The following is a 50,039-nucleotide window of genomic DNA, read 5'->3' as shown; positions in this document are numbered from 1 at the left end:
TTGGCGTACTGCCTCGAAGTTGCCGCTTGGTCTGATAAAACTTTGATTTGTCCGGGTCATTTCTCCTCCTTTTCTTTTAAGAAAAAGCAGAATAAATAATGATCCTTAGCAGTCTAACGGTCAATAAATTTTGTTACGTATTAGGTAGGTGCAAAGAGATATTAAGGTTTTTAGTAACTCACACCGCAAGGGTAGGTTTATTTTACTGGACATAATATCTTATTTTGTCTCATGTTGGAATTGAGAAAAAAACAGTAGGGTGTATTATTGAAAGACACAAACCAAAGAGATGGGAAAGTACGATTGTACGAGTATTTCAAATTACAAGGAGGGGAGGAATATGAATATAACTAAGGAGAAATTGTTGGAAAGCATCAAGGAGAAAGAGAAAGAGATAAACGAATTACTTATCGAAGCACACAAGATGGGCCTTGAAGCAACAATAACTCAAGAGGAACAAAGCATAGAAGGCAAAGGCAAGGGCAAGGGCTTTAGGACTGATCTGCTTGGTTATATAGCGCCTAAGCTTGTGATTTTGTTGTTACCAAAAAAGGAGTCGCTGAAGTAACAAGGGGGCTTCCCTTTCCATCCCTTAACATGCTAATAATATAAGCTTTATTTTTGCATTTTCATAGAGGTTTTTTTGTTCACCACATTGTTTTGCAGCTTTTATGTGGTAACTGTGGATGAAGGCAAAATCGTCATGTTGTAGATTGGTAGGTGACTTTATCAATTGCTTCTTCCTCAATCGACAGGCCGCCAGAGACTATGAAGATTTCATCGCATTTGATTATTGAATCAACGATTTTCTTCTTGAAACCCAACCAAAAATACGGGAAAATCATTTTATGGGCGTGGAACCATCGACAGATAACCACAATAAGTATCTCAGGCATATAGTAATTGCCAAGACTGTAATATTTGAAAAAACTTGGGTGAAAACATGTGTAAGGCGGGTTTTTACAGAATTATTTATGCATTTTACCATAACTTTACAGAATTATTTCTGTCTACTTAGTGGTTATGTTGACGAAAGCAATAGGAGAAGAAAATGGGGAATAGTGAATTGATCTGGCTTGATAAGCTGAACCAGAGAGCCCAACAGATCAGCGAGGAAAAGACTGCTGCCGAGAAAAGAATTAGGGAAGGATTCAAAGAAAAAGTGATCATATTCATGGATGTAGTCGGTTCAGCAGAGTTTAAAATACAATATCCCGACAATCCAGAGGTATGGATACTCAGAGTCAAACAATTCAGCGATCTGCTCGCAACTGCCATAATTCAATGTAATGGGAAAGTAGTGAAATACATTGGTGACGAAGTTATGGCCTCTTTTGATAATATAAACGATGCAAAAAATTTGGTTGCTAGAGTTTCAGAAATCGAAGAAACGCTCAAGAAAGGTACCGGCTTTGAAACAAGAATAAAGGTGACGGCTGATTTCGGCTTAGTGTACGAGTTGGACTTTGAAAACCATTCAGTACCTGATCCACAAGGGTCTCCTGTGGACAGATGTGCGAGAATAGCGAAATACACTACTGCTGGTGAAGTTCTATCAAGTGCGGCTTTCGTGGAAAAGACTCCGCAACTTAACTGGAAAAAGGTAGGTGTGGCTGAGCTTAAGGGACTTGGTAAACAAGTCATATATCAACTCGAGAAGGTGACAGTCTCCCTCGATGAAAAGATTGAAATCAAGAAAACGGATTTTGAGCGACTGAATGAGGAACTTCAAGACATAAGAACAGAGAACTCACAGTTTAAGGAAATTAACAAGCAGCTAAGGGCGCAACTTGTGTCAACAGGACAAAAGCCAGTCCCGGCGCTGGAAGATGACACCCCCGAAGATAAATGGGATCCGGTAACGCGGGCAATTGATGAGCTAAAAAAGGTAATTAATAAGGCACCAGTTTCATCAAAATACTATGCTCGATTTATCTTTTTGGATCATGCGGAAAAAGGTTTTGAAGAGTACAACAAATTTGAAGGGAAAGTATTTGATGATTTGATTGAATCAAATCTTGTGGTTTCCGAAGATGACAGACGCTACTACCTGAATGATGATCATCCTAAAAATAAACAAGTATCTAAATTATTGGCTAATATAGAACGCGAGCTTGACAAGTACCTTAGTGCAAATGAACAGGATCCTGATGATTTATTTGAATGGAAGACAACGGATCCTGAATTCTGGGAAAACTATATCGGTTACAATGTTCTTTTTACATAACCCGGCGGAGCAGCCAATCGGCCTGAAATCAGGCTTCTGCCTGACCTCTGCGTTATACACCCTTTCTTCCCGTAATCCACGATCAAAGGAAAAAGATCATATACTTGCTTCGTAGGTGACTTTCTTGATTGCACTTTCTGCTCCATTGCTCCCCAAAATTTAAGTACCGGGGCAAAGAACCGTGACCCCATTTCGCCCTCCGCATGAAGGGCATCGAGCGGGTCTCACCCATGGATAGTCCGATGCGGTAAAGCTCCTTTACATCAACGGCAGAGTATAGTATCAATTAAGAGTGTTTCTGGTGGACATTCCAAAATCAGTTCGGCATGAAGACGTCAATGAGCAGAAAGGGTAATCATTTAAAAAACAAGAGGTGAAGTTATGGCAGAGCCAGAACAAATCGTTCCAGAAAAAAAAGCAGACGGGAAAAAGGCATTGGATTTTGTTAATATCGTAAAAGCCTTAAGGGTTTTGGTAACAAAAGAAGAATTCCCTCATGACAGGATCACCAAGCTGTTAGGGATGGCTGAAAGACACGGTGATTGTTTTTGCGAAAGCTGCCAGGAAAAAAGGGGGAAGGAAAATCAGAGATTTAGTCGGTCTTTATCAAAAATAGTGCGGTTTAGGCAAGAGTATTATAAAGCCGGGCGTCATGGCGAGTTTGAGGAAATTGTTAAGATTGCCAGAAAAGGAGCAGAACTCCTCTTTTCCCTTCAGCGAGCAGGTATGGATGACACTGAATTGATAAGGGCAATAATAAAGATATATCGAAAAAAAGTAATATTTATTTGAAGCACTGCAAACGGCCTATGTGTTTAGGTCGTTTTTTTGCTGATCGCAAAGTGCTGTTCGTGAAATGTAAAAACCTCATAGAAGAATCTTTAACGAGATACGAGACATGAAATGTGAAAAGGCAGTGAATAGTGAATAGTATATAGTGTACGGTTTAATCCCGCTTTATGCGGGATATAGTTAAAAAGGCAGAAAAAATGAAAAGGTAGTGAATAGTAAAAACGGGAAGATAAAAAATGGAAGATAAAATTAAAAATTTCAAGGATTTGAAGATATGGCAAACTAGTATGGAATTAGCAAAGGTTATTTATCAAGAAACTGATTCTTTTCCTGCAAAAGAGATTTACGGAATAATAAGTCAGATGCGGAGATCTGCTGTGTCAGTACCTTCAAACATAGCCGAAGGTTTCATGAAAAGGTATAATAAGGAGTATAAACAGTTTTTGTATATAGCGCTCGGGTCATTAGCAGAGTTGGAGACTCAAGTGCTGCTTTCTGAGGAATTGGGTTTTTTGAAGAAAGATAAAAACAAAGGATATTCAAGCTGATATTAACGAAATAAATAAAATGATTACTGGATTAATAAAATGTCTTTAACTATGTCCCGCATTAAGCGGGATTAAACCGTACACTGTTCACTAACGACTATGTCCCGCATAAAGCGGGATTAAACCGTACACTGAATTTCAAAAAGGGGGATTAATATGGCAACTAAGAAGACAAGTGTAAATCCTGAGTTTCTGTACATTCCAGTAGACAAGATTGTAGTAATGGAACAGGTGAGATCGAACATTGATATTGAAACAGACTCATTCAAGTCTCTCATGCAATCGATTAAAGACAAAGGCATCTTAGAACCTCTCATTGTAACAGGGCAGGATGACGGGACATATCTACTCATCTGTGGAGAGAGGCGTCTTGTTGCAGCCCAACAACTCGGGCTTGAAACCGTACCGGTGCGAGTTATTGAAGCAGGTAATGAATTAGGGGACACTATAGCCATTCAACTTACTGAGAACCTCCAGCGTGAAGACCTAAATCCCATAGACCAGGCCAAAGGGATACTCTCTTTTATTCAGGCAAAACATCCTGAGAAGGGATATGATGTGGATGGGGTAATGAGTGAATTGGTAAATTACAATCGTTCTCCAGAATATGTATCGGAAGATTTTTCTGCCACTGTGGCAGAAATTTCTGAAATCTCCGGAAAGTCAATACGGACGCTGCATCGCACTATTTCACTTTTAAAACTTTCTCCTGAAATTCAGGCAACAATTTCGTCAGGAAATCTCCCTGTTTCACAGGGATATCTCTTTGCCGCAAACCTCGAATGTCCCAATCTTAAAAACATATTCGATGCTGTCATAAAGACACCGGTAACAAATGCTACACTTGAAAGGATGCTCACAGCATACAAAAAAGTCAAACCTGACCCGAATAATACAAAGCCCAAATCCGTTAAGAAGCAGGTTAAAGGTCTGATATCCATAAAAACAGATTTTGAGAAAGGCATTGGAACCTATATACGGGAAGATGTTGAAAAATATCTCTATGAACTGCAGGTTTTCTGTAATTTTGTGCAGCAACAGATGTTTATAACCCCGTACGGAAAGAAAAGACCGCCGCAAGTATAAAGGCAGTGAATAGTGAATAGTTAATAGTGAATAGTGTACGGTTTAATCCCGCTTTATGCGGGACATAGTAGAAAAGATAAGAGGACTTGGGAAGCGCGAAGCGGGAAGCCACGTGAAGAGCAAAAGAAACTGAAATAAAGAAAAATATGCAAGCGGCATAAGAGCTTCAGAAACTCCCGGCGCTTTTCGGCGGTCCTTCATTATTCGGTGTCGTAGACCATGTGCCGAGCTGGGGAGAGCCTGCATCGCCGCCCTGTGCAGGCGTCCAGTATCGCTTGTTGGCGAAGACGTCCGCAGCAACAAGGCCGGTATTTACGTTTAGGAGTTGGGGGTCAGGTCTTGCTTTTTGCACCGAGGGTGTTGTCCATAAACCCAACATTTAGCTTCCTGAAATGTTGGGTTTGTTATACTCTTTCGATATGCAACATTACAAACGGAATTAAGTAATTCTGTAATTCTGTAATAGGATTTTCACTTGTAAATTAACTAAAATTAAAGGAGAATTAAGAAAAGTATGTTTGCAGTTCGCGTCTTTTGAGGGAAATGGGATCTTATCTTTATGAAAAAAGAAAATCTTTACATCACTCTTATAAACATTTTTATCGGAATGGGTGTTTCTTTCCTGCTAAAGGGCAGTATCCTTGCCGTTGTTCTCATCGTCATTGCGATTGGTACGATCATTTTCATAGAACGAAAATGGATTTACGAAAACATCTTCAGAAGTAAGAAGCGGTATGCAGTGATGGGATATTCCTTCCTGGCAGCCTTGATGCTGACTTTTCTATTTTTGATCACTACACCGAGCCGTGATACATCCCACATTATAAAGTTGGTGAATGGGTTTTTGGAGGATGTCACGGCGGGTGATTATCGGGGCGCTTATGAACAACTCTCCAAGGTGTCGAAAAAAGCATATACCCTGAACGATTTCGCCAACGATCATGTGGAAAATCGCATCAAGGTCCAGAATTTCAGAATTGATGAGGTCATCTTTAACAAGTATGACAAAAAGAAAGCCGTGACGGTGGTCTCAAGCCCCTTCACACTCTATGATCGCGAAACGCTGAACCTGGAGATGATCAAGGAAGAGGAGGGGTGGCGGATCGTTTTCAGCAGGACCATTTTCCACCCCAATGCCTACAGCCAGGGGAAAAGTAAAAAGAAGGGAGGCCTTATTACCAATTTCTTCGAGAAGCTCTTTTGACGAGCCCCCTCCCCACTTTTTTTCTATTGCGAGATAATAGATTCTTTGATATACATTAATACAAGTGCAATAAATAAAATTAAATCATCCAGCTCACCCCACCATTTTTTTGAGGGGAAGGGGTTGGTGGGTGGTATTATAATTTAATGCATATTTTATTGAGCAGTCCCAATAGTATCTAACTCTTCGTTGGTATTACATCATAATGAATAAGGAAACCGGGGGTGATAATGGGCAAGGCAAAACATGATGTTGATTTTCTTGAAAAATGCCTGACGGGCATCAAGGGCCTCGATGAGATTACAAAGGGAGGGCTTCCGAGGGGCAGGCCAACTCTGATCTGCGGCAGTGCGGGTTGCGGTAAAACACTTTTCGCCATGGAGTTTCTCATGCGGGGCGCCCTGGATTATGGAGAACCCGGGGTCTTTATGACCTTCGAGGAGACGCCGGAGGATCTTGCGAAGAACTTCATCTCCCTTGGTTTTGATCTCCACGACATGATGACGCGTGGCCTTATCGCAACTGACCACGTCTACATCGAGCGGAGCGAGGTTGAGGAGACGGGTGAGTATGACCTGGAAGGATTATTCATCCGCCTGGGCAATGCCATTGATTCCATCGGGGCGAAGCGGGTTGTCTTAGATACCATAGAAGCACTTTTCTCCGGGCTGTCTAATGCCGCTATCCTTCGGGCAGAGCTTCGCCGGCTTTTTCACTGGTTGAAAGACCGCGGTGTGACGGCCATTATTACAGGGGAAAAGGGCGATAAGCTCCTGACACGCTACGGGCTCGAGGAATACGTGGCCGATTGCGTGATTCTCCTCGACTTCCGCATTGATAAGCAAATTTCCACCCGCCGCCTGCGTATTGTCAAGTACCGCGGCTCATCTCACGGCTCCGATGAGTATCCCTTCCTGATAGACGAGAGCGGCCTCTCTATCCTTCCCATCACTTCCCTGGGGATCGATTACCCCGTTTCCACAGAGCGCATTGCCACGGGCATCCCCAAGTTGGATGCAATGCTTGAGGGAAAAGGGTTCTACCGGGGCAGCACCATCCTTGTCTCCGGTACAGCGGGCACAGGCAAAACAAGTATGTCGGCCACCTTTGCCGACGCCGCTTGCAGGCGAGGTGAGCGCTGCCTGTATTGTGCCTTCGAGGAATCTCCCGGCCAGATCATCCGGAACATGAGCTCTATCGGCATTGATCTTGCCCGATGGGTGAAACAGGGGCTTCTCAAGTTTCATTCAGCCCGGCCTTCGCTTTACGGTCTTGAGATGCATCTTCTCACCTTCCATAAAAAGATCGATAAGTTTAACCCCCAGGTTTTCATTATAGACCCGATCAGTAACCTGAGCGCTGCGGGAACAGAATCAGAGGTCAAATCCATATTAACGCGCCTGATCGATTATTTGAAGATGAAAAATATCTCAACTTTCCTTACGGACCTCACTCATTTTACAGGCAACCTTGAACACACAAGCGAAGAGATATCTTCTCTCATTGATACGTGGCTACTTCTGAGGGACATCGAACTCAACGGGGAACGCAACCGGGGCCTCTACATTTTGAAGTCCCGCGGCATGCCCCACTCCAACCAGATTCAAGAATTCCTGCTTACGAACCAGGGCATTGAACTTATCGATATCTATACCGGTTCCGGTGAGGTATTAACCGGCAGTGCCAGAGCAGCCCAGGATGCCGGGGAAAAGGCCTCTGAGCAGACACGCCGGCGTGAGGTGGATCGCAGGATCCGTGAGCAGGAGCGCAAGAGGAATGCCCTGGAAACAAAGATTGCAGCATTGCGTGCCGAGTTCGATGTGGAAACCGAAGAAGTGCTTTTGATGGCAGAAGAAGAGCAAAAAAGACAAACTGTCCTGACAGGAGACCGTTTAGAAATGGCGTATCTTCGCAAGGGGAAACCGTTAGTTCCGGAGGCTATGCGCTCGAAGAAGAAGAAAGGAGAGTAAGGTGAAAGCTGTCTCAGAAAAAAAAGGGGAGAAAGCAAAGAACGATTCAACAGAAGAAATATGGAAGCTGACGTTATATGTGGCCGGTCAGACCCCGAAATCGATTACGGCCTTTACTAATTTAAAAAAGATATGTGAAGAGCACCTTGCCGGGAAATACCGCATTGAAGTGATAGATCTTTTAAGAAATCCCCAACTTGCTAAAAAGGATCAGATTATTGCCATACCGACACTGGTAAGGAAGCTTCCTGAACCGCTTAAAAAGATTATCGGAGATCTGGCAAACACAGAGCGCGTGCTGGTGGGACTGGATATTAGTTCCGGTCCCTGACTATCATCTACTTGAGTATTAACTTATAGAGGAACAGCCTATGGAGAGTAAAAGAGGGAAAACGAGCACTGAGGAATTCGAAGAAGCGTCAGCGAAGCAAACCCCGGCAAAGTATGTTCTTCGGCTGTATGTTACAGGGATGACTCCAAAGTCAACCCTGGCAATCGGCAATGTCCGGAAACTCTGTGAAGAATACCTGTCGGGCCGCTATGAACTCGAAGTGATAGATATCTACCAGCAGCCCAAGCTGGCCAAGGGAGAGCAAATTATTGCCACCCCGACGCTCATCAAGAAACTTCCTCTGCCACTCAGAAGGCTCATTGGCGACATGTCGGACACGGAAAGGTTTCTTATAGGCATCGATCTGAAACCCAAGCATTCATGAGTACAAATCAATGAACAAATCGTATAGAACGCGCCGGCAACTTTTGGATGAGTTGCAGGAACTCACGTCGCGGATGATGGAAGCCGAGGAAACTCTGCGCGCTATCCGAAACGGCGAGGTGGATGGTCTGGTTGTCTCAACGGAGGAAGGAGATCATGTCTTTACACTAACAGGTGCCGAGCATCCTTACAGGGTTATGATTGAAACCATGAATGAAGGGGCCGTTACCCTTGCTTCCAAAGGTACGATCCTTTTCTGTAACCAACGTTTTGCAAGTATTGTCAAAGAGCCTCTGGAAACAATAATAGGATCTTCAATCTACCAATACATATCATCAAAAGACCTTCAATTATATGAGACATTGGTTGAGCATGGTTTAAAGGAGAACTGTAAGGTAGAATTGGAATTACGGTCCGGAGGGGATAACTTTGCACCTGTCTTGCTTTCCGTAAACCCCCTTCAGCCACCCCCCGATACGTCCTCCGGTGACTTGTGCATGATAGTTACCGACCTGACGGAACAAAAGCACAATGAAGAGATATTGGCAGAGGGAAAACTGACAACCCAAATTCTCGAACAAGCTGCAGAAATATTTGTTCTCTGTGACCACCAGGGCCGTATTATCCGTGCAAGTCAGTCGGCCAATAGGTTTCTCGGTAGCAGCCCAATCTTCCAGACATTTGACGAGGTATTTCACCTCCTCCATCCCGACGGGACTCGCTTTGTCCTTCTATCTGCAGTGAGTGACAAGACCCTCCACGCGATTGAGGTCCATTTTGAACATGGGGATAACGAGCTTGCTTCCTTTTTATTGAGTGTAAATTCGCTTGTCACTCATGGAGGTGTCATCGGCATTATTGTCGTAATGGTGGACGTCACCGCCAGAAGAGTAGTCGAGAAGGAACTCCAGAGGAGTCAGAAGCTTTTCCACACAATCGCCCGGGTATCTCCGGTGGGACTATTCCGTACTGACACTAAAGGACAGTTTGTCTACGTAAATGAATACTGGTCTGAAATTACCAACCTATCAGCCGACGAGACATATGGAGAAGGGTGGGAAAAAGCGCTGTACCCTGAGGACAGAGAAAGGGTCTTGAACGAATGGCATCGGGCGATCAAAATGGATCTGCCTTTCGAATCAGAATTCCGCTTCCTGAAGCACAACGGTATTATAAAATGGGTGATAGGGAGAGCAATAGCTGAAAGAGGCATATATGGAGAAAGGCTCGGCCATGTGGGGACCATCACCGATATCACCGAGCACAAAAGTATGGAGGATGAGCTTCAGCAAGCGTACGACGGATTGGAAGAACGGATTGAAGAACGGACAGCTCAATTGGTTGAATTAAATAAGTCACTTAAACGGGAAGCCTCGAAACGAAAAACAGTTGGAGATAAACTGAGGGAATCACAGAAACGATTGCGCAATCTCACCAGCCATTTACAACAAATCAGAGAACAGGAAAGGTCTTATCTCTCCCGGGAGCTACATGATGAATTAGGGCAGGTCCTGACGGGTTTAAAAATGGATGTACGCTGGATAGAAAGACGATTACCGGAAGACAGTGCATCGATTACAGAAAGACTTAACTCAATGCTTACGCTTGTTGATAACGCCATCCTTTCCGTGCAAAGACTTTCCATGGCATTGAGACCTCCGGCCCTTGACGATTTCGGCCTCAATGAAGCAATAGAATTACTGTTAACTGATTTTGAAAAGAGGACAGACATTGCCTGCGAGTTTATTTCTACACCCCACAGTATGGCCCTTGACAGGAAAGTTTCTACAGAGGTTTTTCGTATCTTCCAGGAAGCCCTTACTAACATTTCCCGTCATGCCAACGCTCAAAAGGTTGCGATAATCCTGCATAATACGGCAGACAGATTCACTATGGAAGTCAGGGATGACGGGAAAGGAATTACAAAAAAGGAGATAACAGACGCTGCGTCTATTGGATTGACAGGCATACGTGAACGGGTATATGCCCTTGAGGGAACCCTGGAAATTAACGGCGTTCACGGGAAAGGAACAACCGTTACCGTAATCATCCCCCTCAAAAAAAACACAACAATAAAGCGTCGTCCCAGAAAGACGGCGGAGGAGGTCTGAACCATGCTCCGTGTTATCATTGCCGATGACCACCCGGTCGTACTCAAAGGTATTAAAGAGATCATCGAGGAACACTTCGACGATGCGACGATTGATACAACCTCTAAGGGCTATGAACTGTTGAACAAGATTAACGACAATGATTACGATATCGTTATTCTTGATATTTCGCTCCCCGATATCAATGGTCTGGAAGTCTTGAGAGAAATTAAAAAGAAGAACCATAAACTCCATGTTCTTATCCTGAGCATGTATCCTGAAGAGCAATATGCTGCCCGCGCCATAAAAGCCGGAGCAAACGGCTATCTTACAAAGAAAAGTGCATCGGATGAATTGGTGCTGGCAGTACGGAAAATTCTGTCCGGTAAGAGATATTTAAGCCCGGCCTTTGCCGAAAAGATGATGCTCGATTTCGAGTCAGATACACAAAAACCTCTCCATGAAAACCTCTCCGATCGTGAGCTTCAAGTATTGTGTATGATCGGCAAAGGAAAGGCGGTGAAAGAAATAGCCGGGGAACTCTATCTGAGCACAAACACCGTAAGGACATATCGGACCCGCATTCTGGAAAAAATCGGCGTAAAGGGAACCAGCGAGCTGATTCATTACGCCATAATACACAACTTGACGCAAGATTAATACCAATTTTGTTTCATACATAGAACGAGGCGACAACGACTAGCCGACGCAGGCGTGCATAAATAGTACGTCGAGGAACGCGAGGAGGAGGCAACAAAGTTATATGATTGAAGGCGAATTGGTAAAAGAGCTTTTCTGTCAATCATCGAGAAATACCCCTGTGAAGGAATACAATATTACTGATTTTCATCCCCGTAACAAAAAAGACGACATACTTGTGTACAAAACGCTACAGAATAATTGTCTGGACGTTCCTTCTGCCGGTGTTGCGTAGCTCCGGTTGAGAGACCAAGTTATTCCAATTCTAACTCAAGGCGCTATCATCGTTGGCTTCGTCATCAGATCCTCGACGTACTTCTATCGTACGCCTACGTCTCCTCTTCCTTGCCGCCTTGATTTCATCCTTGATTTAGAATTGGAATTAGGAGCGGCAAACTCAAAATATTTCTGTATATCCAAGCCTGTGTTTGTTTTGTCAATTTCTCATAAGGAGGAAGCCTGATAATAAAGGGCATCTGAAGCTTCACGGGCTGAGCCCACGCATATCTATTCTTTTGGTTGACTCAATTTTTTTTCAAATCCCGGAATAATTGATTTAACGAATGCATTCCGGAGAAGGTTGATGAAGATTTCCCAGTTACTCGTGCCGGGACTTTCGAGAGTCCCGGAGACAGTGGCCCTGGTCGCCACTTCATTACGGGTTCTGTTTTCGAGAAGCTTTGATATACCTCCTACCGTCCACACGTAGAGTGTATGGGAGAGGCTCTTCTCCTGTCTCGAACGACGGTCATAAATCTTCATGTCTCTGAAGATGGGTTTTATGTAACCATTTACTTTGTTGTCTTTGATCGACAGTTCCGAATAGAAGGAGAAGAGACCAGATTTGATATCGAAATTTCCATAGACTCGGAAAATATCGCTCATGGCCTGCATCTGAGTATTATCAATAGCCACATTGACATTGAAATCAGGATTCTTCGTTTCCGGCTGGAAGGTGCCGGTCACCTTGGTGTTGCCTGTTCCCATGAACTTGCCCTTCAGCTCGAACGTTGCCGGACCCTCGTTGACTTTATTACTGAAGTTTCTCAGGTTTGCTTCCATTTGATCGATAGAGAGTTGATAATTGGGCTGGGTCGTCCTGTTTACGTACCTGAAATTGCTTGCTTTAATTCTGAGCATATCTATCCTGATTTTCGAGTCAGGCTCGTTGCTCAGTTTTTTTACAGTGTGTACAACCTGTCGGACCCTTTTCTTTTCAACGGCCACAGTTTGCGGAAGGTGAAGATAATCGATGTCAGCCCCGTTAATGTCCAGATTCTTCAGGTTGACTACAGAGATACGGGGGTTATATTCCAGAACTCCCTTTGTCGACAGAGCCCCCTTTCGGATGGAAATATTGTAGCGGGTTATGATTGGATTGAAATAGCTCAAATCCATATCACTCAGATCAAGGTCTGCCTTAGCCCAGGGGCGAGGCTCTCCAAGAAAATTGGCATATCCGACAAGGACAAGTCTGCCTTGCTCGAAAATCCTTCCCTCCAGGCGGATAGCGGAAGGATATACATTGTCAGGATAATGGATGTTCCGGATGTTGGAGGCCCGGAAATTGATTCTGTCCATCTGGAGCGGCTTGTAAGGTCCTTCATCCACATATGTAACCTCCCCGTCATTGATTGTGAGTGCATTAATCTTGAGTGGATAGATGGACTCAAAGGCTTCCTGCCACCCTTTCTGTTTGAGGGGAACCTTACTCTCCTTCTCTTTATGAATTTGGATTAAGTTGACGTAGAACTTCGGTTCCCTTAACGATAAATCACCCACCAGATGGCCGGTGAACACTTCCCTCCACTGAATGCTTGCATGAAGCCGTTTGATATTCGCGATGGGTGGATTCGGATTGGCATCCTGCACCAGAATCAGATTATCAAGATCCATAGAAAAAGCAAGGGGATGTAAATAAACTTTCCCGACATGGACTGTGTACCCCTTCAAATGACCATTGATCCTGTTCTCTATATACTGTCGCAAGGATTCGCTGCTTATAAGATGGGAGAGTACAACGATACCCAGGATTATCGCGGCGATGATTGAGAGAGCCCAGACTCTCCGTCTCCTTAAATGGAAAAAACTGCTATTCATGAAAAGTCCCCAATTTCATCTCTTGAGTTCCGATTTCAGAAGAAGACCGTAATCCCCACAGAAAAGGAGTGTCGAAACTGAGTAATGATATGAACTCGCTTTTATAGTGTAATTCTTCCGCCTCAAGCCCACTATAGTAACTATAAAACTTTTCCATGTGAATCTACCTTTATGGTTTATATGTGGCAAATGTTTTCAGCTTATTCGCGAAAAATACTTCCGATTTTATAGTAGTACCGTCTGCAAAACACATCAAATAGGGTTCACTTGTTATAGAGGATTTAGAGGCAAAAAGTTTAATGAAGTCCTCCGCTGTCTTCACGTTTCTGCCGACCACTTTGAGTTTCAGGCGCAAGTGATCCGAAGCATCCCGGGTATCATACTCATTCCCGTTCCTGATAAAGTTCGCCCCCTCCAGAGTTTCGACAGAGGCAATTAAACAGTGTATTTTGGCTGTCTCTGAAAAATCCTCAGCATAAACATGTGCTACTATCAGCGAAAGAAGAACCATTAGTACCATGGAGATATTTTTCATATAAGAACCTCTTAATATTGAACTAATGCCTGAGGGCATACCGAAGGACCGGCTCCGGTAAAACCCTGGATCAGGCCGATAGGGTATGCCTTGCCTGCCGTAGACAACGATGAATCCAGCATGGGAGGTACCTTAATAACTTGTCCAAACACGGGTGTAACGAAAGCGTCAGGTTTTAGATTGTGTTCCTTTAATGATGCAGCCAGTACATCCACGGCATCATTAAATCCCTCTATTCCAAGCCTAAATACCTGAAAATGGGCGGCAATGCTGAGCGGTGTTTCCAGATCCATATGTGCCTTGACTGCCTCAGCCGGCCCCATATGGACAATGGGTCGATACCCCGGGGTCGATTCCCTGGTCTGCGGCGGCCGGAATGGAGCGATCGGAAGAATTGCTACCCTGATCGGTGAAAAGCGGCGTGCGATCTCACGGAAATGGGGACCATATCCAGTGTCTCCGGAATAATAAACATTCCCTGATGGCCCTGAGATAACAAAACCTCCCCAAAGGGTTCGATCCCGGTCCCACAGAGTACGTGCCGAAAAATGCTGCGCAGGAACCAGGGTTACTGTAACCTTTGAAGACAAAGGGACCGATTGCCACCAGTCAAGTTCATCCACCGTGGCGATTCCCGTACTCCGCATGAGATCGAGATTGCCAAGGGGAACGATAGCGCGCGGCCCTCCTTTTTTTGCAAGACCTTCCAGAGTAGGAAGATCAAAATGGTCATAATGATTGTGAGACACCAGTACAACATCGACAGGAGGAAGGTCTTCAAAACTAATTCCGGGCTGACTATATCGTTTGGGACCCACCAACGATACCGGGCTGCAACGTTCCGACCACATAGGATCAGTGAGAATATTGACTCCATCCAGTTGTATGAGGAAAGTGGCATGACCGACAGGTGTTATATAGATCGAGCCTTCCGGGACGCGAGCGACAGGCGGAGGTTCAGGCAGGAAATCGGTTCGCTTCGGCCAATCAGGCCAATCAGTGCGCAATATCCAGTTCCAGACCCACCATGTGGGATTACGTTTTGCCGCCTGGCCCGACTGAGACGACAGAGTTTGAGGGACATCGGGATTGAAATACCGGATACTATTAAAGTGGTCCGAGACCTGTTCAGATTTTTCTGTGTATACACTTGGTCCTGTCACACACGTAGCGAGCGACAGGAAAGACACCAGCGCCAAAAACAAAATAAACAGGCTCAGTCTAATCTTTCTATTTGTTTTCATTCCAACTCCAAATCAACGGCCTATTTATAAACAACAACTCTTTGGCACATTCATGACAGATAGTTTACCATATTCCTGGAGACCATAACGATTGTTGACTACCGGAAAGGGTCCGGGACCGCCTACAACCAGCGGGTAAAAAGATGCGAAAACCATTCCCTGATCTTGAGAGACAAAGGTCTTTTTTTCCATTCTTCCCATAGAATCTGATCTGACTCCATAAGATCCCTGACAAACATCTCCTCCATGGTGATAGCGAATTCACGGCTCAGAATAACCGCGTTCACCTCGTCATTACTTGAAAAACTCCAGAAGTCCATATTGGTGGAGCCTACGGTCGACCAGACGCCGTCAATTACCAGAGTTTTCGCATGGAGCAGAACATTGCGGCGCTTGTATAACTTCACCCCTGATTTCAAGAGTCCGGAATAAAAGTATTCTCCTGCAAATCTGGCCAGTGAAGAATCGGATGTTCCTGGTAGAATGATCTTTACATCAACTCCACGCTTTGCAGCATCGGTGAGGGCCTCTATTGTCTGGCGGTCAGGGATAAAATACGCGTTGGTCATGTGAAGGGAATTCTCCGCGAAAGTGATAGCGGCCACATACATAATAAAAGTGATCCTGTTGGCCTCTCCCGGGGTACTGCCCAACACCCTCACCAGGGCATTTCCCTCTTCCTTCAGGGCAGGGAAGTATTTTTTTTCGGGGAGGTTCGCGCCCTTCTGATTCTGCCATGTGTCAAGAAAAAGCTTTTGGAACTCAGCCACGGCAGGGCCTTCTATTTGAACGTCCGTATCACGCCATGGCATCTGTACTGCTTCCTCGTCCCCCCTTCCGGAAAGGCTGCTTGAATAAACCTGACTGATGTTAATTCCCCCGGTAATAGCTACTTTCCCGTCGACGATCAGTATTTTACGATGATCCGATTTGGCCAGACGCCATTTTCCGCGGGCCTTAAGTGGATTTATCGGGTTAAACTCGACGACCTGTATTCCGCCATCACGCAAGCGCTGAAAAAATGCAGCGGAGGTAGTATAGCTGCCTACACTATCGTAGATAAGATTCACCTGCACACCTTCCGCCTGTTTCTGTAACATCAGATCAGCAAGTTTGCGACCGGTCTCGTCTTCAATATCTTCCATGATATAAGTTTCGAGATTGATATGGTCGCCGGCATTCTCTATTGCCTTGAACATTGCGGCATAAGTAGCCGTACCATCAACGAGCAGCGTAACTTTGTTTCCCTTTGTCAACGGACTTTCACTCATCGATTCTATCACAGCGCTGTAACGTTGCAGTATGTCCGTCGCGTCGACGGATCGATGCAATCGTTCCATGAGGGCTTTGCTCTGTTTGGGGGATAACAGTCCCTTGGCCGAAGCTATTTGAGCCCTTGTCTCAGTGGTCGGTGCCTTATCCATCATTTCAGAAACGTTCGGCAAGGTCGCACATCCACCAACGAGGACCACGATGGAAACCAACAGAAAGAAGAAAAAGAAAGTTTTGTATTTTTTCATGGGTAAATATAATCACTGACATCCATCATTTCAATGATTACCAGGTATTCCGCAGGGAGCCTCAGCTTAAGCCAGTCCTCTACAGGACGGGGGATTTACTTTTTCAATAATCGTGATTATATTCGGGCATGCAATTTAATATCAGATACTGTGTTATCCAAAACGTTCATATTCATAGTTCATAAAAACAAGACTAAAGATGAAAAAATGAAGAGACTCAGACTCCTAAAAAACACCATTTATCCCATTTACAGGCCGATCACATCGGGCTCCAGGTTCGACCCGGTGCCCGACGATGCCGGCCTTAGCCTGAATATCATGAGTTTCAACATCCGGCGGGGAACGGCAAAAGACGGCAGGAACCACTGGATCTTTCGCCAAAATTTGGTGCATGAAATGTTGAAACGATATCATCCAGATATCCTTGGCCTTCAGGAGGCAATGGACTTTCAAATTACTGCACTCCACAGTATGCTCCCTGGTTATGAGATGGTGGGCATTGGCAGTCTGGGGGGCAACAAAGGGATGCACACGGCCATTTTTTTCAATGCAGCGCGGTTCTCCCTCTCCGATGAAGGCACTTTTTGGTTATCGGACACACCTGATATCCCGGGTTCGAAGGGGTGGGGAAACATCCTGCCTCGAACCTGCACATGGGCGCGGCTTGTCGACAGAGACTCCGGGCAGGCTTTCTATTTCTACAATACCCACCTGGATCATCTTTCTCAGCGTTCGAGGAAAAAAAGCGTGGTCTTATTAGCCCAGTATATCCATACACGATCATTTTCTGACCCTTTTATTCTTATGGGTGATTTCAATGCCAGGGAAAGAAGTGTACCCATTCAATTTCTAAAAGGTAAAGTCCATATGAATATGAAGGCAAAAGGAATGGTTTTAAACCCTACCCCCTTACTGGATACTTTCCGGCTGCAATATCCCAACCATCGCCACACTGTGACCTTCCACGGGTTCCGCAGATTTTTTTTCCGATTCCGGCTCGACTATATTTTTGTCCCCTCCTCCATCCGGGTTCAAGACACAATAATTATTCAGCTTCGCTGGAAAAAGCGTTACCCGTCCGATCATTTTCCGCTTTTGGCCAGGATTGATATCCCTGCGCCCTTGGTCGATTCGAATTATGACCACTACCCTAAAGAAATGATGTCCATCCCAAAAGCACGATAAACAGCCGGTTAGTTTTTTCTGGTTGAAGCGTTAAACGTCAGTTGACATGAAAGGAGGAAAAGATCAGTGAATATATCAGACTGGTTGGATGAAAAGGAAGCAGAAGGTTTTGACGTATCCCAAATTGTATTACCTGATGACATGTCCTACGACGAAACCCCCGACGAAACTATTTTTTACGAGGAGATTAATACTTGCGGAATCTTCTGCGCAGACAATCATCCGTTTTCTACTGTCGAGTGTTTTGGACACTGGTATTATTGTAGAGGTCGAGACAAGGGTGCCGGTATTCACTCTTCAGGAATAGAGTGGAAATTGTTTACCAAAGATAAAGACCTCGCTTTAAAAACAGCCAAATCACACATAGAGTAAACTATAGAATGTTGGCTTCAATGACAGTTTTAACTACCCTGCAATACTCGTGTCAGTTTGTAAGATATGTCAGCGGGGCTGCTGCACGGAACCGCTATAAAAGACCTCGCATTTGCCGGCCTGGACAAAGCGTTTTGTTTGGTTGAAAAGATTCAAGATCGGGCCGGCGAGGGACTCGACTGTGCTTAACGCACCGATTCGGGGAGCCCCGAAGGGGCCGCTGATGCTTTGTTTGAATTTTGCGCATCCCTTGTTGTCGAGAAGTGCCACTGTTACGTTATCATAGCGCTCGCTGATAAGATTCAGCTTTCCTTTAAGGGCTACCCGATTATGTTGCGTCGCAAATGCGCAGTCCCTGGCGTCGGCCACACCACTCTTAATTTTCCAGTGGGAAACGAACTGTGTGATGGTACCCCGCCCTCCCTGGGCTTGGTAATAAACATCCCCATAACGGTACCCCCTTAGGGCAGCGGAACCCAAAGGACCGGCTATGAAAAAAGCGCCAACGTCGACAAGGTTGAACTTCTGGCTTGCTTCAAACGTTGAGAGGACCTTGTCGAGGTCCACAGTATAGGTGATGAGATTGTTACCCTGGAGAGATAAAGTACCATCCATGCCATTCAACGGCTTGCGCCCTTCTTTTTCTTTCACCGTCAGGAAGGCAGCAAGATCACCTTTTCCGCTGATCAGCTTTTTTGCACCAAAGGATTCCTGAAGTTTTTGGAAGTCCAGTTTCGAAACATTTAAATTAATTTTATATTCAGCGTCTGCTTCTGTTTTGTCCACTGTGATATTTCCTTCGCCCTTTGCACCGAAGATATCCATGGTAAGGGGCTTTAGAGAGAATATCCCCTTCTCTGCTTTTATACCACTCTTGATACTGTCGATCTTGAGGTCTTTTTTCCGCAGTTCATTGCAGTCTATATTTCCCGTAAAAGAGATATTTTTTATAATGTCCCCTGAGGTATCCGCTATCGAAAAATCTTTGCCAGCCAGATTGATTTTATTTATCTCGGTCTTTTCGCCTGTCTTTTTGTCAAGATAAACAAGGGACCCCTTGAACAGCTTGAGTTCATTAAGACTGAAAGATGTTCCTTGACCCCCTTTTTTTGGTTTCTTTTCAGTGCTCTCGAAATTGTATTTTCCCTCTGCGTCCTTCACAATGGTAATAGCCGGTTTGACAAGTTCACAATCGGTGATCTTTAGCTGTTTCCTCAGCAAAGGCATCAACTCTGCCCCTAACTTGAGACGTTCAAGGGAAAGGACTACGCCTCCCTTGCCGGCAACATGGATATCCTTTGCAGATACGCCAAAAGGAAAGAAAGAGAGCCCCATCTTCCCATTGATCCTGACATCCATGCTGGTTGCCTCAGAGGCAACGGTTTCGATCTTCGACTTGTAAGAATTTATATCGAATAATAATACAGTGACGATTACAGCGATTACGAACAAGGCGACAACGCCGCCCGCGATAATCAGGCCTTTTTTTCTTTTTATCCTCATGACTTTTAGTCCCTGATAGACATGTACTTGCTTCAAATATATGTATATTTGTTCAGTTGTCAAGTCTTGATCCTTCTTTTAGTTTTGTTTGTCCCCTTCAAGGAACTCCCATCCCAAAACAAGAATTATCGAAGAATAATCCTGGGTAACAGGTTTCGAAATATTTATGTGACCATAAATACCTGTAGCAAAAAAGACGACACGCTTTTTGTAAAAAGCGTTACAAAATAATTGTCGGTTCTGCGACAGACATGAGCCAGAGCTTCTGGTATTGTTATATTATAGATATTATTAATGGTGTAAACAGTAAAAGCTTTTTATGATCGTGAGACTTTCTTGCTGTTTTGATGTTTATTTGCTCTATGAAATAATCGGCAAAACCCGGAGTGTCGAATTTATTGGTCACGGGTGATCTCCTTGAGGTGTGATAATTATTATTACACCAATTATCTCATATAGTTACAAATGTTTTGTGGGGTATTTACCGGGCAAATGTCTAAGCTTACAATATTTTGTGAACTTGTCCTACACAAGGTGTCGTACTTATCCTACATACAAAAAAAATAATATGTTTTACATTGTAAAAAGTTATGATAGGGTCAAATATTAGAATTTTATGTTATTGTTTTTTGGAGTTGCTCTTAGTGACCCTGGTAACTACGAAAACAAATATTATTGAAAATAAAATAGGGAGGTTTTTAAACAGATTCTGAATTAGATTACCTAAAAAAAGGAGAAAGCAATGAGAGCCATTTTTAAAGAAATTAGCCAATTTTTGGATGAACGAAAAGTATCTAAAATAAAATGCAATTATTTGATTCTATTAATAGTAGCATTGACTGCATTTCTTTGCATTCCTCTGGTATCAAACGCGTCAATACTGAATTCGGCGCAGAGTTTCGCAGTGCTGGGCAGCTCGACAGTGACCAACGACCATAGCACCTCGCAGAGCACTCAAGTCTACGGCAATTTGGGTGTAACGCCGGGAACTTCGGTTACTGGCTTTTATCCTGATGGGACCGTGAGCGGGGGAACGATACATAAAAATGATGGGGTCGCACAACTTGCTAAGGCAGATGCAACGGCTGTTTACAATACGCTATCTGGCTTGCCTTACGACCACAATTATTCTTCTTTCGTCCTGGGTTCAGCGGGATACGACACGCTCTCTCCGGGTGTCTATTATTTTTCCTCGTCGGCTCAGTTGACAGGAGCACTCACTCTCGATGGCGGGGGTAACGCCGACGCGACCTGGGTTTTCCAGATAGGGAGTACACTCACGACCGCAAGCGACTCTTCTGTTAACGTGATCAATACCGGTTCAGGTGCTGGCGTGTATTGGCAGGTCGGCAGCTCTGCTACTCTGGGCACAGGCACTATGTTTGCAGGAAATATTATTGCTCTTGCGAGTGTTGGCCTTGATCCCACAGCAGCGATTCTGTGCGGAAGGGCCTTCGCGCTAACTGGGGCAGTTACGTTGAAAGACAATTTTATCTCCAACAATAACACCGCCGAAGACTTCGACACCGGCCGCTCCGACTTCGGCAGCTATGGCTTCAGCGGCGGTACCCCCGTTCCCGTGCCTCCGACAATTTTCCTTCTTGGTTCGAGTATCCTCGGTCTTGCAGGATTAAGATTCAGATTTAAGGGATAGGATAAGGATTGAATAAATTAAAAGGCAGGGAACTAATCCCTGCCTTTTTTGTTCCTCAATAATTACCAAAATGAAATACAGTGTGGGCAGAGACTGCCGGAAGATCGTTGGTTCCAGGATAAAGTCTCCATCGAGTAGTCTCAAATCTAGGATGAAGGCGGTATGCCCTGGCACTAATCAAGGTTATGATCGCCCTACGGTATAAGAATAAAACACAACCAATATCCCTGCATCTACTACCACAATTTTACCAATAATCCCACCCCGGATGTCAAAACCAACAAGAAAGAAGCTGATGCGCTGTCCTGCTAAGGCACATTCAGCATCGGCCCATATTCAGCAGCCTTTTTATCGCATTTAGCAGCCCTTTTATCTCAGCATGAAATACACTTTTGATTCTTGTCACGATAAAGACGACGCGCTTTTTTATGAAAAACGCTACAAAATAATTGTTGGTTCCGCGACATACAAAGAACATACAGTGTGTTAAAAGTTCATATAAATAGGGTGGAAAAACAATCGCCCCCCTGAAAATCCTCTGTGAGACGGGATACAGAGATTAAACTTAAATATGTATAAGGAGACAGATTATGAAACGAATTGCCTATCAGTTCAATTATCCATCTGCACTTGCTATTGCGGCGGTGCTCCTCGCCTTTATGGTTCTCACAAGTCCAAGCCCTTCGTACGCGGCATCACCCGAGCCAGGCAAGGCGGCTGTTGGTAAGGCTACAAAGGTCGACCGTACTGAGGCACGCATCAAAGAGCTTCATACCAAGCTCAAGATCACCCCGGCACAGGAAGAGCTATGGAATAACGTCACCCAGGTGATGCGGGATGATGCGAAAACGATGGAGGCACTCATCAAGGAAAGGTCAGAAAAAGAAGATACCATGACTGCTGTCGAAGATCTTAAATCCTATAGCACAATTGCCGAGGCACATGCAGATTACCTTAAGAAATTTATTCCGGTTTTCGAGCCTCTCTATGCCAGCATGTCGGACGCTCAGAAGAAGAATGCTAATCTGTTATTCCATCCTCAGCGCCACCCGAAGTCTAAAGGCAAAAAGTAAATAATCGAGGCTACTACAACGTCAAGATAGCAAACCCTATTTTGCGATAGGGCATCACTCCAAGAATGGAAGGTCACTATGAGAACTTCAAATACGCGAGTCAGGAAGTTTAGTTTAGCAGTTGGCAAGATTATGATGGCGCTCGTCTTCGCCTCAATGATCGGCGGCATATACATCACACCAGCTTTCAGTCAGGATAACGGTAAACACAGGGGGCATTACAAACAGGGCCGGTACGGGTACAGCCAGCGTGTGTATCGGCAGCCCCCCCGTCATTACTACTACCAGGCTCCGGTCTATGTGCCTCCACCGGTCGTCTATGACCCATACCCGTATCAGTCGCCGGGCATCAGCATTGTTTTCCCGCTTAATTTTCGATAAGAAGGGAATCTTATATATCGACCAGTTCAGCGCCTTGGTAAAGCAGTCTGTCTCGCGCGATGCGGCTTAATATGATTGCGGCGTTATTCAACCGGGGTTCCTCCCGACAAAGGCCCGGGTCGAAGCCCTTTTGCGTGTAGGTGGGTCATACAATTCGCATGTTTGGTAACAAACAAATCAAAAGAAAGGAGAGATGATGAAGAGAATCATTTTATTGACAATGGTATTAATGACGGTGCTTGTATCGCTTGGAGGATGTTTCTGGGGACCTGGAGGACCTGGAGGATATGATAACCGAGGTGGCGGAGGACATGATGACAGGGATGGAGGACGTGATGCCAGGGATGGAGGACGTGATGGCAGGGGTGGATCTCACGAAGAACGGCGTTAGGAATCAAAGAGGGGTAAGAACAATTTTTTTCATGCAAGGTTATAATTGACTTCCCTGGGCCGTACGCTCAATTCGAACCCTTGCGGTATCTAATCAGCCCGGGAATAGCTGTCTCAATCATCAGCTTTCCCTTACTTGCCGCCTTTTTTGATCTCATCGGCATTTATTGGAGGATACCTGACCGGAGTCCTGCTGCTTGGAACAAACGGAGGTACATATTTTTACCGTGTACAATCTTCCTTAAATATAGTGGATGTCCGGGTAAAGGAGAATAGAAAAATGAGCCGCATAAAAATAATGTTTGCTCCTAAAACAATAGCCCTGATAAGTGCAACTAAGAAGGAAGGCATATCTGACGGATAATTATGGTGGTAAGAGTTGATGCGTAACGTTGAATAGATGGTGAAACAACAATGACAAATCAACTTTTTACTTCTATCTTTCCCAGCCAAGATATGGTTCCAGAGAAGTATCGCATTGCTTCCCCCATAGAACAGCACCAATACCCGACTTCAGGAAGGGCAGATAAATAAAAAAGGGAGGATGTTGTATCATGCCTTTAATTAGATTATTTATGGTTCTTGAGGTTTTATGGCTCATGCTTCTTTTCCCATCTCACCCTTTATCGGCTGCGGACAGGACCGGTGATGAATTCCTGACCGGCTATATTGCATCTATCCTTGAGCGGGATTTACACTGGGAGAGAGACAGCTATATCTTGAAGATTGTCAATGGGGTTGCCACGGTTACTTTGTTTAAAGATGACCCGATACGGCGGGAGACGGCCGATAAACAGCTACGAAATATCGACGGACTGCATGAAATGACGATTGTGGTGAAGTCTGCAGATGCAGGCAAGCCGGGGACGGTAAGCAGTTTTATGGGGATAACCAGGGAAGGAGGAGCCTTTCCAACAGGAAACCTGTTCCAGCCACTCATCGCCGACCCTAAGCAGACACGGTTTTTTGTCAGTATGAACCGCTTCAAATCACCTGGTGGGCGGTATACCATGGCGTCAGTCGGCTTCGGAGAGACCTTCGGCATGTACAGGTTTTTAGGTACCCGTGAAGGGGACGGCCTGCAGCTCAGCGTGGAAGGCGCTTTATTTGCCCAGTTTAACATGGATACATCTTCCCACGACCTCATCAACGCTGATTATACAGTCGGAATTCCTGTTACATACCGGTACGGCGATAATTCTTTCCGCTTTCGCATCTATCACCAGAGTTCGCACCTGGGAGATGAATTTCTTCAGAGTGTTAATCCTCCGGAACGGGTTAATCTCAGCTATGAAGCTATTGAACTTATCTATTCCCGCGAATGGCACGAATGGCGATTGTACGGTGGCGGTGAATACATGATCCACAAAGAACCGCACGATCTAAGGCCGATGAGCGCACACTGGGGGATAGAGTATCGCGGCAGCAAGCCGCTTGTGTGGAAAGGCAGGCCGATTGGCGGGGTAGACATGAAGAGCTTCGATGAGCATAACTGGGCCACCAGTACCAGCGTCAAGGCAGGCCTCGAGTTCGGCCACCCCAACCCGGGTCAGCGTCGACTGCGCCTAATGGGGCAGTGGTATAAGGGGTTTGATCCGCATGGCCAGTTCTACAATAATAAAGTGGAATACTATGGTCTGGAAGTGTCTCTGGGATTTTGAAGGGGATTGTAGAAAAGTATAACAGCAAATTGTACCTCAAGCTTGAGTATCTTGAGGCGGAAAAGAAAAAGTAAATGGTATTGTCAGGAACTTCATGAAAAATCAATACAGAGATTTAGTATCAGCAGGCTTCCATAAGGATAAATGAGGAGGACAAAAAAATGAGCCGCATACAAGTAATGTTTAATCCCAAAACAATAGCTCTGATAGGTGCAACTGAGAAGGAAGGCGCTATAGGACGGACAGTCTTTGAGAACCTGCTCCGGTCAAAGGAGAGGAGAATATTTCCAATAAACCCCCATACAAGCAAAGTATTGGATGTGGAGAGCTATCCTGCCATTGCAAGTGTCCCCGAGCATGTGGAGCTGGCTGTTGTGGCAACCCCTGCCCGGTCAGTGCCGGGTGTGGTTGAGGAATGCGGTCAGGCAGGTGTGGAGGGGGTAGTAATAATCTCCGCCGGATTCAAGGAGATAGGTGAAGAAGGTACACAATTAGAGAACGAAATAGACCGGATCAGGAAAAAATACGGAATGCATATTATGGGACCAAATTGCCTCGGTTTTGTACGGCCCCCTCTGGATTTAAATGCAACGTTTCTCAGAGGTAAACCTCCTTCGGGAAATATTGCCTTCATCTCTCAGAGTGGCGCCCTCGGCAGCGCGATACTCGATTGGGCAGTCAGCGCCGGGATAGGCTTTAGTATGTTTGCATCACTGGGCTCCATGGTCGATATCGACTTTGGCGACATGATCGACTTCCTGGGTGACGACCCGGCTACCAGGAGCATTCTGATCTATATGGAAAGTGTGGGTAACGCAAGAAAATTTATGAGTGCGGCACGGGCCTTTGCCCGCCGCAAACCTATCATTATTTTGAAGCCTGGACGATTTGCAGAGAGTGCAAGAGCAGCTCATTCCCACACCGGAGCTATGGCAGGGGACGACGCGGTATATGAAGCAGCCTTCAGGAGGGCCGGCGTTGTAAGGGTCGGAGAAATAGCGGAACTCTTCGATGCTGCCGAGGTTCTTGATTCTAAGAGGTTGCCGGCAGGTCCGAGGCTTGCCATAGTAACGTCTGCCGGTGGACCCGGCGTGATGGCCACCGACGCTCTTATTCACCTGGGTGGTGAACTGGCGCAACTCTCTGACGAGAGCATAAAGCAGCTCAACGCATTTTTGCCGTCCTACTGGAGCAAATCCAACCCCGTTGATCTGCTTGGAGACGCAACCATCGACAGGTTCACAAAAGCTCTCACCATATGCCTCAATGACCCCATGGTGGACGGAGTGCTCGTTGTTTATGTGCCCATGGATTCTGCCCCTTCAACCCGGCTTGCGCAGGCGGTAGCCGACAGTGCTAAAAACGTCTGGAAGCCTGTTATTGCAACATGGATGGGCGGGGAAGATGTCAAGGAAGGGAGACATATTTTTGTTGAAAACAGCATACCGGCCTACGATACTCCAGAGGAGGCTGTTAGAACTTATGTGAATATGTGCAAGTACAAGAGTCATCTCGAACAGCTCTATGAGACTCCTGACGAGTATCCGGCTCATAAAGCACCCTTGAAGGATCACCTGAAGGAGCTTCTCAAGAAAGCACTTAAGGAAGGACGAACGCTTCTCAACGAGGAAGAATCCAAGGATTTCCTAATGACCTACCGTATTCCGGTTACAATGGCGCAGGTCACTCAGAATCCGGAAACAGCGGTAAGCATAGCAGAGAAAATGGGTTATCCTGTTGTTATCAAGATTGTTTCGCCCGAAATCTCCCACAAGAGCGATGTTGGCGGCGTTATCATGGGGATAGAGTCGAGCACAGCCCTGAAGGAATCGTATGAGCAGCTGACAGAAAGGGTGAAGAAACACGTACCGGAAGCAACCATAACGGGTGTAGCAGTCGAGCAGATGATTATAGATGTTGATTACGAACTTATTCTCGGGGCCAAGAAGGATAAGGATTTCGGTTCAGTTATCCTCTTTGGGATGGGAGGGACCATGGCAGAGTTCATCAAAGATTTTTCGATAGGACTTCCGCCGCTCAATCAGACCCTGGCAAAGATGTTGATGCAGGAAACAAGGGTATACAAAATGCTTCAGGGCTTTCGTGGCAAGCCAGCAGCAGATTTTGAAGGGCTCGAGGAAATCCTTGTCAGTTTTTCCAATCTTATCGTTGATTTTCCCGAAATAGCTGAAATAGACATAAATCCTCTTGCCATATCGAATGGAAAAGCCACTGCTCTTGACGCACGAATCATCATTGACAAGAATTATGTTCCTGCAGGTCGATCAATCTATCCTCACCTTATCATTACTCCCTATCCAACCAGATACATCACGCCCTGGCAACTGTCGGATGGGACAGACATACTTTTAAGGGCTATACGCCCTGAAGACGAGCCTGCCGAGCATGAGATGCTCTCTTCCTTGTCTGAAAAAACATTGAGGACCAGATTCTTCTCCATTTTCAAAGACATATCACATGAGTGGCTTATCCTTTTCTGTAATATTGACTACGACCGGCACATGGCGATAGTCGCGGAGATTGAGGAAAATGGAAAGAAGAGCATGATAGGGGTTGCAAGACTTATTATGAATCAGGACATGACGTCCGGTGAGGTGGCCTTTCTCGTGCATGATAAGTTCCAGGGTAAACACCTTGGGTCTAAACTCTTAGAGATACTCATCCAAATAGCCAGAGAAAGAGGTCTTGAGGAAGTTCGGGCAGATGTCCTCACCGAGAATGAGAGGATGCTCCACGTCTTCAAGCTATTGGGGTTTTCGACTCAGTGGGTTCCCGGCGGCACGAGTGAAGCTGTTTTGAAGCTGAAATAACAAGAAATCCGGTCTAACACCTGTAACAAAAATGATGACATGCTTCTTTATGAAAAGCGTTACAAAATAATTGTTGGTTCTGCGACATACGCAAGTGATTTTCTGTTGTATCGTACATACAGGGCTAATAACATTATGTTCGCAATTGAACACCACAACATTTATACGTTTTGCAAATCAATCTTTTGATTACAATGATTTATCGCAAGTCGGGATGCCGTGTTGTTTGTTCAGTAAATGGAGGAATAAGATGACGAACAAGGTGAGTCTGATTTTTTTTGTCGCAGCCACTGTTTCTACTGTCTTCTTTATGCTGATGGGTACTCGGTTTGCCGTTAATATTACTGTCCAGGTGCTCTCAGTAATTGCTAATGCATTCGGCCTGCACGAGGTGCCTGCACTTTCTACCTGGTGGTATTGGTAATTCGTGGTTTGTATGTGTATTTTACCTTCAGTCAGAGAAGATGCTCATAACTCAGGCTTATTGGGATTGATTATAGGAGCAATTTGGCGACGTAATGAAATGGCATTTTTTTCCAAAGAAAAACAAGGTGGATGAAACACTAAAGAGGAGGGAGGATAATATGGATATTAAAAAAAATGAATGTGAGAAACAACAGGAGGCAGGGGGAAGCAGTAATAGTGTTACCGTTCAGAGCATCCTGGAACGTGGTGCCGAGTTTTACGGGCAAGCAGAGCAAGCCTTAAATGATATTTATGATAAAACAACACATACAGCAAGTGAAGCTTATGAGAAGGCAAGTAGTTATAGCTGCAAAAACCCAGGCAAGACAATTCTTATCTCATTAGGAGTAGGAGTAGGACTGGGCCTTCTTTTAAGTTTAAGCTTTAGTCACTCGCGTGCTGCCGCGGATTGTTCGAACTGTGGTTAATGTTCTCTCCACACCTGGCAAATGAGTTCGGCAGTTTGAACTGCCTTATTTGGATTTGACATATAAAACAACTTTGGAGGTGTAATAATGATTGAAAGTTTTCAAAAACAACCCCAGATTAAGATTCTTCCTGCTTTCAACTTTGATCCAAAGCTCAGACTAAGAGAGACTGATCTCAACGAGGTTGTGAGAACAGTGGAAAGTGTGTTGCTACAATATATGAAAGAGGATATTGACTTAACAATAACGCTTTTAGAAAAAAACCTGAAGATAATGGCAGACATGGCGCTTATGAAGGAAGCCTTAACTCATCTTATTAAAAATGCAATGGATGCAATGCCTGGTGGCGGTAAATTTTCATTGAGTACCAACCAGGTAAATTTTAAAATTGAATCTCTTCTCGATAACGACAATTCTATTGTAGGCGCATGTGCGTTCGTTTCCCTTGCAGATACAGGTGTAGGTATTGACGAGAAGATTAAGGAAAGAATCTTTGAGCCTTTTTTTACCACAAAGACAAATAGTAAAGGTCTTGGTCTTCCGATGGCTTACCGTATTATCAAGCAGCATCAAGGGGTAATAAAAGTAGAGAGCCAGGCGGGACAAGGTACGGAAGTCAATATATATCTTCCGCTCACAAAGCCGGAAATAGTGAACATGATGACAATACCTCTTGGACCGTAATACGGCAGAATTCATTAAACAACTGTTTTGAAAAGAGGAGGTATCGATCATGCTGAATGCGAAGCTAAGGTACCGGTAGTCAAATAGAAATCTTAAAGAAGAAATTATCCATGAAATGAATCACCCCGCCGCAAGCAGACGGGGTATCAAAGGCGAGATAAGGATATGAAACCATTTCGAAGCAAGCTTCGGGGTATGAACCCGCGGGGCAATCTAGTGTCAGAGACAAGGCAGAAGGAATGTTTCACGAAGCAAAAGGTAAGGCTAGAGAAATAGCCGGGGGAATAGCTGATAATCCCAAGTTGGAGGCCAAAGGCAACGCCGAAAAGATAGCCGGAAAAGTTCAGGAAAAGGTCGGTCAGGTCAAGAAGTTCTTAGGGAAGTAGCGAGAGGATGCAATAACAATTAAGACTTGGTTTATCCATAGGTATGCCATTGATTGAAAATTCTGAAGATTGTGTATCCGGCAAATCTTGCTTTCTGTTATCGGTCCAGTCCCTGTAGCAAAAAAGACGACATACTTCTTTATGAAAAGCGCTACAAAATAATTGTTAGTTCTGCGACATACATAAGTAATTATCTGCTGTATCCTACATACAGAGGCAATAAAATGATGTTCAAAATTGAACACTATCACATTTACACGTGTCTTGTGCATCAACTTTTTAATTCCAATTATTATAGATTGTAAGTCATGGCGCCATGTTGGGTGTCCTGCAAATGGAGGTATAAAATGACAAACAAAATGAAACTGATCTTTGTGGCTGTAGCCACTGTTTCTGCTGTCTTATTTGTGCTGATGAGCATGGGGTTTGCAATTGATATTGCTGACCGGATACTCTCAGCTATCGCTAATGCGCTCAGCCTGCATGAGGCGCCTACGCTTTCCGCTCTGGCAGTATTGGTAATTCCTGGTCTGTATATATACATTTCCTTCAGTGAGAAAAGACACCCATAACTTAAACTTAGCGCTTAATAAGGAAGGATAGGCAGCAATTGAAGAAGAGAAGCGGACTCAAATTAGAAGCAATAGTAAGGCATTCCATTCTGGTCATAGAACAACCACAATGGTTGCAGAAAGAGAGGTGCCGAAAGTAACTACCCCGCAGCAAGTATTACCGTGGGGTATCAAAAACAAGACAATAACATGAAATGAAGTACCCTGCAGTAATTTGTGAACAACCATCTTAGAGCAAGCCACGGGGTATGTCCCAGTGGGATAATTATCGGGAACAAAATAGAAATAAGGAGGAACTATATATGAAGAAACAGAACGTGTTAAGAATTTGTTTTACAGTGGTGTTTTTGCTTGCGTTCATAGCCTGTTCTTATAATGTACAAGCTGCGGAGAAAAGTCCAGAGCAAAAAGCAGAACAAAAAGCGGACAGGGAAGGCCTTAAGCAGGGGTTGGAAGATTCCCTGGGAATGCCAATTCTTAAAGGAGATCTCTGGCAAAAGATGACGCATGATTCCAAGGTGGCATTTATCTGGGGTTTCGGACATGTGGTTTCAATTGAATATTACCTGATGGACAAATTCCCGGAGCTTAAAAGGGACAGTTATGTCTCGAAGGTTGTCGAGGGAATGGCTAATACGCCCATGAATGAGGTTGTCGATCGGGTAACCAGATACTACGATATGCATCCGGATCATATTGAAAGGCCGGTGACTAATGTACTCTGGGATTTAATGATCAGACCGAACATAAAAACTGGTATTGCCGGCCGTCCATTAGCCGAGAAGCCATGAAAACGTTACAACTAATAAGGAGATTTGAGATGAAACGTATCGTGATTATTGTTGTTATGCTTGCATTTGTTTTTACCTTTGTCGGATGTGCAGGAATGAGTAGAACACAACAGACTACTCTGAGCGGGGCTGGTATTGGTGCTGTCGGCGGCGGTGTACTTGGAGCATTGGTTGGAGGAAATCCTCTTGTTGGAGCAGCCATTGGTGCCGGTGTAGGTGGGGCCGCAGGTTACGTAGTCGGCGAGAGCGGTGGGCACCGCCGGTAAGGCTTGAGAACATAAGGGCGAACCCATGATGGATGGGCGCTCTATCTTTTAAAAGAGAAAACAAAACATTGTAAACTTCATCAACACCAGGGGCATATCCTAATTTGGATATGCCTACTAAAAAAAGGAGGATTTATGAAAGCAAAGTTGGTAGCTCTTTTAGTACTGATTGGCGTTACTGGATTATTCTTAGGTGGATGCGGATGTTTCGTGCAAAAACAAAGAGGTGAAGCTGTTGCTCCTGTGCCTAAGGCAGTTGTACTTGCATCTGAGCCAGCCGAGAAGGTAGTTGCACTTGCATCTGAGCCAGCCGAGAAGGTAGTTGTCCTTGCTTTTGAGGACATACATTTTGATTTCGACAAGTCCACGCTTAAACCGGAAGCGCAGACAATACTGAAAAGAAATATTGAGGTGCTGAAACAAAACCCGAAAGCTCAAGTCCGTATTGCAGGATATACTTCTGCATCCGGGACAGATGCTTACAACCAGAAATTGAGCGAAAGAAGGGCAAATGCCGTCAAGGGGTACCTTATTAACGAAGGGCTCATTTTATCGGACAGGCTTTCCATGATCGGATATGGCGAGAAAAATCCGGCAATGTATGAAGCTGCGCCTAAAGAGCTTTACTCAGAAGCAGCAAAGGCAAACATGAGAGTTCTTTTTGAAATTGTCGTGCAATAGGAGCACTGAGGTAAGAATCAGAAAAGGTAGTTTACGTAGAGGAAGTACAGTTGTGTGATTTAAGGTTCTATGGGTAAAAAAATAAAGGAGAAAATAAGATGAAAAAGATGTTTGTGCTACCAATAGTTATAATGGCAGTGTTTATACTCTTTGCTGGTTCAGGTATTGTGCAAGCGCAATGGCAATGGTCTGATACAGATAAATGGCCTATGTATGCTATCACGTATGGCAAAGGTATTATACTGACCTCGCCTGACAGTGAAACCTGGACTATAAGGCATTCCGGAACTCACGTGCCTCTTGCCGGCATGGCATTCGGCAATGAGACTTTTGTAGCAGTGGGCGCCCGCGGTACAATCGTGACCGGCCCAAGGGACGGTGTAACATGGACCATCCGGCAGTCAGGCATCACCAACGACCTCTGGGCCATTAAGTTTGCAAAGGGAATCTTTGTGGCGGTCGGTTCTGAGGGTGTGATCATTACGTCGCCAGACGGATACGTATGGACCAAAAGGATAAATTTGACCCCCTATGCCCTGAGAAATATCTCCTATGGCAAGGGCAATTTTGTCACCATTGGTGAAATGGGCAACATCTTCAATTCACCCGATGGTATCGCCTGGACACGTCGGGCCACGCAATATACCGACCACCTCTTCGGTCTTGCTTATGCGAATGAAACGTTTACAGCCGTAGGAGGAAACGGAAGAATCATGACATCATCCGATGGCGGGATAACATGGGTTCAGCGTTATTCGGGAACGACGGAGTATCTTTCAGCTGTTACATATGGTGATGGGAAATTTGTGGCCGTAGGCGCATATGGAACGATCGTGACTTCACCTGATTCATGGAACTGGACCACAGTAGGGTCAGGTTCGCAAAGCTGGCTCGGGGCAGTTGTTCGTTCGAATAATAGATTCATTGTTATCGGTACGGATGGAACGATATTGGCATCGCCTGACGGGATAAGCTGGGCACCAAAACTCTAAAGATTTAGGAAAAAAGTTCCAAAGATAGGAGAAAATAAAATGAGGAAGAATATCTTATTGACAGTACTAATAGTTTTTGGATTAGCTTTGTTTTCGGGTTGTGTCTCTATGCAAACGTGGCCGGATGATCAAAGGAATGCAGAGAACAAGATGGTTGTAATCCAGGAGAAGATTGGAGATGGGCTGAAAACCGGTGCGCTTACCCCCGATCAGTCCCAGATGTTTCTGACAACATTGAAGGGTATTCAAACAGACTATGATGCACTGAGAGACAGAAGCGTCGACCGGATTGAGTGGGAAAACATTCATGCAAGACTTGATGCGCTTGGAAATGATATTAACAGGGCGATGGGCCGAACCACAAGAATTGAAGAACCAAGGAATGGAGACAGGATTGTCGCGCTCCAAAGGAGAATTGATGATGGAAGGCTCAACGGACGTTTGCCTCTGACAGAGGGGCGAGAATTTCAATCCAGACTGGACAACATTCGGCATAATTATTTGCGGATGACGGATGGAGGCAGATACGCCGCGTATGACGAGAGAACAGATATTTCCCGCAGGCTTGATTCATTGGAAATGGATATCAATCGTTATCGGTAGACGTAATGTGCCGATTACCACCAGGGAAAACGCAAGGATTATGACATCACCCGGCGGGACAAACAGGTTACTAAAGTTCTAAAATATGGAGGAGTGTAATGAAAGTAATGTATCGTGTAGTCCTAATGGTGGCTGCTGTAGCTCTGTTAGCGATCAGCATGCCTGTGCATGCGTCCAAGGTAGATGACCGCATCGAATCATCAGCCAGGAAGTCGTATGTGTTCAAGACCTACCTCCAGGCTGATGATATTAAAATCAAGTCCATGGATGGCGTTGTTACCTTAACGGGAACTGTCTCAGAAGAATCCCATAAATCATTAGCCCGGGAAACTGTGGCAAACCTGGCCGGGGTTAAGAGTGTGGATAACAAACTGGAAGTCAAAGGGGAATCCCCTGCTGAGAACTCAGATCCATGGGTCACGATGAAGGTGAAAAGCGCGCTCTTGTTCCATCGCAGCGTGAGCGGTATCAAAACTGAAGTCAACGTGAAAGACGGAATCGTTACCTTACAAGGCGAAGCGACCAGCCAGGCACAAAAGGATCTGACAACCGAATACGCCAAGGATGTCGACGGGGTCAAAGATGTAAAAAATGATATGACAATAGCGAAAACTACTAAGAAAGAGCGAACAGTAGGCCAAAAGATTGATGATGTATCCATCACCGCCCAGGTCAAGATGATGCTGCTCTATCATCGCTCGACCAGCGCCCTCAATACCTCTGTTACCACAAAAAAGGGTGTGGTTACATTGACCGGCAAGGCTGGTAATGCAGCAGAAAAGGATCTGGCCACCAAACTCGTCAACGACGTAAATGGCGTGAAGAATGTGAAGAACCTTATGATCATCGAGTAAATAGAAATAGACTCCTGCGGGCGCGTCCGCGGATGTCTATTCTGTAAGGAGAAGATCACATGCTATGGACAATTGCTGTAATACTGATAATTCTGTGGGCGCTTGGGTTGTTGACCAGTTACACAATGGGAGGGTTCATTCACGCCATACTGGTGATTGCCATTATTGTTGTGGTGGTCGGCTTCATCCAGGGGCGACGAGGGTAGTGAAGAATCTCTCTAACAGGGCAGAGCATTTGAGAGCAAAATGTAATTATAGATAACGGAGGCAACAAAATGAAAAGGCTACTTCTTGGAACAGTACTTTTGGCACTGGCAATTGTAGTTCCTGTTCCAACGATTGCACAGGTAAATTTAAATGTTAATATTGGCTTGCCGCCACCAATGGTATTTCAAGCACCTCCAGATGTGATAGTAATGCCTGATACCAACAGTGTTTATGTTGTTCCCGGGATAGATTTAGACTTGTTTTTCTGGAATGGCTGGTGGTGGCGTCCATGGGAAGGCCGTTGGTATCGCTCACGTTATTATAACCGGGGCTGGGGTTATTATAAAAATGTTCCAAGTTTTTATTTCGATGTAGACCCAGGTTGGAGAGGATACTACAGAGACCACAATTGGAATGGGCACCAGTGGAATTATGAACGTATTCCTAACCAACGACTTCGACAGAACTGGAAGAGCTGGCATAATGATCGACATTGGGAAAAGCAAAAAGCTTGGGGCGTCCAGGGTTATCAACCTCGACCGCAACAACAGAGACAGGAACTGAGACAGCAAAGACAACAACAATATCAACAGAGACCTGAGGTTCAGCAACATCAGCAACAGAGGCAGCAACAACAAAAACAACCTCAAGGCAAAGTTCAGAAGCCAGGACAACAACCTCAGGAGAAAGATCAGCGACAAAGACAACAGTCTCAAGAGAAAGTTCAGCAGCCAGGACAACAGCCTCAGGAGAAAGTTCAGCGGCAAAGACAGGAACCTCAAGAGAAAGTTCAGCAGCAGCAACACTCTCAGCCTCAAGGGAAACCTGAAAGAGAGCGGGAAGAAAAACAGGATAGAAAGTAGAATAATGTAATCTGGTTACATTGGCCGATCAAGCCAGAAACGAAGCCAAATTGAATACGGCCACCAAATTTGTTACAACGTAAACGGGGTGAAGAACATGCGGAACCTTGTGAATATCGTGTAGTGCAAATATATTCACTGCAAGACAAGGAATATATTTGAAAGGAGAATCACATGTTATGGACGATTGTTTTAGTGCTGATAGTTCTGCGATTGTTCAGGTTAGCGACCGGTTACACGAGGAGGGTTCATTCACGTCATACCGGTAATAGCCGTTATTATTGTAAAATACGGTTTCATTCAGGGGCGACGAGGGCAATAAGGCAATCCCATTGTCCCATTTAAAGCTAAGGAAAAGGGGATTTAGATGAAACCAAAAATCATAATTGCGATCATACTGATCGCTCTGGGAATTGTGTTGTTAGCTTACCAAGGTATTACCTATACGACCAGAGAGAAAGTTGTTGATCTCGGTCCCATTCAGGTGACGGCTGAGAAAACTAAAACGTTGCCGCTGCCGCCTATTGTGGGGGCTATTGCGCTTGTGGGAGGTATCGTACTGCTGGTTCTTGGAAATAAAAAGGGCTGATGAGAAGAAATATATGTTTAATTGCGAGGAGCTTTTCATGACGGACAAACGAAAATCATATGAAAAAAAATTTGATGCACAGTTGAAGGAATGGAGTGCCGAGATCGCCCTGCTTAACTCCAAAGCTGACAAAGCCAAAGCCGAGGAGAAGATTGAGTATTACAAAATGATAGAAACCTTACAAGGTAAGCAAGATGCGGCCAGGATTAAGTTGCAGGAGTTAAGGACCGCTGGTGATGATGCGTGGGCAGACCTTAAGGCAGCCACAGAAAACGTTTGGACTGAAGTTAAGACTGCCTTCCAAGGCGCGGCCTCAAGGTTCAAATAGGGCAAGGGATGCTGATTGCCAAGGAGTTAGAAATGAAAAAATATATCTACAGGATTCTTGGGTTGTTTGTTATTCTTGGAGCAATACTGCTTCACGGGGGGATAAATAAGGCAGTCGCACAAGTACAAGTCACCGTCAATCTCGGCCCCCCGCCGATCGTAGTTGCCGAGCCCCCGGCGGTGGTCATGGTCCCCCGCTCACGGGTCTACTTCGTTCCCGACCCGAATATTGATGTATTCTTCTATAACGGTTACTGGTGGTCTCCACGCGGAAGCCATTGGTACCGTGCGAAGGCATACAATGGACCGTGGGGAACTGTGGATAGACGTTATGTTCCCGCCTCCGTGCACCGTGTCCCCAGGGATTACCGGGTAGTGTATGAGAAAGAAAAGCACATCCCATACGGACAGTGGAAGAAACAATGGAAGAACCAGGATAAAAAAGAGACGAAAATAGACAAAGAAGAGAGGAAAGAAGATAAAAGGGAGTACAAGCAAGAGCAAAAGCGGAACCGCGGACATGGCCAGGGCAAGGATTAGGATAATAGAAGAAGTTGGAGTATATAACAGATTTTAAATTTGAGTGAGAGATGATGAGCGTAAACGGAGGAGATAGCATATGCGCAGGACTTTTGTCGTATGTTTTTTCCTGGTAATTTCAATTTTATTATTTACCCGATGGTGCAATATTTTATATGGCAATGATTCATTGTCTGCAGGACGTGAATCACTTATCGATAAGTACCATCAGATTGAAACAAAGCTGGAGAAAAGTTCTTTTGGCATCCCGGTCTATTTAGAATCGTCTGTAGAACAGAATGCATCCCATGTCGATATCTACGGTATTGTTGAACATTCATTTACCATCGTACAGAATGTGCTTCGGGTTCCAACTAACTGGTGCGATATTGTTTTGCCGCATATTTATGTGAGAGCATGTTATTACAAGAAAGTAAACAATACATGGCTGCTCAATACATATAACTTCGATAAATTCTCCGAATCTCTTGATGACGCATATCAAATGAAATCAGAATATCGCGTCACCAAGTCGCAACCCGGATATTTTGATATTTCACTTGCTGCAAAAGAAGGTCCCTTTAATACAAAGGAACACCAATTTAAATTTGAGGCAGTGCCGCTTGACAAAGACAAAACCTTTATTCATTTACAGCATTATTTTGCATACAGCACCATAGGATATTATATTATGAAAATATTCGGGGGCAGCAAACCAGGTTTCAGTGTAATAGGTATGAATAGTGATGGTAGCCCTATTTATACGAATGGTCTGAGCGGGGGAGTCGAGCGTAACGCTGTGTGCTATTATTTTGCAATTCTGGCATACCTGGATACGCTTAAGACTCCTGCCGGGCAACGCTTTGAGAAACGAATCAGCCAATGGTATGATTTGGCAGCTCCATACAAAATACAGATTTTTGAAATAAAAAAGGAAGAATATATTACCGACAAGAGACAGGCCGATAAAGTCAGCAAAATTCTTCAGGAAGGCCAGACAAACAAAATAGAAAATAGAATAGGGAGGTATATTAAATCATGCCTTTAATTCAAGTAGTAGTAACCCTGGTCGTGGTTGGTGTTATTCTCTGGCTCATCAACCGATTTATACCAATGGCGGGCTCCATTAAATCGATCCTGAACGCTGTTGTGGTCATTGTCGTTGTGCTTTGGCTCCTGAGTGTTTTTGGGCTTATAGGTTCCCTCTCCAGGATCCACATAGGGAAATTACTGTCAGAATAAAGCGGGAAATGATTCGAATAAAGAGGAGAAAATGACAGAAAAAGTTCCCACAATGGTAAAACATTCCGGTATGGGGGCTATTCCCCATACAAATGGTGTTACCTTTCGTGTATGGGCGCCACATGCCGAAAATGTTTACTTGATAGGAACCTTCAATAGCTGGGATGAAAAAGGTGCAAACGACAGCGTGGTTATGGTGGTTAATATGACGAATCAAAGCCGCGATGCTTATATCATCGGTCTTTCAAGGAAAGGATTATGGAAAACACGATTTAACAGTGACTCCTACAACTATGACCCAAACTTCTACAATCATCCTGCACCTGACGTCGAAGCGAATGAAGAAGAATCCAATGAATTGCCCTGTTCAGGTGAAATAAGTATAGGGCCATACACAGTGGTGATTTTCTCGCAGGATGAATAGATTCGATGAGATTCAAACAATTCAAAAAGATTTTCATGAACTTTGGTCTCATCTGGCAGGCTTTAAAGAAATTCAATGGAGATAATGGCTTTTTCTTATCTTCGGGGATTGCTTTTAATATTCTCGTCAACTTGATTCCTTTTATCGTGGTGCTGCTGGCATTGGCTGGAGCTTATCTTTACAATGCGCAGGAAGTGCTGAATCATATTCGCGCTTATTTCAGGTATGTGATTCCAGCATTGGATCCAGATATTATGAAAAAACTTATCGACGTTATCCAGAACCGTCAGATTGTGGGAATCCTGGGATTTGTAAGTTTACTCTGGTTTTCCACATTTGTCTTTGGTTCTTTACGGATCGCTCTTAATATCGTTTTTCGCGTTGAGAAGAGTGGGGGAATTTTGCGTGGAATCGGCATTGATCTTCTGATGATTTATCTGGCGGGAACCCTTCTTCTTGTAAGCATGATTCTTAGCTCCGCTGTCACCTTCTTACAGAGTTACCAGGGACAGATTTCGGTAGCGATAGGACCGACGATTCAATGGATTCTGAAATACCTGCTCCCCTTTTTCCTCACTGTCGGCATGTTTTTTTTGATTTACAAAATAATCCCAAATAAAAAGGTTCACTTCAAGTCCTCCCTTCAGGCAGCATTCTTTACCGGCCTGCTCTGGGAAATAGCCAAACATCTTTTCACCTGGTATGTTGTCCATCTTGCCAGGTACTCCTTTTTTTATGGTTCATTAAGTACCCTTGCCATTTTAGTTTTGTGGGTCTATTATTCTTCGACGATTCTTGTTGTGGGTGGGGAGTTTGCATATTTTCTGGAAGAAGATCGAAAAAGATCGACGGTATTATAATGTCCAAAAAAATCTCCATTTTTCAGATTCATAAAAATCTGTCTGTTTAAGGTTTCTGCACATGCGACCGTATATGAATATCGCGCTGAGGCACAGGGATAGTTATCCCCTGCTCACGCAGAGATTTCTCAATGTCTATATGAAGTTCATGAATAATAGTGAGACGATCTGACAATTGTTTTGCAAAAGCAAAGACTGTAAAAGTCAGTGAATTCTCTCCAAAATCAAGTAGGCTGACCTGAGGCTCCGGTTTTTGAAGCACAAGAGGGATGACCATTTTTCGAAATGACCTTTGGTTTTGCATCCATTTTCTGCAGAAGGCGGTTTATTTTTTCTTCTTCTACGGGGGCCGACTTCAGTGATTGTAAATAGAAGAGCGTATAAGATTCATAGGCCGCTGCCATCTCAAGTGAATTATTGGCCTGTCGATATTGACTGAGGAGCTTGTTTCTCAGTCCCTGTTCCAACTCTTTGTCGCCTTCTATTTCTTTAATTTTTTCCTTTATCTTTTCAGAACTAAGCATAAGAGATGTAACAGATACATGTGCGGACGCCGTCAGGCCTGTTTTCTGTGCATAAACAAAGGGAATGATGCAAAGAAGAATAAACGTTATGAAGGAAAAAACAGCAAGGGTCTTTTTCCAGAGTGATTTTAAATAATTAGCGGTTAATGATTTCATAGTTTTATCAATATTAAGTAAACATCAGAGGAAAAAAGGCTATCCTGCGGGCACCTCTACTCTAATATTGCTATTGCGGGCTCCATGTATGCCAAACTGCTTCCCTACCTATGGTTACGTCTCCCTACTGATGACAAGCAACGGCACGCCGGCATGCCTGATAACATTTTCAGAGACAGAGCCCATAAGCATTTCTGCTATGTTTGAGCGGCCATGGGAACCCAGCACGATGATTGAGGCCTTTTCCTTCGCGGCCGTATCCATTATCACCTTGAAGGGATTGCCCGTCCTTACTTCCAGTCTTACACGGAATCCCTCCGACGTTAAAGCTGTCTCGACGGCAGTCATCTCCGACGACACCTCCTTGTCAAGAGTCTCCATTATCCGGAGGTACTGGTCGGGAGCCCTGGAGGAGAGGACGGTTAATTCCTTTTCGTCAATTACATGGAGGGCGATGACTTCCTGCGCCCCTGCGCCCTTAAGTTGGGTGATATATTCCATAGCCTTCCTGGCCACATCGGAAAAATCGGTGGGGAAAAGGATCTTTTTAAACATGATTAGTTACCTCCCGGAACTTGAATATAGTGCTTAAATCCGAAGTAGTCAAGACACATGAGGCAAGATGTATCCATAATGTTTTGGGCCAGCCTCTGTTTCTTGAGTGGTTCACACTTTTGTCTTGAGTATAAAGGTGCAATCAGCCGTTCGGGGGGGGCAGAGGGAACCCTTGAGGGGAAAATTGATATTTGGAAAGAATTTAGAGAAGACAACGCCTCTACGCCTTCACTTTTTTGCTTCTCGGTGAACTCTCGAAATAATTCCTCATCTTTCTCTTATTTTTCCATAGCAGGCAGGCCACCATATCCTCTTCAATCCCTGTAGCAAAAAAGATTACAGCATAATTGTTGATTCTGCGACAGACATTAGAGGCTTTCTGTTATACAGTAATTTCTGTATTTTGCGTTGTACAGATATGGAAAACATATCATGAAGGCAGCTCCTCTGTCGGATATGAATTGCCTGAACAGATATAACACTGTAAAGGGAATTTAAGAAATGAAACCAGTTCCCCTATTGTTCGGAAAGGACACCCATCGGGTCCTATTTCATCAGCGGAGAAGAGGAATCCCCCCATCTCTTCTCCGCTTCTCTAATTAGTGTCCATCCGGAAATTCCGGACGAGAAACTAATTAACAGAGCAAGTAGATCCCTGGCAGCGTATTTCATTTATCAGCGAGGGGAATACCCAAAACATTTAGGATGAAAGTGATGTCAGGCAGGTGTGCATCATTATGTTATGAGGGGTTTTCTAAAGATTGTATTATTTTGATGATAGAAAAAACGATGGAGTACACTTGTACTATTACATTGTTAAATCGTCCCATAAACTTTGTAAGAAGATGCCGCTAACGGAATCAATGGAGCTACGTCCGTGCCTATTCCTTTGCTCAATATCAAACCGATAGAAGATCTCCACGCCATGCCTATCACGGAGTCTACACAAAGCTGGGGGCAAGACCTGAGGGACGCACTGAAGCGTGCTGTAGGTAAAAGTTTTCGTGCCCTTATTTATAGCAATGTTATGCCCTCACCCGGAATCCGGTAGGTGAGAGTAATGAGGGCTATGGCTTCCTGAAAAGCTGCGGAACTTGTATGAATTCACAATACAATGTTATAAATGAAAACAGAGACACAGCCATTTCACGAGCGGCTGTTGTAAATTAATGGAGGGAATATTGAGAAAATCAAATGAGCAAAATAAGCCAATTTCTGAGAATGTGAAAAAGGTAAAACAAGCCGAGAAAGCGAGCCAGAAGGAACACGAGATCGCGGAACAACTGTTTCACTCGAAATGCGAAGACTTAGGCGAACAAGAAAGGAATGTTGCACGCCACCTTGCCTCAAGGACTCATATTGCAAGGAACACGTCTCAAGAGTTTGCCGACCAATTGACATTTGGCCAGCAACTCGCGGATCGTGTAGCGGCTTTCGGCGGCTCCTGGATCTTCATCTCACTGTTCGGGACCGTACTTTTCCTTTGGATTGCGCTCAACTGGTTCCTTCTTCTCAAATTTAACACCACTTTCGATCCTTATCCTTATATTCTCTTAAATCTTGTCCTGTCAATGTTGGCTGCTATTCAGGCACCGGTAATACTGATGTCCCAGAACAGGCAAGCCCATAGGGATCGCCTGGCTGCCGAACACGACTATGAGGTAAATCTAAAGTCAGAACTCGAAATAATGATGCTCCACGATAAAGTAGATGGACTCAGAGAGAAACAGTGGAGCGAACTAATCGCAATTCAGCAGGAACAGCTCAAACTCCTGGGACAGCTTATTGATGGTTTGAAGAACCGTAAATGAGCCCCTTTCGTAAAGGAGATTATTCAAAGGCCTTATATCATTAATAATCTTGTCTACGGTTTTCAAAGTATGACCAACGATTCCTTTAGCATGTCACCGCCTCTGGCGGTTGTAATTTACTTTATCTTTGCGGCTTTAGTTATCAATGCGAAATTTTAAATGAATTCAAACCATAACTCTGTCACAAAAAAGATGACAACATAATTGTTGGTTCTGCGACAGACAGGAATAAGTGCTTCTGGTATCGTACTGTATATGGTTTTCCTGGTGCAATTGATAAAGGCTTGTTGTGATCGTGGAATCGCCCGGTTAAAACCTTTGTTCTCACAGAAAGAAAGACAGAGCATTAGTCCCATTCAGGAGCATGATCTTTATGTAATGGACTTGCTGCGATATCTCCAAGACCGGAGAAGGGATTGAACATAACAGGATGTGGCAATGTTATACAAATTTACCACCAAACTTATCACAAGGAGGAGCACCGCTATGAAAAAAAGAAATATCCTTATCAGTTATCTGGTCATGCTTATGCTGATCGCCACCTTTGTTGCCTGCGCATCGACACCTAAACAGGAAAGTACGGGTGAATTCGTTGACGACTCGGTTATCACGACGAAAATAAAAACATTACTTGCAAACGATGACTTTCTTAAGTCATTCAAGATCAGCGTTGAAACTCGCAAGGGTGTTGTCCAACTAAGCGGCTTTGTTGATTCTCAAAACGCTGTTAACAAAGCGGACCAAATAGCAAGGGGCGTCGGTGGGGTCAAATCCGTCATGAATAATCTGGCCGTGAAGTGAACAATCCCACAGACTGTTATCTTTCCAGAAATGGAGCATGGTAGTCACATGATGATTGAGGACCTTAAAGACAGAGCCACGGCTCTGTCTTTAAGGTTTCTATGTTATGGCCTGAGAAATGAACTACCATGGGGCAATCAGCCAAGGGACTTGTAAAGATTTTTCACTAAATGCAATGTTTTAGTCAACATAAGAAACCGGCAGAGTTATTAGAAGAGGAGAAATAATGAAGAGATGGGTTGAATTGATGATCTGTTTGTTTTTTGCAATCGTGGCGATAGTTCCTTCAGCTCTGGCCGCAGATGCACCGGCAGTAGTGGTTGGTCGCATATATACTATCGAAGGAGATCTGCTCCGTTATGTTCCCGAGGAGAAAGACTGGGTAGCTGCAGTTAGGGATGCACCTTTTAGTACAGGGGATACCCTTTACACGGGAAATGAGGGCATGGCCGAGCTTGTTGTCCCCAACGGGACCTGGATCAGGATTGGAGACAACACTCAGATTCAGTTTATTGCCCTTGACACGGATGTGGCCGAAATGGATGTAGCTTCGGGCATGGCCCGTTTCTATAACAAAGGATCCGATACAGTCATCAAAACAACAAGCCCCTTCGGGTATGTCCTGGCCTATCCCGGAGCGATTTTTGATTTCTATGTGGGCGAAAACTCTGCGGAAGCTGTGTCAGTAAAAGGAAAGATTACCTTTGTACACGCTGCAACCAATTCCAGGTATGAAATATCTCCAGGGAACCCTTCAATCCTTGCCGACCAGAACCAGGTAACTTCAGAGGGTGGCGGTATTGATCCCAACTGGGATGCATGGAATAATACCCGGGAAAACTTCTGGGCATCAAAGGCCAGGATGGGAGGGAAATCGGTCGGATATCTTCCACCAGGCCTCCAACCTGAAGCATATGTCCTTGAAGAGAACGGGAGATGGGAGAATATTCCCTATGAGGGCAGAGATCGCAGGTTCTGGCGGCCTACGACCGTGAGTGCGGGATGGTCGCCCTTCACAGCAGGGCGCTGGACTGATTGGGACGGGGATCAAACATGGATTCCGGAAGAACCCTTCGGTTATGTTACCCACCATTACGGCAACTGGATTTACACCCGGAATCACTGGTATTGGGCTCCGCCTGTGGTGAGCATGCGCGTCGGTCTTCCTCTTCTCGACATTGGCTTATTCTGGAGTCCCGGAAGAGTTTCATGGATTCACAGTGGAGTTTATGTGGGGTGGGTGCCTCTGGCGCCGCGCGAGACCTATTACAGTCACCGCAACTGGGGAGGTCCTCATGAGGTGGTCGTAACCAATGTCAATCTTGTGCAATTAAACATTAATATCCGGAATTATGCTTATGCAAACCGTGCCATCGTGGTCCCTCAGAACGATTTTTACCGTGTGAACAATTACAGGAATGTAAGAGCGACCAATATAAACTCCAATACCATCATCAACAACTACCGTGCAGCTCCGGTCATCAATAACACCGTGATGAACAATTACACGACAAACAAACAGCGGTTTAACTATACCAACGCCACGGTGAAGGAAAAGCCTCACAATACCGTGGTAAATCGAATCAAGCAGAATGAGGCAACAATTCAGAGTAGCAAGAAAGAAAATGCTGGCGTGGTCCAACAACAGGTAAAGAGAATCGGGGAGGGCAAGGTTAACCGTGAGGCCCGGATTGAACCCCCTAAGACCACGAACTATATCGTACCAGCCAATCAAGTGAATCAGCCCAAATCGGAAATAAAGTTCCAGCAGAGGGAGATTAAAGGTGCCGGAAGGGGAACCTCCAAAGTCCAGCCTGCTCAGGTTGTTGTACCTCAGTATGTGGCGCTGGCAAGGCCAGGTCAAAAGAGACAGGTTGTAGTGCCTCAGCACACAGCACCGGCACAACCTGAACACCCGAGTCAAACTGTGGTGCCAGAACACACGGCACTGGCAAGACCTGGTCAGATAGGCAAGGTTGTCATACCCGAACATGCGACTCCGGTAAAACAGGGTCAGAAGGAACGTCCAGGTCAGGTTGTCGTGCCTCAGCACACAGCACCGGCACAACCGGGTCAAACAGCTACGGTTGTAATACCTGAACACGTATTACCGGCAAGATCGAGCCAAGCCGGGCCTCCCGGTCAGGTCGTTGTGCCTCAGCACGTGGCACCGGCAAAGCCAGGTCAAGCGAGACAGGTTGTCGTGCCTCAGCACACAGCACCGGCACAACCCGAACATCCGGGTCAGGCCGTGGTGCCCGAACATGTAGCACCGGCAAAACAGGGTCAGATAGGCCAGGTTGTCATACCCGAACATGCGACACCTGTAAAACAGGGTCAGAAGGAACGTCCCGGTCAGGTTGTCGTGCCTCAGCACACAGCACCGGCACAACCGGGTCAGCCCAAAAAAATTGTAATCCCTGAGCATGTGGCACCTGTGAAACCGGTTCAACAACCGGAACACGTAACACCGGCAAAACCCGAACAACAACCACCTAAACAGGCTACGCCCGTAAAACCGAGTGAGAAAGACAAGCCCGCTGCAAAAACGGAACAGAAGGATGATGCTGCTGTAAAATCTGATAGTGTTGCTCCGGCAAGGCCTGGTCAGAAGGATAAGTCTCAAGTCGGGCCCGGACAGCAGGAGAAGCCTCGATGATTCATCCTACCCTAAAATATTTTAAGAGGTGGACATGAAGAAGATTATTTTTGCACTACTGTTTGTCATTCTGGCGCACCCCGCCATGGCTCAGGAGGTTTATGTCAACGCCGGGGTTACGCAGGACGTCAAAACAGGCACTGCAGCAATGCAGTGGTCGGTCACTTACCGGCAGGCCCTCGGAGAACACACCGCATTTAGCTTTTCCTATATAAACGAGGGTCACCAACCGAACCACTATCGCGATGGCCTTGCTGCCCAAATTTGGGGGCGTACAACAATACTTGATCCACGTTTGTCCTTAGCCCTTGGCGTCGGGCCCTTTGCGTATGCCGATACAAAGGTCACCGCTGTGAGAGATATCTACGAGGACGCCCACGGCTTTGGGATCATCTCCAGCGCGACCGCCACATGGCTGGGGCTAAGCCCTTTTTTGCTCCAGGTGCGTCTCAACTACATTGCGACCCAACATAGCTTCGACACCCTATCGGCTACCTTCGGGATCGGCTATCTGCTTGATGCCAAGCCCTCACAGCCCAAACCAGCCCAGAGTGCGTGGAAGACTGACAATGAAATCACCCTTTTGCTTGGCCAAACGGTCCTGAACAGCACTAGGGGGGAGAAGGACACTGCCATGAGCGTCGAATACCGGCGCAAGCTTTTCCGCTATATGGACTGGACGGTCGCCTGGCTCAATGAAGGTGATACCCGCCCCATCGGCCGCTGGGGTGTTAACACTCAACTATGGGCTGTACGGGATTTCTTCAACGATCATCTGGTTCTTGGCATCGGCGCCGGTCCTTATTTTGCTCGTGACAAATACAGCGGTGATGATGGACAGAGAACTACAATAGCTGGAGACCTCAGTTTCATGGCTGCTTACCGGTTTCATCCATGCTTCGCGATACGCGCTGCCTTTAGCCGGATAATTACCGACTACAGCCGTGACACCGATGTATTTATGGGCGGGTTCAGTTACCGGTTTTGAAGGGAATTACCAGAATAACAAGAATTTATTTCAGCTAATTTAGCAAGCCCTGGGGATTACTCTATATTGTTAGGTTTGCTCCAAATCCAAATGCAATTTTAATTGTTTTCCGGATGCCGTTTTATAGGGAGGGAATAAAATCATGAAACGCCATAAAATAGTATTCAAAACAATTATTGCGATGATCTTCGCGTGCGGATTGATAGCTGTGAACAGTTGGGCCTTTGCCCAAGGCAGTATTGCGGGTTCCATAAGGGATTCCTCAAATAACAGGGGCATTGAAGGGGTGATCATCACAATAAGCGATGTGAGTACCGGTATGTTGGCAGGAACGGGTATTACTGATGCGTCGGGTAACTATTCGGTGGTCGTTCCATCACCGGGAAACTACATCCTCATTTCGTCAAAAACAGGATATGACAATATACTGACATCGGGCATGATTGAGCTTTCCGATATAACCCCTAATAGGAACATAAATATCGCTATGGCCAAGAAAGGATGGTTGAAGTACAAGCCCAAGATGCAGACACCAGTCTTGAATTGGGATACAGGGGCTGGCAAGAGCTACCTAATCCCGGCCCTCGAAATCCCGGCCTTCATTCTGGCCCTCAATGGGTACAACCGGATTGCCAGCCCCAATGAGGAACAGGATGGGAAAAAAGTCTACAGCGTGACCTGGTCCACCTTCCGGGACCACGTCGACCATGGCCCATGGGGGTTCGACCAGGACGCCTTCAAGGTAAATCAGCTATTGCATCCGTACCAGGGGTCCATCTACTACGGATTCGCGCGATCGGCCGGGCTCAATTTCTGGGAGTCGTCCGCCTATACCTTCGCGGGCAGTTTTCTTTGGGAAATGGGTGGTGAGACAACGTCGCCCTCCATCAATGACCAGATCGCCAGCGGTATTGCAGGAGCCTTTTTCGGGGAGCCGCTTTTCCGGATAGCCAGCCTGCTGCTCGAGAGCGGCTGCGAAAACCCGGGGTTCTGGCGTGAGCTGGGCGCTACACTGATATCGCCCCCTACCGGCTTTAACCGCCTTGTCTTCGGTGAACGTTTCACGCCTGTCTTCCCAAGCCATAATCCGGCCACTTTCTGGCGCTTGAGATTCGGTGCTTTTTTTACCGACCGCGTGAAAGACCAGGGCAGTCTGAGCCCCGTCGGCGGGACAGAGGGGACTATGGACTTCTCCATGGCCTATGGGCTTCCCGGGAAGCCGGGCTATGACTATACGCGCCCCTTTGATTACTTCCACTTTGAGGCCATGGCTACCAGCAATCCGGACAACCTCCTCGAGGATGTCATGATTCGTGGTCTACTCTTTGGAAAGAAATATGAAGCAGGCGAATCCTATAGAGGCGTATGGGGACTTTACGGCGGCTATGATTATATATCGCCGCAAATCTTCCGTGTCTCAAGCACGTCCGCCTCTCTCGGCACTACCTTTCAATGGTGGCTCACTCAAAAGGTGGCGCTCCAGGGCTCGGCACTTGGCGGCGTTGGCTACGGCGCAGCCGGCAACATCTCCGGATCAGGAGAACGGGACTACCACTACGGCATCGCTCCGCAGGGACTCCTTGCGCTCCGTCTCATCCTTGACGACAAGGCCATGCTTGACGCGACGGCTCGCGGGTACTATATCAGCGGCATGGGCTCCACCGAGACAGGAGGAAATGAGACCATCGGCCGCCTGAACATGGGGCTCACAGTTCGCATCTACGGCCGCCATGCTCTCGGAATCCATTACATGGCATCGGGTCGGGATGCGCACTATTCTGACCGGGCCGACAGTCGCCAGACAGCGGGGACATTCAGCCTCGTTTACACCTTACTCGGCGATACTAAATTCGGCGCTGTCGAGTGGCGCTGATGTCCTGTAAACTGGAGTTAACAGAGAAAAGAATATGAAGAGACAACTAATCATTGCGGTCATATTAATTATTCTTGCTTCTACCATGGTCCTTGCTGAAAATACGAGATCCTGGGAAAATACAAACGAGACAATTGAGTACCTGCTGGCTTTTGTTGCAAAATCCGATTATATCTTTATTCGGAATGGTCAATCTTACACTGGTAAGCAGGCCTCATCTCACATGAAAACTAAGCGTCAGTATTTCAAGAACCAGATTGCAACCCCCGAAGATTTTATCCAATTTGCTGCCACCAAAAGTCTTCAGACAGATCAACCATACATGGTCAGGACAAAAGAAGGGGAAGAATTACGCTGTGACGAGTGGATGAAAAAGGTTCTGAAAGAATACAGAAGATCCATGAAAGAATAACATGTCCTTCTGGGATTTCCGGTGATTTTCTCGCAGAATTGATAGGTTACAAATCCTTGTCGCAAAAAAGACGATATGCTTATTAATGAGAATACTACAAAATAATTGTTAATTCTGTGACAGACATGAGTCAGTGCTTCTGGTATCGTACTGTAGATGGCTTGCTGCGATATCTCCAGAGCCTGAGAAGGGATTAAACATAACAGGATGTGAGCAATGCCATACACATTCACCACCAAATTTATTACAAGGAGGATGACCACTATGAAAAAAAGAAATGTTTTTATCAGTTATTTGCTCATGCTTATGCTAATAACCACCTTTGTGGCCTGTGCATCTTCACCCAAATAGGAAAGTACAGGTGAATTCGTTGATGACTCGGTCATCACGACGAAGGTAAAATCACTACTTGCAAATGATGATTTTCTCAAGTCATTTCAAATCAGCGTTGAAACTCGCAAGGGCACCGTCCAACTGAGCGGCTTTGTGAATTCTCAGGATGCCTTAAACAAAGCGGATCAAATAGCAAGGGGTGTCGGAGGGGTAAAATCCGTAAGGAATAATCTGATCGTGAAGTAAACTACTATAAGACCTTTGCACGGTAATTTACCCTGAAATAGCTTGTAACTATATGATATATATGGTATATTGATGATTATCCCACTCCAAGGAGTCATCCTCATGACAGATAAATTCACCACGCCGAGCTTTGCTGATTATTTCGTCG

General features: G+C 45.3%; 53 protein-coding genes and 3 pseudogenes. 48 read left to right on the top strand and 8 right to left on the bottom strand.

Annotated elements, in window-relative coordinates; translation table 11 throughout:
- The first annotated feature begins 340 nt into the window (after positions 1-340).
- The 5 genes from NT010_12010 (at position 341) to NT010_11990 (ending at position 4,653) form a co-directional block, all read left to right on the top strand.
- Entirely contained in the window at positions 341-568 is a 228-nt protein-coding gene (locus NT010_12010) for a hypothetical protein (GenBank protein MCX5806765.1), read from the top strand.
- A 483-nt stretch (positions 569-1,051) separates the two neighbouring features.
- Positions 1,052-2,227: an adenylate/guanylate cyclase domain-containing protein gene (locus NT010_12005; protein ID MCX5806764.1), complete on the top strand. Its 1,176-nt coding sequence runs from the start codon at positions 1,052-1,054 to the stop codon at positions 2,225-2,227.
- A 381-nt stretch (positions 2,228-2,608) separates the two neighbouring features.
- Positions 2,609-3,019 carry a hypothetical protein gene (locus NT010_12000; GenBank protein ID MCX5806763.1) on the top strand — a complete coding sequence of 137 codons (411 nt, stop codon included), beginning with the start codon at positions 2,609-2,611 and terminating at the stop codon, positions 3,017-3,019.
- Positions 3,020-3,255: 236 nt separating this feature from the next.
- Positions 3,256-3,567 carry a four helix bundle protein gene (locus NT010_11995; protein MCX5806762.1) on the top strand — a complete coding sequence of 104 codons (312 nt, stop codon included), beginning with the start codon at positions 3,256-3,258 and terminating at the stop codon, positions 3,565-3,567.
- A gap of 156 nt (positions 3,568-3,723) precedes the next feature.
- Complete coding sequence (locus tag NT010_11990; GenBank protein ID MCX5806761.1) at positions 3,724-4,653, top strand: ParB/RepB/Spo0J family partition protein; 930 nt, start codon at positions 3,724-3,726, stop codon at positions 4,651-4,653.
- 166 nt (positions 4,654-4,819) lie between these two features.
- Here the strand turns inward: NT010_11990 and NT010_11985 are convergent, their stop codons facing one another.
- Entirely contained in the window at positions 4,820-5,032 is a 213-nt protein-coding gene (locus NT010_11985; protein MCX5806760.1) for a hypothetical protein, read from the bottom strand.
- A gap of 180 nt (positions 5,033-5,212) precedes the next feature.
- Here NT010_11985 and NT010_11980 point away from each other — a divergent pair, with 180 nt between their 5' ends.
- The 7 genes from NT010_11980 to NT010_11950 all read left to right on the top strand — a co-directional run bounded on the left by NT010_11980 (position 5,213) and on the right by NT010_11950 (position 11,566).
- On the top strand, positions 5,213-5,857 hold the full coding sequence (locus NT010_11980; protein ID MCX5806759.1) for a hypothetical protein: 645 nt from the start codon (positions 5,213-5,215) through the stop codon (positions 5,855-5,857).
- Positions 5,858-6,087: 230 nt separating this feature from the next.
- Positions 6,088-7,827 (top strand): circadian clock protein KaiC, encoded by a 1,740-nt coding sequence (gene kaiC, locus NT010_11975; protein ID MCX5806758.1) that lies wholly within the window; start codon positions 6,088-6,090, stop codon positions 7,825-7,827.
- A gap of 1 nt (position 7,828) precedes the next feature.
- A complete protein-coding gene (locus NT010_11970; protein MCX5806757.1) occupies positions 7,829-8,158 on the top strand; it encodes a circadian clock KaiB family protein in 330 nt (109 codons plus the stop codon).
- Positions 8,159-8,198: 40 nt separating this feature from the next.
- The gene (locus NT010_11965; GenBank protein ID MCX5806756.1) at positions 8,199-8,543 is read left to right on the top strand and encodes a circadian clock KaiB family protein; all 345 of its coding nucleotides are present in this window, start codon (positions 8,199-8,201) and stop codon (positions 8,541-8,543) included.
- Positions 8,544-8,553: 10 nt separating this feature from the next.
- Positions 8,554-10,653 (top strand): PAS domain S-box protein, encoded by a 2,100-nt coding sequence (locus NT010_11960; GenBank protein MCX5806755.1) that lies wholly within the window; start codon positions 8,554-8,556, stop codon positions 10,651-10,653.
- 3 nt (positions 10,654-10,656) lie between these two features.
- On the top strand, positions 10,657-11,292 hold the full coding sequence (locus tag NT010_11955; GenBank protein MCX5806754.1) for a response regulator transcription factor: 636 nt from the start codon (positions 10,657-10,659) through the stop codon (positions 11,290-11,292).
- A gap of 103 nt (positions 11,293-11,395) precedes the next feature.
- The gene (locus tag NT010_11950; GenBank protein MCX5806753.1) at positions 11,396-11,566 is read left to right on the top strand and encodes a hypothetical protein; all 171 of its coding nucleotides are present in this window, start codon (positions 11,396-11,398) and stop codon (positions 11,564-11,566) included.
- 272 nt (positions 11,567-11,838) lie between these two features.
- Here NT010_11950 and NT010_11945 read toward each other — a convergent pair whose 3' ends face one another.
- The 4 genes from NT010_11945 to cls form a co-directional block, all read right to left on the bottom strand.
- On the bottom strand, positions 11,839-13,431 hold the full coding sequence (locus NT010_11945) for a DUF748 domain-containing protein (protein ID MCX5806752.1): 1,593 nt from the start codon (positions 13,429-13,431) through the stop codon (positions 11,839-11,841).
- A gap of 169 nt (positions 13,432-13,600) precedes the next feature.
- Complete coding sequence (locus NT010_11940; GenBank protein MCX5806751.1) at positions 13,601-13,966, bottom strand: DUF5329 family protein; 366 nt, start codon at positions 13,964-13,966, stop codon at positions 13,601-13,603.
- A gap of 11 nt (positions 13,967-13,977) precedes the next feature.
- The gene (locus NT010_11935) at positions 13,978-15,210 is read right to left on the bottom strand and encodes an MBL fold metallo-hydrolase (protein MCX5806750.1); all 1,233 of its coding nucleotides are present in this window, start codon (positions 15,208-15,210) and stop codon (positions 13,978-13,980) included.
- 122 nt (positions 15,211-15,332) lie between these two features.
- Positions 15,333-16,730 (bottom strand): cardiolipin synthase, encoded by a 1,398-nt coding sequence (gene cls / locus NT010_11930; GenBank protein ID MCX5806749.1) that lies wholly within the window; start codon positions 16,728-16,730, stop codon positions 15,333-15,335.
- 207 nt (positions 16,731-16,937) lie between these two features.
- On the opposite strand from cls, the gene NT010_11925 reads away from it, so the two are divergent.
- Complete coding sequence (locus NT010_11925) at positions 16,938-17,915, top strand: endonuclease/exonuclease/phosphatase family protein (GenBank protein MCX5806748.1); 978 nt, start codon at positions 16,938-16,940, stop codon at positions 17,913-17,915.
- A 66-nt stretch (positions 17,916-17,981) separates the two neighbouring features.
- On the top strand, positions 17,982-18,287 hold the full coding sequence (locus tag NT010_11920; protein ID MCX5806747.1) for a hypothetical protein: 306 nt from the start codon (positions 17,982-17,984) through the stop codon (positions 18,285-18,287).
- Positions 18,288-18,356: 69 nt separating this feature from the next.
- Here the strand turns inward: NT010_11920 and NT010_11915 are convergent, their stop codons facing one another.
- Positions 18,357-19,853: an AsmA family protein gene (locus NT010_11915; protein ID MCX5806746.1), complete on the bottom strand. Its 1,497-nt coding sequence runs from the start codon at positions 19,851-19,853 to the stop codon at positions 18,357-18,359.
- 679 nt (positions 19,854-20,532) lie between these two features.
- Here NT010_11915 and NT010_11910 point away from each other — a divergent pair.
- The 27 genes and pseudogenes from NT010_11910 to NT010_11780 all read left to right on the top strand — a co-directional run bounded on the left by NT010_11910 (position 20,533) and on the right by NT010_11780 (position 39,533).
- A complete protein-coding gene (locus NT010_11910) occupies positions 20,533-21,444 on the top strand; it encodes an ice-binding family protein (protein ID MCX5806745.1) in 912 nt (303 codons plus the stop codon).
- Positions 21,445-22,034: 590 nt separating this feature from the next.
- Positions 22,035-22,517: a Spy/CpxP family protein refolding chaperone gene (locus tag NT010_11905; protein ID MCX5806744.1), complete on the top strand. Its 483-nt coding sequence runs from the start codon at positions 22,035-22,037 to the stop codon at positions 22,515-22,517.
- 577 nt (positions 22,518-23,094) lie between these two features.
- Positions 23,095-23,289, top strand: coding sequence for a hypothetical protein (locus NT010_11900; GenBank protein MCX5806743.1), 195 nt, complete (start codon positions 23,095-23,097; stop codon positions 23,287-23,289).
- A gap of 77 nt (positions 23,290-23,366) precedes the next feature.
- A pseudogene (locus NT010_11895) lies at positions 23,367-23,547 on the top strand (ABC transporter permease).
- Between the two features lie 295 nt (positions 23,548-23,842).
- Positions 23,843-24,949, top strand: a complete 1,107-nt coding sequence (locus tag NT010_11890) for a DUF1207 domain-containing protein (protein ID MCX5806742.1) — start codon at positions 23,843-23,845, stop codon at positions 24,947-24,949.
- A gap of 161 nt (positions 24,950-25,110) precedes the next feature.
- Positions 25,111-27,780, top strand: a complete 2,670-nt coding sequence (locus NT010_11885; GenBank protein MCX5806741.1) for a bifunctional acetate--CoA ligase family protein/GNAT family N-acetyltransferase — start codon at positions 25,111-25,113, stop codon at positions 27,778-27,780.
- 250 nt (positions 27,781-28,030) lie between these two features.
- Entirely contained in the window at positions 28,031-28,204 is a 174-nt protein-coding gene (locus NT010_11880; protein ID MCX5806740.1) for a hypothetical protein, read from the top strand.
- A 160-nt stretch (positions 28,205-28,364) separates the two neighbouring features.
- On the top strand, positions 28,365-28,673 hold the full coding sequence (locus tag NT010_11875) for a hypothetical protein (GenBank protein MCX5806739.1): 309 nt from the start codon (positions 28,365-28,367) through the stop codon (positions 28,671-28,673).
- An 87-nt stretch (positions 28,674-28,760) separates the two neighbouring features.
- Entirely contained in the window at positions 28,761-29,357 is a 597-nt protein-coding gene (locus NT010_11870; GenBank protein ID MCX5806738.1) for an ATP-binding protein, read from the top strand.
- Between the two features lie 173 nt (positions 29,358-29,530).
- Positions 29,531-29,743 (top strand): CsbD family protein, encoded by a 213-nt coding sequence (locus tag NT010_11865; GenBank protein MCX5806737.1) that lies wholly within the window; start codon positions 29,531-29,533, stop codon positions 29,741-29,743.
- A 347-nt stretch (positions 29,744-30,090) separates the two neighbouring features.
- On the top strand, positions 30,091-30,315 hold the full coding sequence (locus tag NT010_11860) for a hypothetical protein (GenBank protein ID MCX5806736.1): 225 nt from the start codon (positions 30,091-30,093) through the stop codon (positions 30,313-30,315).
- A gap of 302 nt (positions 30,316-30,617) precedes the next feature.
- Positions 30,618-31,106 (top strand): hypothetical protein, encoded by a 489-nt coding sequence (locus NT010_11855; GenBank protein ID MCX5806735.1) that lies wholly within the window; start codon positions 30,618-30,620, stop codon positions 31,104-31,106.
- Between the two features lie 29 nt (positions 31,107-31,135).
- Positions 31,136-31,372: a YMGG-like glycine zipper-containing protein gene (locus NT010_11850; GenBank protein MCX5806734.1), complete on the top strand. Its 237-nt coding sequence runs from the start codon at positions 31,136-31,138 to the stop codon at positions 31,370-31,372.
- A gap of 135 nt (positions 31,373-31,507) precedes the next feature.
- Positions 31,508-32,053, top strand: a complete 546-nt coding sequence (locus tag NT010_11845; protein MCX5806733.1) for an OmpA family protein — start codon at positions 31,508-31,510, stop codon at positions 32,051-32,053.
- A 98-nt stretch (positions 32,054-32,151) separates the two neighbouring features.
- Positions 32,152-33,045, top strand: coding sequence for a cell wall-binding protein (locus NT010_11840; protein MCX5806732.1), 894 nt, complete (start codon positions 32,152-32,154; stop codon positions 33,043-33,045).
- Positions 33,046-33,084: 39 nt separating this feature from the next.
- Positions 33,085-33,648, top strand: coding sequence for a hypothetical protein (locus NT010_11835; protein ID MCX5806731.1), 564 nt, complete (start codon positions 33,085-33,087; stop codon positions 33,646-33,648).
- Between the two features lie 98 nt (positions 33,649-33,746).
- Entirely contained in the window at positions 33,747-34,502 is a 756-nt protein-coding gene (locus NT010_11830) for a BON domain-containing protein (protein ID MCX5806730.1), read from the top strand.
- A gap of 59 nt (positions 34,503-34,561) precedes the next feature.
- Positions 34,562-34,708, top strand: a complete 147-nt coding sequence (locus NT010_11825; GenBank protein ID MCX5806729.1) for a lmo0937 family membrane protein — start codon at positions 34,562-34,564, stop codon at positions 34,706-34,708.
- A gap of 69 nt (positions 34,709-34,777) precedes the next feature.
- A complete protein-coding gene (locus NT010_11820) occupies positions 34,778-35,572 on the top strand; it encodes a hypothetical protein (protein ID MCX5806728.1) in 795 nt (264 codons plus the stop codon).
- A 174-nt stretch (positions 35,573-35,746) separates the two neighbouring features.
- Positions 35,747-35,894: pseudogene (locus NT010_11815) on the top strand (lmo0937 family membrane protein).
- A 45-nt stretch (positions 35,895-35,939) separates the two neighbouring features.
- Positions 35,940-36,161 carry a DUF3185 domain-containing protein gene (locus NT010_11810; protein MCX5806727.1) on the top strand — a complete coding sequence of 74 codons (222 nt, stop codon included), beginning with the start codon at positions 35,940-35,942 and terminating at the stop codon, positions 36,159-36,161.
- Complete coding sequence (locus NT010_11805; protein MCX5806726.1) at positions 36,115-36,489, top strand: coiled coil domain-containing protein; 375 nt, start codon at positions 36,115-36,117, stop codon at positions 36,487-36,489. Before NT010_11810 ends, NT010_11805 begins: the two co-directional genes overlap by 47 nt.
- A gap of 32 nt (positions 36,490-36,521) precedes the next feature.
- Positions 36,522-37,028, top strand: coding sequence for a hypothetical protein (locus NT010_11800; GenBank protein ID MCX5806725.1), 507 nt, complete (start codon positions 36,522-36,524; stop codon positions 37,026-37,028).
- A gap of 79 nt (positions 37,029-37,107) precedes the next feature.
- Entirely contained in the window at positions 37,108-38,055 is a 948-nt protein-coding gene (locus NT010_11795; protein ID MCX5806724.1) for a hypothetical protein, read from the top strand.
- Positions 38,046-38,249, top strand: a complete 204-nt coding sequence (locus NT010_11790) for a hypothetical protein (GenBank protein ID MCX5806723.1) — start codon at positions 38,046-38,048, stop codon at positions 38,247-38,249. The genes NT010_11795 and NT010_11790 overlap by 10 nt, the downstream gene beginning before the upstream one ends.
- Before the next feature lie 31 nt (positions 38,250-38,280).
- Positions 38,281-38,673: an alpha amylase C-terminal domain-containing protein gene (locus tag NT010_11785; GenBank protein MCX5806722.1), complete on the top strand. Its 393-nt coding sequence runs from the start codon at positions 38,281-38,283 to the stop codon at positions 38,671-38,673.
- Between the two features lie 5 nt (positions 38,674-38,678).
- Positions 38,679-39,533 carry a YihY/virulence factor BrkB family protein gene (locus tag NT010_11780; protein MCX5806721.1) on the top strand — a complete coding sequence of 285 codons (855 nt, stop codon included), beginning with the start codon at positions 38,679-38,681 and terminating at the stop codon, positions 39,531-39,533.
- Positions 39,534-39,757: 224 nt separating this feature from the next.
- Here NT010_11780 and NT010_11775 read toward each other — a convergent pair whose 3' ends face one another.
- Positions 39,758-40,213 (bottom strand): hypothetical protein, encoded by a 456-nt coding sequence (locus NT010_11775; GenBank protein MCX5806720.1) that lies wholly within the window; start codon positions 40,211-40,213, stop codon positions 39,758-39,760.
- A gap of 114 nt (positions 40,214-40,327) precedes the next feature.
- Positions 40,328-40,768 carry a universal stress protein gene (locus tag NT010_11770; GenBank protein ID MCX5806719.1) on the bottom strand — a complete coding sequence of 147 codons (441 nt, stop codon included), beginning with the start codon at positions 40,766-40,768 and terminating at the stop codon, positions 40,328-40,330.
- A gap of 1,271 nt (positions 40,769-42,039) precedes the next feature.
- On the opposite strand from NT010_11770, the gene NT010_11765 reads away from it, so the two are divergent.
- From NT010_11765 to NT010_11735, 7 genes and pseudogenes are all read left to right on the top strand, one after another.
- A complete protein-coding gene (locus NT010_11765; GenBank protein MCX5806718.1) occupies positions 42,040-42,579 on the top strand; it encodes a DUF1003 domain-containing protein in 540 nt (179 codons plus the stop codon).
- 486 nt (positions 42,580-43,065) lie between these two features.
- Entirely contained in the window at positions 43,066-43,380 is a 315-nt protein-coding gene (locus tag NT010_11760) for a BON domain-containing protein (protein MCX5806717.1), read from the top strand.
- A gap of 226 nt (positions 43,381-43,606) precedes the next feature.
- Positions 43,607-46,039 (top strand): hypothetical protein, encoded by a 2,433-nt coding sequence (locus NT010_11755; GenBank protein ID MCX5806716.1) that lies wholly within the window; start codon positions 43,607-43,609, stop codon positions 46,037-46,039.
- 34 nt (positions 46,040-46,073) lie between these two features.
- Positions 46,074-47,027 carry a hypothetical protein gene (locus NT010_11750; protein ID MCX5806715.1) on the top strand — a complete coding sequence of 318 codons (954 nt, stop codon included), beginning with the start codon at positions 46,074-46,076 and terminating at the stop codon, positions 47,025-47,027.
- A 142-nt stretch (positions 47,028-47,169) separates the two neighbouring features.
- Positions 47,170-48,900, top strand: a complete 1,731-nt coding sequence (locus NT010_11745; GenBank protein MCX5806714.1) for a DUF3943 domain-containing protein — start codon at positions 47,170-47,172, stop codon at positions 48,898-48,900.
- Positions 48,901-48,934: 34 nt separating this feature from the next.
- Positions 48,935-49,312 (top strand): DUF5329 family protein, encoded by a 378-nt coding sequence (locus NT010_11740; protein MCX5806713.1) that lies wholly within the window; start codon positions 48,935-48,937, stop codon positions 49,310-49,312.
- Positions 49,313-49,576: 264 nt separating this feature from the next.
- Positions 49,577-49,891 (top strand): annotated as a pseudogene (locus NT010_11735) (BON domain-containing protein).
- Positions 49,892-50,039 lie beyond the last annotated feature (148 nt).

The organism is Pseudomonadota bacterium, assembly GCA_026388275.1.
Lineage (GTDB): Bacteria > Desulfobacterota > Syntrophorhabdia > Syntrophorhabdales > Syntrophorhabdaceae > JAPLKB01.
The sequence above is the reverse complement of the archived record's forward strand: the minus strand, read 5'-3'. Positions and strand labels throughout refer to the sequence as shown.

Bases quoted from the DNA above. Each gene is read 5' to 3' on its own strand.
- NT010_12010 (MCX5806765.1), top strand. From the start codon at position 341: ATGAATATAACTAAGGAGAAATTGTTGGAAAGCATCAAGGAGAAAGAG.
- NT010_12005 (MCX5806764.1), top strand. From the start codon at position 1,052: ATGGGGAATAGTGAATTGATCTGGCTTGATAAGCTGAACCAGAGAGCC.
- NT010_12000 (MCX5806763.1), top strand. From the start codon at position 2,609: ATGGCAGAGCCAGAACAAATCGTTCCAGAAAAAAAAGCAGACGGGAAA.
- NT010_11995 (MCX5806762.1), top strand. From the start codon at position 3,256: ATGGAAGATAAAATTAAAAATTTCAAGGATTTGAAGATATGGCAAACT.
- NT010_11990 (MCX5806761.1), top strand. From the start codon at position 3,724: ATGGCAACTAAGAAGACAAGTGTAAATCCTGAGTTTCTGTACATTCCA.
- NT010_11985 (MCX5806760.1), bottom strand. From the start codon at position 5,032: ATGTTGGGTTTATGGACAACACCCTCGGTGCAAAAAGCAAGACCTGAC.
- NT010_11980 (MCX5806759.1), top strand. From the start codon at position 5,213: ATGAAAAAAGAAAATCTTTACATCACTCTTATAAACATTTTTATCGGA.
- kaiC (MCX5806758.1), top strand. From the start codon at position 6,088: ATGGGCAAGGCAAAACATGATGTTGATTTTCTTGAAAAATGCCTGACG.
- NT010_11965 (MCX5806756.1), top strand. From the start codon at position 8,199: ATGGAGAGTAAAAGAGGGAAAACGAGCACTGAGGAATTCGAAGAAGCG.
- NT010_11960 (MCX5806755.1), top strand. From the start codon at position 8,554: ATGAACAAATCGTATAGAACGCGCCGGCAACTTTTGGATGAGTTGCAG.
- NT010_11955 (MCX5806754.1), top strand. From the start codon at position 10,657: ATGCTCCGTGTTATCATTGCCGATGACCACCCGGTCGTACTCAAAGGT.
- NT010_11950 (MCX5806753.1), top strand. From the start codon at position 11,396: ATGATTGAAGGCGAATTGGTAAAAGAGCTTTTCTGTCAATCATCGAGA.
- NT010_11945 (MCX5806752.1), bottom strand. From the start codon at position 13,431: ATGAATAGCAGTTTTTTCCATTTAAGGAGACGGAGAGTCTGGGCTCTC.
- NT010_11940 (MCX5806751.1), bottom strand. From the start codon at position 13,966: ATGAAAAATATCTCCATGGTACTAATGGTTCTTCTTTCGCTGATAGTA.
- NT010_11935 (MCX5806750.1), bottom strand. From the start codon at position 15,210: ATGAAAACAAATAGAAAGATTAGACTGAGCCTGTTTATTTTGTTTTTG.
- cls (MCX5806749.1), bottom strand. From the start codon at position 16,730: ATGAAAAAATACAAAACTTTCTTTTTCTTCTTTCTGTTGGTTTCCATC.
- NT010_11925 (MCX5806748.1), top strand. From the start codon at position 16,938: ATGAAGAGACTCAGACTCCTAAAAAACACCATTTATCCCATTTACAGG.
- NT010_11910 (MCX5806745.1), top strand. From the start codon at position 20,533: ATGAGAGCCATTTTTAAAGAAATTAGCCAATTTTTGGATGAACGAAAA.
- NT010_11905 (MCX5806744.1), top strand. From the start codon at position 22,035: ATGAAACGAATTGCCTATCAGTTCAATTATCCATCTGCACTTGCTATT.
- NT010_11900 (MCX5806743.1), top strand. From the start codon at position 23,095: ATGAAGAGAATCATTTTATTGACAATGGTATTAATGACGGTGCTTGTA.
- NT010_11890 (MCX5806742.1), top strand. From the start codon at position 23,843: ATGCCTTTAATTAGATTATTTATGGTTCTTGAGGTTTTATGGCTCATG.
- NT010_11885 (MCX5806741.1), top strand. From the start codon at position 25,111: ATGAGCCGCATACAAGTAATGTTTAATCCCAAAACAATAGCTCTGATA.
- NT010_11880 (MCX5806740.1), top strand. From the start codon at position 28,031: ATGACGAACAAGGTGAGTCTGATTTTTTTTGTCGCAGCCACTGTTTCT.
- NT010_11875 (MCX5806739.1), top strand. From the start codon at position 28,365: ATGGATATTAAAAAAAATGAATGTGAGAAACAACAGGAGGCAGGGGGA.
- NT010_11870 (MCX5806738.1), top strand. From the start codon at position 28,761: ATGATTGAAAGTTTTCAAAAACAACCCCAGATTAAGATTCTTCCTGCT.
- NT010_11860 (MCX5806736.1), top strand. From the start codon at position 30,091: ATGACAAACAAAATGAAACTGATCTTTGTGGCTGTAGCCACTGTTTCT.
- NT010_11855 (MCX5806735.1), top strand. From the start codon at position 30,618: ATGAAGAAACAGAACGTGTTAAGAATTTGTTTTACAGTGGTGTTTTTG.
- NT010_11850 (MCX5806734.1), top strand. From the start codon at position 31,136: ATGAAACGTATCGTGATTATTGTTGTTATGCTTGCATTTGTTTTTACC.
- NT010_11845 (MCX5806733.1), top strand. From the start codon at position 31,508: ATGAAAGCAAAGTTGGTAGCTCTTTTAGTACTGATTGGCGTTACTGGA.
- NT010_11840 (MCX5806732.1), top strand. From the start codon at position 32,152: ATGAAAAAGATGTTTGTGCTACCAATAGTTATAATGGCAGTGTTTATA.
- NT010_11835 (MCX5806731.1), top strand. From the start codon at position 33,085: ATGAGGAAGAATATCTTATTGACAGTACTAATAGTTTTTGGATTAGCT.
- NT010_11830 (MCX5806730.1), top strand. From the start codon at position 33,747: ATGAAAGTAATGTATCGTGTAGTCCTAATGGTGGCTGCTGTAGCTCTG.
- NT010_11825 (MCX5806729.1), top strand. From the start codon at position 34,562: ATGCTATGGACAATTGCTGTAATACTGATAATTCTGTGGGCGCTTGGG.
- NT010_11820 (MCX5806728.1), top strand. From the start codon at position 34,778: ATGAAAAGGCTACTTCTTGGAACAGTACTTTTGGCACTGGCAATTGTA.
- NT010_11810 (MCX5806727.1), top strand. From the start codon at position 35,940: ATGAAACCAAAAATCATAATTGCGATCATACTGATCGCTCTGGGAATT.
- NT010_11800 (MCX5806725.1), top strand. From the start codon at position 36,522: ATGAAAAAATATATCTACAGGATTCTTGGGTTGTTTGTTATTCTTGGA.
- NT010_11795 (MCX5806724.1), top strand. From the start codon at position 37,108: ATGCGCAGGACTTTTGTCGTATGTTTTTTCCTGGTAATTTCAATTTTA.
- NT010_11790 (MCX5806723.1), top strand. From the start codon at position 38,046: ATGCCTTTAATTCAAGTAGTAGTAACCCTGGTCGTGGTTGGTGTTATT.
- NT010_11785 (MCX5806722.1), top strand. From the start codon at position 38,281: ATGACAGAAAAAGTTCCCACAATGGTAAAACATTCCGGTATGGGGGCT.
- NT010_11780 (MCX5806721.1), top strand. From the start codon at position 38,679: ATGAGATTCAAACAATTCAAAAAGATTTTCATGAACTTTGGTCTCATC.
- NT010_11775 (MCX5806720.1), bottom strand. From the start codon at position 40,213: ATGAAATCATTAACCGCTAATTATTTAAAATCACTCTGGAAAAAGACC.
- NT010_11770 (MCX5806719.1), bottom strand. From the start codon at position 40,768: ATGTTTAAAAAGATCCTTTTCCCCACCGATTTTTCCGATGTGGCCAGG.
- NT010_11760 (MCX5806717.1), top strand. From the start codon at position 43,066: ATGAAAAAAAGAAATATCCTTATCAGTTATCTGGTCATGCTTATGCTG.
- NT010_11755 (MCX5806716.1), top strand. From the start codon at position 43,607: ATGAAGAGATGGGTTGAATTGATGATCTGTTTGTTTTTTGCAATCGTG.
- NT010_11750 (MCX5806715.1), top strand. From the start codon at position 46,074: ATGAAGAAGATTATTTTTGCACTACTGTTTGTCATTCTGGCGCACCCC.
- NT010_11745 (MCX5806714.1), top strand. From the start codon at position 47,170: ATGAAACGCCATAAAATAGTATTCAAAACAATTATTGCGATGATCTTC.
- NT010_11740 (MCX5806713.1), top strand. From the start codon at position 48,935: ATGAAGAGACAACTAATCATTGCGGTCATATTAATTATTCTTGCTTCT.